Genomic DNA, 54,160 nt, shown 5'->3' on the forward strand with positions numbered 1-54,160 from the left:
GAACAAAAAGGATGAACCCCCCCAACACACGAAGGGGGGGGGGGGGGGGTTTCCCCCCCCCCCCCCCCCCCCGCCTCCTGGGTTGCGCTACGCCGCGCGGATCCGCGCCGCGGCCGTGCGGTCGAGCAGCCACAGCGTGCGCTCGGTGCCGTACGCGCCGGAGGCCGGCGCCTGCACCTCGCCCGGGCCGGACAGCGCGAGCGCCACCGCGTCCGCCTTGTCCTCGCCCGCCGCCAGCAGCCAGACCTCACGCGCCGCCCGGATCGCCGGGAGGGTGAGCGAGATCCGCACCGGCGGCGGCTTCGGCGAGCCCCGTACGCCGATCACGGTCAGGTCGGTCTCCCGCACGCCCGGGTGCTCCGGGAAGAGCGAGGCGACATGGGTGTCGGGGCCGACCCCGAGCAGCAGCACGTCGAAGGCCGGGACGGCGAGGCCGCTGCCCCCGCCGGCCGCCTTCGCCAGCTCCTCGGCGTACCGCGCGGCGGCGGCCTCCACGTCGGAGCCGTCGACGCCGTCCGAGGCCGGCATCTCGTGCACCCGGGCCGGGTCCAGCGGCAGCTGCGCCAGCAGCTCGGCCCGGGCCTGGACCGCGTTGCGGTCCGGGTCGGCGGCCGGGACGAAACGCTCGTCGCCCCACCACAGGTCGACCAGCGCCCAGTCGACCGCGTCGCGCGCCGGGGAGGCGGCGACGGCGGCCAGCAGGGCGTTGCCGTTGCGGCCGCCGGTGAGCACCACCGAGGCGGTGCCGCGGGCGGCCTGGGCGTCCACGATCCGGGTGATCAGCCGGGCCGCGGTCGCCTGGGCCATCAGCTCCTTGTCGTGGTGCACGACGAGCTGCGGGGCGCCCCCGGTCACGATCCGCTCCGCTTGCGCGTGGCGGCCTTCTTCGCGGTCGCCTTCCCCGAAGCCGGCTTCGCGGCCGGCCCGGCCGCGGACTTCTTCGCCGCCGCCTTGCCGGTACCGCCCCGGGGGGCGTCCGCCGCCGCGGCCGGCTGCTCGGCCGGCGGCACCTTGGCGGTCACCCGCGCCGGCGCCGCCACCGCGGCGGCCACCGGCTCGGCCGGCGCCTTCGCGGCGGACGGCTCGCGCAGCCGGTCGACCGGCGTGCGGACGGCCGCCGCGTAGATGTCGTCCGGGTCGAGCCGGCGCAGCTCCTCCGCGATCAGCTCGGCGGTGTCCCGCCGCTTGAGCGCGACCATCCGGTCCGGCGCGCCGGGCATGGCCAGCGTGCCGAGCAGCCCGTCCGGCCGGTCCAGCGTGATGTCGCCGTCCTTGGCCCGCAGCCGGACCGCGGTGATGCCGGGTCCGGCCGTGACGACCCGCTCCACCGGGACCCGCAGCCGGGTGGTGAGCCACAGGCCGAGCAGTTCCACGCTGGGGTTGTAGGACTCGCCCTCGACCACCGCGGAGGTGATCGTGGCGGGCCGCTGGTCCAGCGCGGCGGCCAGCATCGAGCGCCAGCCGGTGATCCGGGTCCAGGCCAGGTCGGTGTCGCCGGGGGTGTAGCTGTCGGCCCGCTGGGCGAGCTGGTCGACCGGCGACTCGGCGGTGACCGCGTCGGTGATCCGGCGCTGGGCGAGCGCGCCGAGCGGGTCCTGGGCCGGGTTCTTCGGTGCGTTCTCCGGCCACCAGACCACCACGGGGGCGTCCGGGAGCAGCAGCGGCAGCACCACCGACTGGGCGTGCGAGACCAGTTCGCCGTGCATCCGCAGGATGACGGTCTCGCCGGAGCCGGCGTCGGTGCCGACCAGCACCTCGGCGTCCAGCCGGGTCTCGGCCCGGGCCCGGGGCGAGCGTCCGGCGCGCCGGATGACCGCCAGGATCCGCGAGGGGTGCTCGCGGGAGGCGTCGTTGGCGGCCTTGAGCGCGTCGTAGGCGCTGCCCTCGTCGGTGACGATGACGAGGGTGAGCACCATGCCGGCGGCGGTGGAGCCGCTGGCCCGGCGGGCGTCCATCAACGCAGCGTTGATCTTGCTGGACGTGGTGTTCGTCAGGTCGATCTTCATGGCCGCCGCCAGCTCCTGCCGTCTCGTGCGAGCATCTCGTCCGCCTCGGCCGGCCCCCAGGCCCCCGCGGGGTACTGCGCGGGCTTGCCGTGGGTGTCCCAGTAGTTCTCGATCGGATCGAGGATCCCCCAGGAGAGCTCGACCTCCTGGTGGCGCGGGAACAGGTTGGCGTCGCCGAGCAGCACGTCGAGGATGAGCCGCTCGTACGCCTCCGGGCTGGACTCGGTGAAGGACTCGCCGTAGGCGAAGTCCATCGTGACGTCCCGGACCTCGAAGGAGGTGCCCGGCACCTTGGAGCCGAACCGCACCGTGACGCCCTCGTCCGGCTGCACCCGGATCACCAGGGCGTTCTGCCCCAGCTCCTCGGTGGCGTAGGAGTCGAACGGCAGGTACGGGGCGCGCTGGAAGACCACCGCGATCTCGGTGACCCGGCGGCCCAGCCGCTTGCCGGTGCGCAGGTAGAACGGGACGCCCGCCCAGCGGCGGTTGTTGATCTCCAGCTTGATGGCGGCGTAGGTGTCGGTCTTGGACGCGGGGTTGATCCCGTCCTCCTCCAGGTAGCCGACCACCTCCTCGCCGCCCTGCCAGCCGGCCGTGTACTGGCCGCGCACGGTGTGCTTGCCGAGGTCCTCGGGGAGCTGGACGGCGCTGAGCACCTTGAGCTTCTCGGCGACCAGGGCCTTGGGGTGGAACGAGGCCGGCTCCTCGATGGCGGTCAGCGCCATCAGCTGGAGCAGGTGGTTCTGGATGACGTCCCGGGCCGAGCCGATGCCGTCGTAGTAGCCGGCCCGGCCGCCGATCCCGATGTCCTCGGCCATGGTGATCTGCACGTGGTCGACGTACGACCGGTTCCAGATCGGCTCGAACATGGTGTTGGCGAAGCGGAGCGCCAGGATGTTCTGGACGGTCTCCTTGCCCAGGTAGTGGTCGATCCGGAAGACCTCGTCCCGGGGGAAGACCTCGTGGACGATCCGGTTCAGCTCCTGCGCGGTCTCCAGGTTGTGGCCGAACGGCTTCTCGATCACCGCGCGGCGCCAGGAGCCGGCCGGCGGGTCCGCCAGGCCGTGCTTCTTCAGCTGCTGCACCACGACCGGGAAGGCCTTCGGCGGCACCGACAGGTAGAAGGCGAAGTTGCCGCCGGTGCCCTGCGCCTCGTCGAGGTCCTCGATGGTCTTGCGCAGGTTGTCGAAGGCCTCGTCGTCCTCGAAGGTGCCCTGGACGAACCGCATGCCCTTGGCGAGCTGCTGCCAGACCTCCTCGCGGAAGGGGGTCCTGGCGTGCTGCTTGACCGCGTCGTGGACCACCTTGGCGAAGTCCTCGTCCTCCCACTCCCGCCGGGCGAAGCCGACCAGCGAGAAGCCCGGGGGCAGCAGGCCGCGGTTGGCCAGGTCGTAGATGGCCGGCATCAGCTTCTTGCGCGACAGGTCACCCGTCACGCCGAAGATCACCAGGCCGGACGGCCCGGCGATCCGCGGCAGCCGGCGGTCGGCGGGGTCACGCAGCGGGTTGACGGGGGCGAGCAGGGGTTCGCCCTGGTCCGCCTCCGCCCCCTCGACATCCGGGTACGGCTGTGTGTTGCTCACGTGGTGGGCTCCGCTTCCAGTGCGATGGCGGTGAGCGGGGTCACTTCTCGTCGGCGAACGAGGCGAGCGACGCCGTGACGGTGTCGAGCAGTTCGTTCCAGGAGACCGCGAACTTCTCGACGCCCTCGTCCTCCAGCACCTGGACGACGTCGTCGTAGTCGACGCCGGCGGCGGCGATGGCGTCCATCACGGCCTTGGCGTCGGCGTAGTTGACGGTGATGGTGTCACCGGTGACCACGCCGTGGTCGTCGGTGGCGTCCAGGGTGGCCTCGGGCATGGTGTTGACGGTGCCCGGGGCGACCAGCTCGGTGACGTACAGGGTGTCCGGCAGGGCCGGGTCCTTGACGCCGGTGGAGGCCCACAGCGGGCGCTGCGGCTTGGCGCCGGCGGCCTCCAGGGCCTTCCAGCGGTCGGAGGAGAAGACCTCCTCGTACGCCTGGTAGGCGAGCCGGGCGTTGGCCAGCGCGGCCTTGGAGCGCAGCTCCTTGGCGTCGCCGCCGATCTTCTCCAGGCGCTTGTCGATCTCGGTGTCGACGCGGGAGACGAAGAACGAGGCGACGGACTCGATCGAGGACAGGTCCAGGCCGGCCGACTTGGCCTGCTCCAGACCGGCCAGGTAGGCGTCCATCACCGCGCGGTAGCGCTCCAGCGAGAAGATCAGCGTGACGTTGACGCTGATGCCCTTGGCGAGGACCGCGGTGATGGCGGGCAGGCCGGCCTTGGTGGCGGGGATCTTGATGAACACGTTCGGGCGGTCCACCAGCCACCACAGCTGCTTGGCCTCGGCCACGGTCGCCGCGGTCTCGTGGGCCAGGCGCGGGTCGACCTCGATGGAGACCCGGCCGTCGCGGCCGTTGGAGGCGTCGTAGACCGGGCGCAGCACGTCGGCGGCGTCGCGGACGTCGCTGGTGGTGATCATGCGGACGGCCTCGTCCGTGGTGACCTTGCGGACGGCGAGGTCCCGGAGCTGGCCCTGGTAGGCGGCGCTGCCGCCGCCGATGGCCTTCTGGAAGATGGTCGGGTTGGTGGTGACCCCCACGACGTGCTTGCTCTGCACCAGCTCGGCCAGGTTCCCGCTGTTCAGCCGGTCGCGGCTGAGGTCGTCCAGCCAGATCGCCACGCCTTCGTCGGTGAGGCGCTTCAGTGCGTCGGTCATGGTGCTCAGTCCTCTTCTTCTTTTCGACTTCGTTCGTCTGCTGTGGGGTCGTCAGACGGGCCGGGGTACCCGCTGTGCGGTCGGGTACCCCGGCCCCGGCGGCGTTATCGGGAGACGGCCTCGACCGTGCGCAGCGAGGCGCGGGCCGCGCCCGCGACGGCTTCGGCGGTCAGGCCGAACTCCTGGAACAGCACCTTGTAGTCGGCGGAGGCGCCGAAGTGCTCCAGGCTGACGATCCGGCCGGCGTCGCCGACCAGCTCGCGCCAGCCCTGGGCGATGCCGGCCTCGACCGAGACGCGGGCGCGCACGTTGGGCGGCAGCACGGTGTCGCGGTAGGCCTGGTCCTGCTCGTTGAACCACTCGATCGACGGCATCGACACCACCCGGGTCGGGATGCCGTCGGCCTCCAGGGCCTCGCGGGCCTGGACGGCCAGCTGGACCTCGGAGCCGGTGCCGATCAGGATCACCTTCGGCGCCGCGCCGGAGGCCTCGGCCAGCACGTAGCCGCCCTTGGCGGTGCCCTCGGCGGAGGCGAACACCTCGCGGTCGAAGGTGGGCACGTTCTGGCGGGTGAGCGCCAGGCCGACCGGGCCGGGGTGGCTGGTGTGCCGCTCCAGCACGGTGCGCCAGGCGACCGCGGTCTCGTTGGCGTCGGCCGGGCGGACCATGGACAGGCCCGGGATGGCCCGCAGCGCGGCCAGGTGCTCGACCGGCTGGTGGGTCGGGCCGTCCTCGCCGAGGCCGATCGAGTCGTGCGTCCAGACGTAGGTGACCGGCAGCTTCATCAGGGCGGCCAGGCGCACGGACGGGCGCATGTAGTCGGCGAAGACCAGGAAGGTGCCGCCGAAGACGCGGGTGCGGCCGTGCAGCGCGATGCCGTTCATGGTGGAGCCCATGGCGTGCTCGCGGATGCCGAAGTGGATGGTGCGGCCGTAGGGGCTCGCGGACTTCAGCGGGTTGCCCTCGGGGAGGAAGGAGCTCTCCTCGTCGATTGTGGTGAGGTTGGACTCCGCGAGGTCGGCCGAGCCGCCCCACAGCTCCGGGATCACCGCGCCGAGCGCCTTGAGGGTCTCGCCGGACGCCTTGCGGGTGGCGACCTCCTTGCCCGCGGGGAAGGAGGGGACGGCCTTCTCCCAGCCGGCCGGCAGCTCGCCGACCTGGATCCGGTCGAAGTCGGCGGCGCGCTGCGGGTTGGCGGCGTGCCAGGCGTGGAAGCCCTGCTCCCACTCGGTGCGGGCGGCCTTGCCGCGCTGGATGACCTCGCGGGCGTGGTCGAGGACGGCCTCGGAGACCTCGAAGGTCTTCTCCGGCGAGAAGCCGAGGACCTTCTTGGTGGCGGCGATCTCGGCGTCGCCGAGCGCGGAGCCGTGCGCCTTGGCGGTGTTCTGGGCGTCCGGGGCCGGCCAGGCGATGATCGTGCGCATCGCGATGATCGACGGGCGCGAGGTCTCGGCCTTGGCGGCCTCGAGCGCCTCGGCGAGCGCGAAGACGTCGATGTCGCCGTCGGACTTGGGGGTGATCCGCTGCACGTGCCAGCCGTAGGCCTCGTAGCGGGCCAGCACGTCCTCGGAGAAGGCGGTCGCGGTGTCGCCCTCGATCGAGATGTGGTTGTCGTCGTAGAGCGCGACCAGGTTGCCCAGCTTCTGGTGGCCGGCCAGCGAGGACGCCTCGGCGGAGATGCCCTCCTCCAGGTCGCCGTCGGAGACGATGGCCCAGATGGTGTGGTCGAACGGCGAGGTGCCGGCCGGGGCCTCGGGGTCGAACAGGCCGCGCTCGTAGCGGGCCGCCATCGCCATGCCGACCGCGTTGCCGATGCCCTGGCCGAGCGGGCCGGTGGTGGTCTCCACGCCCGCGGTGTGGCCGTGCTCGGGGTGGCCCGGGGTGCGGCTGCCGGCGACCCGGAAGGCCTTCAGGTCGTCCAGCGACAGGCCGTACCCGGACAGGAAGAGCTGGGTGTAGAGCGTCAGCGAGGTGTGCCCCGGGGACAGCACGAAGCGGTCGCGGCCGACCCACGAGGGGTCGGTGGGGTCGTGGCGCAGGAACCGCTGGAAGATCACGTATGCCGCGGGGGCCAGCGACATCGCCGTGCCCGGGTGGCCGTTGCCAACCTTCTGCACGGCGTCCATGGCCAGGACCCGGGCGGTGTCCACAGCCCTCTGATCCAGTTCGGTCCACTCGAATACGTTCGGCGTCGTGCTCACCCTGACTCAGGGCTCCTTCCATAGTGAAGTGTGACCCCGTGAAGGGGACCGGGTCGGCCACGTCGCTGTGGACCAGACGTTTCGATGGTGCCGGTCACGGAGGGTTGATCCCGCTTCTGCGTGCGAGCCTACCGCCCTGGGGGCCCCTCACCCGGCGTGCTGGGAGCGGTGGGGATCCGGTGGGGGCGTCGCGCTCGGTCTCGTACCTGCGTCTTCGTCCTACCTTCACGGAAACTCCCCGGTCCCGCCCGTCCGAGGGGCAAGACGAGCGAGCCGTGAAATGCGGATAGAAGGGGCAAAACTCCTGTCCGGTCTGCGGTGATTCACCCGGCGGTGTGCGGTTCGGCTCGCCGGGGTACCCCGGGGCCGGTCGGGAGATATGGAGCGTCTAAGGTGGCGTGGTACGCGCAGAGCGGACGTATCGGCACCCACGGGTCCGGTGGGCGCCTGTGAAGGTTCATCGTGAGTTGGGGTGTTCGTGACCGCCGTCGAATCCCGCCCCGCCGGGGCGGTCGGAGCGACGCCTGCGCATCGGCCGTTCGGGGCCCGTGTCGGGGCCTTCGTCGCACTGACCAAGCCCCGGATCATCGAGCTGCTGCTGATCACCACCGTGCCGGTGATGTTCCTGGCGCAGCGCGGGGTGCCCGATCCGCTGCTGGTGCTGTGGGTGGTGGTCGGCGGCTACCTGTCGGCCGGTGGCGCCAATGCGCTCAACATGTACATCGACCGGGACATCGACGCGGTGATGAGCCGCACCGAGCGGCGCCCGCTGGTGACCGGGATGGTCTCGCCGCGTGAGGCGCTGGTGTTCGGCATCGCGCTGGCGGTCGGCTCGACCGTCTGGCTCGGCCTGCTGGTCAACCCGCTGGCCTCGGCGCTCGCGCTCGGTGCGCTGCTGTTCTACGTCTTCGTGTACACCCTCGGCCTGAAGCGCCGTACCGCGCAGAACATCGTCTGGGGCGGCATCGCCGGCTGCATGCCGGTGTTCGTCGGCTGGGCGGCGGTGACGAACTCGCTGTCCTGGTCGGCGCTGGTGCTCTTCCTGGTGATCTTCTTCTGGACGCCGCCGCACTACTGGCCGCTGTCGATGAAGGTCCGCGAGGACTACGCCCGGGCCGGGGTGCCGATGCTCCCGGTGATCAAGGGCAACCTGGCGGTGGCCCGGCAGATCGTGGCCTACTCCTGGATCATGGTGGCGGTCTCGCTGGCGCTGTGGCCGCTGGCCCACACCAGCTGGCTGTACCCGGTCTCGGCCGTCGTGCTGGGCGCGGCCTGGCTCAAGGAGGCGCACGGCCTGCACGCCCGGGCCAAGGCCGGCGTGGTCGGCGCCAAGCTCAAGGAGATGCGGCTGTTCCACTGGTCGATCACCTATCTGACCCTGCTGTTCGTGGTCATCGCGGTCGACCCCTTCGTCAAGTAGGCGGCCCGCACCGCGAAGGGCCCCGCCGGACTGCCGGCGGGGCCCTTCGCGCGTGGTGGGGCCGGGCTCAGCGCGGCGGCAGCGTGCTCGGGCCGACGTGGCCGTCGAGCCAGTCCTTGAGCGGCTGCGAGGCCCGCAGGAACGCGGTGATCCGCCGGTACGCCTCCGGGGTGCCCAGCCAGTCGGCGGGCTCCCACTCCTGCCAGGCCACCAGGCCCTTGTTGCGCAGCAGGTCGATCCGCGGGTGGTCCTTGGGGTAGCCGCGCGGTGCGGTCTTCAGCGGGTCGCGGCCGGTGACCCGCGGGCCGGCCTTCTCCACCCGGGCGATCACCCGTTCCAGCTCGCCGCCGGTGACGTCCTCGGCGACGGCCGCGCGGTAGCGCGCCAGCTGGTCGGAGGCCAGCTGGTACATGCCGTTGCCGCAGGCCAGGCCGTCGGCGGAGAGCTGGATGTAGCCGCCGGCCGTCAGGTAGCCGCCGATGTGGGTCTTGTACGGCGCCTTGTCGGCGCTGAACCGGACGTCCCGGTTGGGCCGGAAGATCTTGCCGGGCCCGAACTCCGGCTCCAGCTGCTCCAGCAGCTCGGCCATCGGCTCGCGCACCGCGCGCTCGTACCGCTCCTTGTGGGCGTTCCAGTAGGCCTTCGAGTTGTCGGCCTCCAGCCGCTCGTAGAACTCCAGTGCCTCGTCCTGCCAGCCTTCGAAAGTCACCGGACCAGGCTATCGGCGCACCGTGTGGTCCGCCGCACACCGCGCTCCCGTCGCCAGTGCGGCTACCGATCGGTAGCATGCGGGCATGACCAGCGCAGAGAACGCCACCACCGCCGCGCCCGACGCCCGCGCCGAGCGGCGGGCCAAGCGCATCGCCAAGCACCTCACCCGCTTCGCCGCCCAGCACGGCGGCAGCGCCGACGGCGTCGTCGAGTACGTCGGCCGCACGGCCACCCGGATCGTCGTGGTCGGCGCGGACGGCGCCTGGGGCGACCAGGTCGCCCCCACCCACGCCGTCGGCCTCCGGGCGGCCGAACTGGCCGGCCTGGCGCTGCACGACGACTTCGAGGGCGAGCTCGGCCTCAAGGTGCGCACCGGTGCCTACGAGTGGAAGCGGATGGCCGGCCTCCAGCTCGGCGGCTGACCGGACGCGCGAAGGGCCCCGAGCGGATGCTCGGGGCCCTTCGCCGTACGCCGGGACCGGGTCAGACCGAGGCGGCCTGCGGGGCCGGTACGGGGGCCGCCGCGGCGCTCCCGCCGTCCGCGCGGGTGCGCAGCGCGAGCGGGATCCGCAGGGCGGCCATCCAGGTCAGCGCGGCGCCCAGCATGTGCACCCCGACCATCAGTTCGGGGGCGTCGGTGAAGTACTGGACGAAGCCCAGCAGGCCCTGCAGCAGCAGGACCGCCATCAGGTCGCGGACCCGCGCGCGGGCGGCCGGCGGCGCCTTGACGGCGGCGAAGACGAAGATCACCGCGATGGTCAGGCCGACCGCGACGAAGGCCAGGTCGGCGTGGGCCTGGGCGAGCCGGTCGTAGTCCAGCGAGATCCGCCGGACCGGCTCGGCCATCGTCCCGGAGGAGCCCGGGTGGTGGCCCGCACCGGTCACCAGGGTGCCGGCCAGCACCAGCAGGCCGACCACCAGCACCAGCACCTTCGCCAGCCGCAGGATCGGTTCGGCGACCAGCGGCCGCGGCGCGCCGTCGCCCTCCTTCGACCGTTCCCACATCAGCACCGACACCCAGACCAGCGCCATCGCCGCCACCATGTGCAGCGCGACCACGTACGGGTTGAGGTGCGTCAGCACGGTGATGCCGCCGATCACGGCGTTGCTCACCACCAGCCAGAACTGCGCCCAGCCCAGCCGGGTCAGGCCGCGCCGCCAGGTGGCCGCGCAGCGGGCCGCCAGGGTGGCCCAGGCGATGGCCCCGCACAGCACGTAGGTGAGCATCCGGTTGGTGAACTCGATGACCCCATGCAGGCCCAGCTCGGGCGTCGGGGTCAGGCTCTCGCCGGTGCAGCGGGGCCAGGTGGTGCAGCCGAGGCCGGAGGCGGTGAGCCGGACGGCGCCGCCGGTCACCACGATGACCACGCTCATCACCAGCGCGGCCAGCGCCGCCCGCCGGACGGTCTCGGCGGACGGGTGCCAGCGGTCGGCGAGGAGGGAGGAGGGGGTACGCACCCGTTCATCCTAGGTGCGCTTACGGCCGATCTTGGGGCGGGGCGGGCGTCGGCGGGAGCAGTACCGCAAAACGGACTCCCGGCGCGGATCGGACATCGGCCCGGTCGGAGCCGGCGGCCGGTCGGCGGCCGGGAATCGTGCCCGATCTTCCATGATTCATTTCCGGTTCGGCCCGGTTCTGTCCGAGGTCTATCCGAAAGGACATCGGGTGTGGTGAGGTCGGCGCACGATTCTGGCCACTCGGCTGAAATGAGGAACAGAGCATGGCAGGGCAGCGACGGATATCCGGCGGCCTGGTCGCCGCGGCGGCCGGTATCGGCCTGGTGGCACCGCTGGTGCTGGCGGGCACCGCCTCGGCACACACCAGCAGGACGGGCATCACCTGCGACAAGGTCACCGTCGATCTGACGGCCTACAACGCGAAGAGCAACAACACCGTCACCCTGGTCATCGGCGCCGACACGGTGCTCGACAAGGTGGCCTTCGGCGGCTCCTTCCAGCAGGAGTTCAAGGTGGCGGCGCACACCGCCGACGTCACCGCGACCCTGACCGTCCGGACCGACGAGGACAAGGACGGCAAGAAGGGCTGGAGCTTCACCAAGCAACTGGTCGCGCACGAGTGCCCGGTGTCCCCCTCGACCCCGCCCAGCACTCCGCCGAGCACCCCGCCCAGCACCCCGCCGACCGGTCAGTCGTCGACGCCGAGCACCTCGACGCCGCCGACCGGCACCCCTCGCACGACCCCCGCGGGCACCCCGAGCGCCTCCCCGACCGGGCCGCAGCTGGCCTCGACCGGCGGCGGCAGCAACGCGGGCGTCCTCGCGGCCGCCGGCGTCGGCGTGATCGCCGTCGGCGGCGGCGTCCTGTTCGCGCTCCGCCGCCGTCCGTCGCGCCGTCACTGACGCGACGTCACTCCCAGCGGAAGAACCGGCCGGCTGCGCCCAGCCCCAGGACGGCCCAGGCGGACAGGATCCCCAGATCCGTCCAGGGCACCGAGCCCCCGTACTGGAGGACTGAGCGCAGCCCGTCGGACAGCGCGCTGATCGGCAGCAGTTCCAGCACCGGCCGCACCGCCGACGGGAACTTCGACAGCGGCACCACCACCCCGCCGGCCAGCAGCAGCAGGACGAACACCAGGTTGGCGGCGGCCAGCGTGGCCTCCGCGCGCAGCGTGCCGGCCATCAGCAGGCCGAGGCCGGAGAAGGCCGCGGTGCCGAGCGCCAGCAGGGCCAGTACCCCGAGCGGGTTGCCGTGCGGGGACCAGCCGAGCGCCAGCGCGACCGCCGACAGCAGCAGCACCTGCAGCACCTCGGTCACCAGCACGCAGCCGGTCTTCGCGGTGAGCAGCGCCCAGCGCGGCAGCGGGGTCGAGCCCAGCCGCTTGAGCACGCCGTAGCGGCGCTCGAAGCCGGTGGCGATGGCCTGGCCGGTGAACGCGGTGGACAGCACGGCGAGCGCCAGCAGCCCGGGGGCGAGGAAGTCGACCCGCTTCCCGGGGCCCTCCGCGGCGACCACGTCGACGGCGCTGAACAGCACCAGCAGCACGGTCGGGATGATCACGGTCAGCAGCAGCTGCTCGCCGTTGCGCAGCAGCATCCGGGTCTCCAGCGCGGTCTGCGCCAGCAGCATCCGGCCGACCGGGGCGCCGCCCGGCCGCGGTTCGTACGTGGTCACGAGCGCAGCTCCCGTCCGGTCAGCTCCAGGAAGACGTCCTCGAGGCTGCGCCGCCCGACGGCCAGCCGCTCCGGCATCACACCGGCCTCGGCGCACCAGGCCGTGACGGTGGCCAGCAGCCGGGGGTCCACCGGCGCCTGGACGCGGTAGCTGCCCGGGACCGGCTCGCTCGCGTCGGCGCCGTCGGGCAGCACCTTGCGCAGGCCGGAGAGGTCGAGTCCGGGCGGGCCGTCGAAGCGCAGGGTGCTCTCGGCGCCGCCGCGGCAGAGCTCCTCGGGGCTGCCCGCGGCGATCACCCGGCCGTGGTCGACGACGGCGACCGCGTCGGCGAGCTGCTCGGCCTCGTCCATGTGATGGGTGGTCACCACCACGGTGACGCCGTCCCGGCGCAGTTCGCGCACCAGCTCCCAGGTGGCGCGCCGGGCCTGCGGGTCGAGGCCGGCGGTGGGCTCGTCCAGGAAGACCAGCTCGGGGCGGCCGACCACGGCCATCGCGAGCGCGAGGCGCTGCTGCTGGCCGCCGGAGAGCCGGCGGTAGGCGGTGCGGCCGCAGGAGCCGAGGCCGAGCCGTTCGACCAGCGGGGCGACCGGGAGCGGGTCGGCGTACAGCTTGGCGGTGTGCTTCAGCATCTCGACGGCGCGCGCGCCGGCGTACACGCCGCCCGACTGGAGCATCACGCCGATCCGCGGCCGCAGCCGGGCGGCGTCGGCGACCGGGTCGAGGCCGAGCACCCGCACGGTGCCGGCGTCGGCGCGGCGGTAGCCCTCGCAGATCTCGACGGTGGTGGTCTTGCCGGCTCCGTTGGGGCCGAGCACGGCGGTGACCGTGCCGCGGGGGATGGCCAGGTCGAGGCCGTTCACGGCGATCTTGTCGCCGTACCGTTTGACCAGCCCGGCCACCTCGACGGCGGGTTCGTAGCGCATACCGGGGAGTCTAAGAGGGCGGCCCCGGGACCCGGTGCACCGCCCCGGAATGATCGAATTCCCAGGTCAGGTAAGGCTTACCTGCGTGATTGAAGCCACGGATGAGGCGTGGATCACGGCTTGTCGTTCCGGAAGGAATTACGCAACAATCGTGTTGTGAAATACATGCGCGAGCACGCCCAGGAGCCGGAGGCCGCCACGGCCGCCGGCGCCGCCGTGCCCGCGCCCGCGACGGAAGCCCTGGTGGACGGGCATCGGGCGACCCGGGACCGGGTCGCCCGCTCGATCCTCGACCACGGGCCCTCCTCCGCCGCGGACCTGGCCAGCCGCCTCGGGCTGACCGCCGCCGCCGTCCGCCGGCACCTGGACTCGCTGGCCGCCGCCGGCCTGGTGGAGTCCCGGGAGCAGCGGGTCTACGGCAGCCGCGGCCGGGGCCGTCCGGCCAAGGTGTTCGCCCTTACCGAGTGCGGCCGGGACGCCTTCTACCAGGCCTACGACCAGCTCGCCGCCGACGCGCTGCGCTGGATCTCGGACGCGGTGGGCGGCGGCGAGGCGGGCGAGGAGGCGGTCGCCGCCTTCGCCCGGGCCCGCTTCCTGAAGCAGGGCGAGCGGTACCAGCGGGCGCTGGCCGAGGCGGCGGACGGCATGCGTGCCGAGGCGCTCGCCGAGGCGCTGAGCGCCGACGGGTACGCTGCGACGGTGCGGCGGGTGCCCGCGGCGTCGGCGGCCAAGGCGCCGGTCGGCGCCCAGCTCTGCCAGCACCACTGCCCGGTGGCGCACATCGCCGAGCAGTTCCCGCAGCTGTGCGAGGCGGAGACCGAGGTCTTCTCCCGGCTGCTGGGCACCCATGTGCAAAGGCTGGCCACCATCGCCCACGGCGACGGGGTCTGCACGACCTATGTGCCGGCACCCGGTGCCGCACCGTCCTCCGCCCGTGGGCGGGGGCCCGGTGCCGTGCCGACTGTCGGTACGTCCCCCAACGAATCGGCTCGTCCGCGCGGAGGAACCTCGCATGACTGACATCGCACACCCGGAGCTCGAGGGCCTGGGCACCTACGAGTACGGCTGGTCGGACTCCGACGCCGCGGGTGCCACCGCCAAGCGCGGCCTCAGCGAGGACGTCGTCCGCGACATCTCGGCGAAGAAGTCCGAGTCCGAGTGGATGCTCAACCTGCGGCTCAAGGGTCTGAAGCTGTTCGGCAAGAAGCCCATGCCGACCTGGGGCTCGGACCTCACCGGCATCGACTTCGACAACATCAAGTACTTCGTGCGCTCGACCGAGAAGCAGGCCGAGTCCTGGGAGGACCTGCCCGCCGACATCAAGGCGACGTACGACAAGCTCGGCATCCCGGAGGCGGAGAAGCAGCGCCTGGTCGCCGGTGTCGCCGCGCAGTACGAGTCGGAGGTCGTCTACCACCAGATCCGCGAGGACCTGGAGGAGCAGGGCGTCATCTTCCTGGACACCGACACCGCGCTCAAGGAGCACCCGGAGCTCTTCAAGGAGTACTTCGGCACCGTCATCCCGGCCGGCGACAACAAGTTCGCCGCGCTGAACACGGCGGTGTGGTCCGGCGGTTCGTTCATCTACGTGCCGAAGGGCGTGCACGTCGACATCCCGCTGCAGGCCTACTTCCGGATCAACACCGAGAACATGGGCCAGTTCGAGCGGACGCTGATCATCGTCGACGAGGACGCCTACGTCCACTACGTCGAGGGCTGCACCGCCCCGATCTACTCCTCGGACTCGCTGCACAGCGCCGTGGTGGAGATCATCGTCAAGAAGGGCGGCCGCTGCCGCTACACGACCATCCAGAACTGGTCGAACAACGTCTACAACCTGGTCACCAAGCGCGCCGTGGCGTACGAGGGCGCGACCATGGAGTGGGTCGACGGCAACATCGGCTCCAAGGTGACCATGAAGTACCCGGCCGTGTACCTGATGGGCGAGCACGCCAAGGGCGAGACCCTGTCGATCGCCTTCGCGGGCGAGGGCCAGCACCAGGACGCCGGCGCCAAGATGGTGCACATGGCGCCGAACACCTCCTCCAACATCGTCTCCAAGTCGGTGGCGCGCGGCGGCGGCCGGACCTCGTACCGCGGTCTGATCGAGATCGGTGAGGGCTCCAAGGGCGCCAAGTCCAACGTGCTCTGCGACGCGCTGCTGGTCGACACCGTCTCCCGCTCGGACACCTACCCGTACGTGGACGTCCGCGAGGACGACGTGTCGATGGGCCACGAGGCGACCGTCTCCAAGGTCAGCGAGGACCAGCTCTTCTACCTGATGAGCCGCGGCATGACCGAGTTCGAGGCGATGGCGATGATCGTCCGCGGCTTCGTCGAGCCGATCGCGCGCGAGCTGCCGATGGAGTACGCGCTGGAGCTGAACCGGCTGATCGAGCTGCAGATGGAGGGCTCCGTCGGCTGACGCCCGGCCGCACGCAGTCCAACCCGCATCGTTAGGAAGAGAGCACCACGACAGCCATGGCTGACGTCAACACCCCCTCCGGCTCGACCACCGCCGGTTCCATCGAGGTCGGCACCGGCGGCGCGGGCGCGCAGCTGGCCGGCCCCGGCACCGGCCGCGCCACCGTCAAGCAGCCGATCGACGCCCGCGTCTCGGTCAAGCCCTCGTTCGACGTGAACGACTTCCCGGTGCCGCACGGCCGCGAGGAGGACTGGCGGTTCACCCCGCTGCACCGCCTCGGCGGGCTGCACGACGGCACCGCGGCCGAGGCCGTCCGCGGCGAGGACAAGATCGACCTCGGCCTGCCGCAGGGCGTCAGCGCCTCGCTGGTCGGCCGGGACGACGAGCGGATCGGGCGGGCCGGCAAGCCGGTCGACCGGGTCGCCGCGCAGGCGTTCAGCTCCTTCGAGCAGGCGCTGGTGGTCACCGTCCCGCAGGACACCCAGCTGACCGAGCCGGTCCGGATCGACGTGCACGGCGAGGGCGGGGTCGCCTTCGCCCACGTGGTGATCGACGTCAAGCCGTTCGCCGAGGCCGTCGTGGTGATCAACCACACCGGCACCGGCACCCGGGCCGCCAACGTCGAGCTGCTGGTCGGCGACGGCGCCAAGCTGACCTTCGTGTCGGTCCAGGACTGGGAGCGGGACGCGGTGCACGCCTCCCAGCACACCGCCCTGGTCGGCCGGGACGCCACCTTCAAGTCCGTGGTGGTCACCTTCGGCGGCGACCTGGTCCGGATCCACCCGCGGGTCTCCTACGCGGCCCCCGGCGGCGAGGCCGAGCTGTTCGGCCTGTACTTCGCCGACGCCGGCCAGCACCTGGAGCACCGGCTGGTCATCGACCACGACACCCCGCACTGCCGCTCCAACGTCGCCTACAAGGGCGCGCTGCAGGGCCAGGACGCGCACGCGGTCTGGGTCGGCGACGTGCTGATCCGGGCCGCCGCCGAGGGCACCGACACCTACGAGCTCAACCGCAACCTGGTGCTCACCGACGGCGCCCGGGTCGACTCGATCCCGAACCTGGAGATCGAGACCGGTGAGATTGCCGGCGCCGGCCACGCCTCGGCCACCGGCCGCTTCGACGACGAGCAGCTGTTCTACCTGCAGGCCCGCGGCATCCCGGCGGACGAGGCCCGCCGCCTGGTGGTGCGCGGCTTCTTCGCCGAGCTGGTCCAGCAGATCGGCGTCGCCGAGATCCAGGACCGCCTGATGGAGAAGATCGAGGCGGAGCTGGAAGAGACCGTCGCATGAGTTTCCTCCGCGCCTGCGCGCTGACCGACCTCGCCGAGGACGAGCCCAAGCGGGTCGACCTCAACGGCGTACCGGTCGCGCTGGTCCGCACCGAGGGCGAGGTGTACGCGATCAACGACACCTGCTCGCACGCCAACGTCTCGCTCTCCGAGGGCGAGGTCGAGGACTGCATGATCGAGTGCTGGCTGCACGGCTCCAGCTTCGACCTGCGGACCGGCAAGCCCTCGGGACTGCCCGCCACCAAGCCGGTCGCTGTCTACCCCGTAAAGATCGAAGGGGACGATGTGCTCGTCTCCGTCAACCAGGAGTCCTGAGTCCCCATGGCAACCCTTGAAATCCGCGACCTGCACGTCTCCGTCGAGGCCGAGAACGGCCCCCGCGAGATCCTCCGCGGCGTCGACCTGACCGTGAAGCAGGGCGAGACCCACGCGATCATGGGTCCGAACGGCTCCGGCAAGTCCACCCTGGCGTACTCGCTGGCCGGGCACCCGAAGTACACCGTCACCGGTGGCGAGGTGCTGCTGGACGGCGAGGACGTGCTGGCCATGTCGGTCGACGAGCGGGCCCGGGCCGGTGTCTTCCTGGCCATGCAGTACCCGGTCGAGGTGCCCGGCGTCTCGGTCTCCAACTTCCTGCGCACCGCCGCCACCGCCGTCCGCGGCGAGGCCCCCAAGCTGCGGCTGTGGGTCAAGGAGGTCAAGGAGGCGATGGCCGGTCTGCAGATGGACCCGTCGTTCGCCGAGCGCAACGTGAACGAGGGCTTCTCCGGCGGCGAGAAGAAGCGCCACGAGATCCTCCAGCTGGAGCTGCTCAAGCCGAAGATCGCGATCCTCGACGAGACCGACTCCGGCCTGGACGTCGACGCGCTGCGGGTGGTCTCCGAGGGCATCAACCGGGTCCGCGAGAGCGGCGAGGTCGGCACCCTGCTGGTCACCCACTACACCCGCATCCTGCGGTACATCAAGCCCGACCACGTGCACGTCTTCGCAGGCGGCCGGATCGTCGAGTCCGGCGGCGCCGAGCTGGCCGACAAGCTGGAGAACGAGGGCTACGAGTCCTACGTGAAGGGCGGCGCTTCCGAGTGACACCGCACCCCGGCTCGGCGCTGACCGGGCTCCTCGACACCGACGCGATCCGCAAGGACTTCCCCGTCCTGCAGCGGCTGCTGCACGACGACAAGCCCCTGGTGTACCTGGACAACGCGGCGACCTCGCAGAAGCCCCGCCAGGTGCTGGAGGCGCTGAACGCCTACTACGAGCGGCACAACGCCAACGTGCACCGCGGCGTGCACGTGCTGGCCGAGGAGGCCACGGCGCTGTACGAGGGCGCCCGCGACAAGGTCGCGGCGTTCGTCAACGCGCCGAGCCGGGACGAGGTGATCTTCACCAAGAACGCCTCGGAGTCGCTCAACCTGGTCGCCAACATGCTCGGCTGGGCCGACGAGCCGTACCGCGTGGACGCGGACTCGGAGATCGTCATCACCGAGATGGAGCACCACTCCAACATCGTGCCGTGGCAGCTGCTGGCGCAGCGCACCGGCGCGAAGCTGAAGTGGTTCGGGCTGACCGACGACGGCCGGCTCGACCTGTCGAACATCGACGAGCTGATCACCGAGAAGACGAAGATCGTCTCCTTCACGCTGGTCTCCAACCTGCTGGGCACGGTCAACCCGGTCGAGGCGATCGTCCGCAAGGCCCAGTCGGTCGGCGCCCTGGTGCTGATCGACGCCTCGCAGGCGGCCCCGCACATGGTGCTGGACGTGCAGGCGCTGGAGGCCGACTTCGTCGCCTTCACCGGCCACAAGATGCTGGCGCCGACCGGCATCGGCGTGCTCTGGGGCCGGCAGGAGCTGCTGGAGGACCTCCCGCCGTTCCTGGGTGGCGGCGAGATGATCGAGACCGTCACCATGGGCGCGTCCACCTACGCCCCGGCGCCGCACAAGTTCGAGGCCGGCACCCCGCCGATCGCCCAGGCGGTCGGGCTGGGCGCGGCCGTGGACTACCTGACGGCGATCGGCATGGACCGGATCGCCGCCCATGAGCATGCGATCACCGAGTACGCGGTGGAGCGGCTGCTGGACGTCCCCGACCTGCGGATCATCGGTCCGCGCACGGCCGTGGACCGCGGCGCCGCGATCTCCTTCGTGCTCGGCGACATCCACCCGCACGACGTGGGCCAGGTGCTCGACGAGCAGGGCATCGCGGTCCGGGTCGGCCACCACTGCGCGCGGCCGGTCTGCCTGCGGTACGGAATTCCGGCGACCACCAGGGCGTCGTTCTACCTGTACTCGACGCCGGCCGAGGTCGATGCCCTGATCGACGGCCTGCACCACGTCCGCAACTTCTTCGGCTGAGGAGACGGGGCCCGCGATGAAGCTCGACTCGATGTACCAGGAGATCATCCTGGACCACTACCGCAACCCCCACGGCAAGGGGCTGCGGGCCGGGGACGCCGAGGTGCACCACGTCAACCCGACCTGCGGTGACGAGATCACCCTGCGGGTGCGGCTCGACGGTGCCACCGTGGCCGACGTCTCCTACGAGTCGCAGGGCTGCTCGATCAGCCAGGCCAGCGCCTCGGTGCTGAACGACCTGGTGGTCGGCAAGTCCGTGGGCGACGCCCAGGCGGTGCAGGAGGCCTTCCTGGAGCTGATGCAGAGCAAGGGCCAGGGCGAGGGCGACGAGGAGGTGCTGGAGGACGCGGTCGCGTTCGCCGGCGTCTCCAAGTACCCGGCCCGGGTCAAGTGCGCCCTGCTCAGCTGGATGGCCTGGAAGGACGCCACCGCCAAGGCGCTGGCCGAGCAGCCCGCCATCAACGACTGACCTGCCCGAGGAGGGCGTACACATGAGCGACACCGAGACCACCGCGGCCGAGGAGGCGAAGGCCCCCGCGGCCGCCGCCCCCGAGGCCGCCGCCGAGGGCCCGACGGTCATCGTGGGCACCACGGCGGGCACCGTCTCCGTCGAGGACCTCACCGAGGCCCTGATGGACGTCGTCGACCCCGAGCTGGGGATCGACGTGGTCAACCTGGGCCTGATCTACGGCATCCACATCGACGAGTCCGACGTGGCCACCATCGACATGACGCTCACCTCGGCGGCCTGCCCGCTGACCGACGTCATCGAGGACCAGGCGAAGACCGCCACCGACGGTCTGGTGCAGGACCTGCGGATCAACTGGGTCTGGATGCCGCCGTGGGGCCCGGACAAGATCACCGACGACGGCCGCGACCAGCTGCGGGCGCTCGGCTTCAACGTCTGAGCCACCGCCGCACGCACCACGACGGGCCCCGCCCTCCGCGAGGAGGACGGGGCCCGTCGGGCGTACCGGGGGGGTGTCAGTGCCCGCGCGCGACGCGCGGCGGGCGGACCGCCGCCGCCATGCCGAGGCAGGCCAGCGCGGCCAGGCCGGCGAAGCCGCTGACCGCCGGCAGCAGGCCGTAGTGGCGGGTCAGCGCGCCGACCGCGACCACCGGCAGGGAGCTGCCCAGGTAGACGATCACCCACAGCGCGGACAGCTCGCTGCCCCGGCGCTCGGGGTTCATCGCCCCGACCGCGCCGGTGAACAGCGACCGGAACGCCACGCCCTGGCAGGCCCCGCCGAGCACGCTGCCGATGAACAGCAGCGCCGGGGTCCCGGTGTACAACGCGGCGACCACCAGGCCGAGCCCGGCCGCCAGCCCGGTCATCCCGAGCGCGATCACCAGCCGGTCCGAGGTCGGCGGCACCAGCAGCTGGACCGCCGCGGACGAACCGAGCAGCAGCGCCGCCACCACCGCGCCGGTCATCCGCGAGGGGGTGTGCAGCAGCGTCGCCGACACCGCGGGGGCCAGGCTCAGGTAGACCCCGAAGACGGCGTACGAGGTGAAGCCGGCGCCGGCGGCCAGCAGGAACTCCCGGCGGCCCTGCCGGGGCAGCCGCAGCCGCTGCGGGCGCAGGTGCGCGGGGGTGGTGATCCGCGGCGGGGAGGCCGGCGGCCGCTCCCGGCCGGGCATCCGCGGGTGCACCAGCGCCAGCGGCACGCACAGCGCCAGCAGCGCGACGGCGTGCAGCAGGAACGGGGTGAGCAGCGGGTGCTCCCCGCCGGAGAGCGCCGCACCGATGATCGGGCCGATCGCCACGCCGCCGGCCGAGCACGCCAGGGTCAGCTTGGCGGCCAGCGTGGGGTGGCCGGGCAGCAGGTCGCCGAGGGCCGCGCCGGCCGCACCGGTGGACAGGCCGACCGCGATGCCCTGGACGGCGCGCCCGGCGGCCAGCTGCCAGAAGCTGCCGGCGGTGGCGAAGAGCACGTCGCCGGCGGCGGCCAGCGCGATGGCGGGCAGGATCAGGGCGCGCCGGCCGAGGTGGTCGGACCAGTGGCCGACCGCGGCCAGCACCGGGATCAGGGCGAAGACGTAGACCGCGAACAGCCCGGTGACGGCGACCGGGTCGAAGCCGAAGCGGGCGGCGAGCACCGGGTAGACCGGGGTGGCCAGGTTGGCGCCGATCAGCATCAGCAGCAGGGCGGCGGCGACCAGGCCGACGCGGATGCCGCGCAGCGCGTTCCAGCGGCTGATCGCGGAGAGCCGGAGCTGGGCGCGGGGCGCGAGCTCCGGGGGGAGGAGGGCCTCCGACAGTCGGCTGCCGGGGAACCGGACGGTTCCGGAGCCGGCGGGGGAGAGGTCCGCCATGGCAGGGGTCTCCTGTGGCCGGGCACCACCGGGACCCGTCCGGCCCGGGGTGGTGGCACGGCTCGGCGGCCCGGTTGGGGCGGGGTGAGCAGAAAGGGGAGGTGGGCTTCGTCGCCCGTCGGGCCCGCGCGGGGTGTGCGAGGTGCCCAGCGAAGGATACGTGCTCGCAGCAGCCGGTCGGCGCCGTGCCCCCGGTAGGCCGGGCATCGGGTGTGCCAGGCCGATACGCTGGGTGGACGGGCCGACACACAGCGATCGGTCCGGCAGTGCCCACCGTCACCACGGGAGATCGCGCAACGATGGCCGGACGAAGCCGCAACACCCCTGACCACCCGTCCGCCGCCGGGGGCGGCGAGCCAGGCGAGGGCCTGCTGCCCGCCGATTTCGACCTGGCCGACCTGTACGGGGCCCGCGGCAGCGACGACGAGGACCTGGACGACTCCGCGGTGCTGGTGCCGCCGGTCAGCCTGCCGCCGGACGCCGAACTGGTGGCCGCCGCGCTGGCGGTGCCGCTGATCTCGTACGCGGTCAAGCTGGCCCGCTGGACGCAGCCGCACCGCCCGGTGGACGAGTTCGGCGACCTCGCCGACGGCGACCGGGAGGCCGCGGCCCGGCTGCTCGGGCTGGCGCCGGCCGAGGGCGAGGTGGCGGAGGAGGCCGTGGTCGAGGCGATGCGGGCCTGGGCGCTGGCCTGCGACCTCGACCTGGTGGAGACCGGCACCACCGCCGAGGGCGAGCACGTGGCGATCCCCGGCCCCGACCTGGACACCGTCGAGCAGGGCGACCCGTCGGCGGTGCTGGGCCTGTGGCTGGACGCCGCCGGGATCGTGCGGGAGCTGGCCGCGGAGGCCGACTCGCTGGCCCCGGAGGGCGACGGCGAGGAGGAGGACGCCGACGAGGACGGCCTCGCCGACGTGGAGCAGGCCAGGGAGGCCGCCGCCGAGCTGCTCGACGAGGCGCTGCAGGTGCTCTACGAGATGACCGCCTTCGCCGACCCGGGCGAGGAGACGGTGCCGCTCGGCGTGCTGGCCGCGCTGCTGGTGGTGCCGGAGGGCGAGGAGCCGGACGAGGAGATGCTGGGCGAGATCACCGACGTGATGGTGGCGCTCGACCCGATGCTGGGCGACCTGGCCGAGCTCGGCCTGCTGGAGCACCGGCCGATCGACCCGGAGCTGTTCGAGGAGGAGGACGCCGAGGAGGCCGGGACGGCGCCGGCGGTCGCGGAGGGCGCGGAGCCGGACGAGGCGGAGGCCGCCCGGTTCGGCACGGTCCGGCTGACGCCGCTCGGCCAGTACGCGGTCCGCGAGTGGCTGATGGAGCTGGGCTACGACGCCCCGCTGGTCGGAGACCTCGCCGACGGCGACGCCGAGGCGCTGCTGCGCGGCATCACGGAGTCCGCCAACGTGCTGCCCGACCGGGAGCTGGCGGCCTGGCTGAGCGACCGCGAGCCGGCCGCCGCCGCGCGCGAGCTGCTGGCCGCCGCGCGCGGCCGGGACCCGCAGAGCCCGGTGCGCCGGATGCTGTGCGGGGTGGCGCTGGAGGAGCTCGGGGAGCCGGCCCGGCCGGCCGTGCTGGAGGTGGTGGACGACCCGGAGCTGGGCGGCGCCGCCCGGGCCTGGCTGCGGGCACAGGGGGTGGAGATCGAGGCGCCCGAGCGGCCGGTGGCGCTGTGGACCGCGGTGGACTCGTTCGCCGCCGTGATGCTCACCAGCGAGGGGGACGCGGGCCGGCTGCGGGAGCTGGTCGCGGGCCTGCCGGTGACCGAGAACCCGGCCAGCTACTTCGGTGAGCTGTGGCGCGTCGACCACCCCTACACCGCGCAGGTGCTGGAGATCGTGGGGGAGCTGCACCTGGACCGGGCGGTGGCCAAGGAGGCCCGGAAGGCGGCCTTCCGGGCGCGGTCGCAGCAGCGCTGAGCGGCGCTGGGCAGCGCTGGGCGGCGCCGGGCGGCACTGAGCAGCGCTGGGCGGTCGGGCGCGCGGTGGCGGGCGGCCGGGGCGCCGGCGGGCGATGCTCCGGCCTCCGGCCCGGACCGGTCCGCACACCCGGACGAGCGGTGAGCGGGTGAGTGTCCGGTGTGCGGCTGAGCACGGGGGTGCCAGGTCTGCCCGACCCGGCGCCCGGCACCGGTCCGGCGCCCGCGGCGGGCGCCGGGCCCTGGACGTCGGCCCCGAGGCATCCCCGCCCGCGCGGGCGGGCGAGCCGCCCGTGCACGGCGGTGGACGAGGGCGCCCGGCCGGGCCCCTCACCGCAGGCGGTGGCCGCCGGGCCGGGGCCGGATCCGGGGCCGGGCCGGTCAGGGCAGGTCGAGCTGCCCGGTCTCGGTGAACGGGAAGAACGGGTTGTGGGCCAGCTCCCACAGGTGGCCGTCCGGGTCCTCGAAGTACCCGGAGTAGCCGCCCCAGTCGGTGGCGGCCGGCGGCTTGACCACCGTCGCGCCGGCCTCCACGGCGGTGGCGAGCGCGGCGTCGACCAGCTCGGGGGACTCCAGGTTGACCGCCAGGGTGACGCCGCGGAAGCTCGGCTCCCCGCCGGAGGGGACCCCGGCGTCGGCCGCCAGCTCGTCCGCCGGGAACAGCCCGAGCGCGGAGTCGGCGGTGCGGAACCAGACGATCTGCGGGTTGGAGGCGGTGGACCGCTGCCAGCCCAGGGCCTCGTAGAAGGCGGCGCTGCGGGCGAGGTCGGCGACGCCCAGGGTGACGATGCTGATCCGGGCGGGGAAGGCACTGGGTGCGGTCATGGCGCACAGCGTAGGCAAGGCTACTGACATCCGGGTCCCGGCGCGGCCGACCGTCCGATCTGGCAACCGTACGGGGGAAGCTGATGGCCCAGCAGGGGGCTGGGCCGTATGGTGTTGCGGACGCGGCGCTGGTGGCGGGCCACGGCCCGGCCGCCGCCCGGTGGACCACAGGCGAGGCTAGTACGCGGGGGTGCGGCAGAGAATGACGAGGCAGCGCACGAGCGGACCCCAGGATCCCGAGGACTTCTACGCGGACCACGAGGAGTACAACCGCAGGGTCCTGGGTGGGGCGGACTTCCCGGTGTACGGCGTGGAGCGGGGGGTGAACGAGACCGTCCCGGCGCGCGACGCGGGCGGCGCGCCCCCGCGTGCTGCCGGTGAGCCCTCGGGCGGGGCGCCCGGTGCGCGGCTCCCGGCCGCGGAGGCGGCGCGTACGCTCCCCGGTGCGGACCGCGACGCCCTCGCCGAGTACGAGGTCTGCGACGGCCGGGTGGGCTGGATCGAGGTCCGCTCGGGCGACTGGAGTTCGGCCGACGGCCCGTACGTCACCGTGCGCACCTACCGCCCCGGCGCCGAGCGGGAGCGGCCGCTGCCCGAGCTGGAGGACGTGGTCGAGGACGAGCGCGACCGGGTCTACGAGCAGCTGGACATCGACGAGGGCGACGGCCCCGGCCGGGTCCGGGCGATGCGCGAGTGGATCACCGTCGAGGGCGAGCCCCGGGCGGTGCAGATCCACGAGGACCGCCGCCCCGACTCCGAGGCCAGGCCGGTGTGGGCCGGGCGGCTGCGGGTGGACGGCATCACCGTCACGGTCACCGGCCGGGGCGTGCCGCCCGGCGGCATCGAGCTGCGCCGGATCGAGGACTTCGACCGCTACGTGCTGGGCCGCACCGCGCTGCTGCGGCGGCTGGCGGTCCGTCAGCGGGTCGAGGACGTGCCGCTGGAGGAGCGGGTGCTGGCGCCGGTCTCGGGTCTGGAGGCGCACCGTGCGGTGGTCGAGCACGGGGTCAGCGAGGTGGTCGCGATGGAGGCGCAGATCCGCTCCCGGCGGGCGCCGCGGCTGCCGCGCCGGCTGCGCGGCGAGGCGGGCACGCTGCGCTGGGAGGCGGCCGTCCGGCAGCAGATGCGGCTGGCCTCGGAGAGCCGGGACGAGGCCACCGAGGCGGTCAGCGCGATGGTCAACCAGCTGACCAGACTGGCCCAGAACACCGACTGGCTGGTGGGCACCGCGGAGGGGCAGGCCGCGGTCGAGGAGGTCATCCGGTACACGGTGTTCGCGAGCGAGGTGCCCAGCCTGCCGGCGCAGCGCGCCTGGGACCGGCTCTGGTCGGGCGGCGGGGCGCCGGAGCAGCCGGCCGGCTCCGAGGAGGCCTGGCTGACGGCCTGGGAGCAGTGGCGGCTCGGGCGGAGCCGGCACTGACGGGGTGCCGGCGGCGGGCGGCGGGCTGCCCGGTACGGGAGCGTACCCGTCCGGGCGGCAGCGGTAAAGGGATGGTCATGGGTCTGCATACGGTTGGCAAATCACCACACTGACGCAGTGTCGGATTCACCCGCGGTTCACCCCGCGGGCCCAGCCTGCTGGGCGTCGGCGGTCTCCGCCGAAGACCCCTCAGCCGCGCACCGGGTACCCGGCGGCGGCCATCCCACAGGAGTGACCGATATGCCGCTGTCCCGTCGGGACTTCGTCAACCGTTCCACCCTCCTCGGCGCCGGCGTGCTGGTGGCCGGCAGCGCCGAGGTGCTGGCCACCGCGCCCGGCGCGATCGCCGCGCCGAGCGGCGGCGAGGCCCCGGCGGCCGAGTCGGTCGAGGCCGCCCGCCGGGCCACCGGCTACGGCGAGCTGATCAAGGACCCGGCCGGCATCCTGGCCCTGCCGCACGGCTTCAAGTACCAGGTCATCACCTACACCGGGAAGACCAAGCTGGTCACCGGCGAGTCCACCCCGAGCAACCACGACGGCACCGCCGCCTTCCCCGGCAAGCACGGCGGCACCCTGCTGGTCAACAACCACGAGCTGGCCGGTGCGCGCAGCAGCTGGCCGCACCCGGTGCCGCTGCTGGAGGGCCACGTCTACGACCCGGGCGCGGCCGGCGGTTGCACCGTGGTCGAGGTCCGCCAGGGCGGCAAGAAGGTCACCGAGTGGGTCGGCATCGCCGGCACCGCCACCAACTGCGCCGGCGGCGCCACCCCGTGGGGCACCTGGCTGTCCGGCGAGGAGACCGAGGACAAGGCCGGCAAGAACGGCTTCACCAAGGACCACGGCTACATCTTCGAGGTCGACCCGTACGACCAGGCGGCCAACCGCGACCCGCGGCCGATCAAGGCGCTGGGCCGCTACGCCCACGAGGCGGTCGTGGTGGACCAGAAGCGCGGCCACCTCTACCTGACCGAGGACGCCTCCAACCCGAACGGCCTGCTGTTCCGCTGGACCCCGCCGGCCGGCTTCCGCCACGGCAAGGGCAAGCTGCGCACCCTGGCCGCCGACGCGGGCAAGCTGGAGGCCTTCAAGGTCTTCGACTCGCACGGCACCTTCATCGACGACCTCTCCCGGGCCGTCAAGGTCGGCACCACCTACGGCGTGGACTGGGTGAACGTCCCGGACCGGGACGCGCAGACGGTCTCCGTGCGCAAGCAGTTCACCGACGGCCAGGTCACCCGCGCCCGCAAGCTGGAGGGCATGTGGTGGGGTGACGGCGGCTTCTACTTCGTCTCCAGCTTCGCCCGCACCGAGAGCCCGGTACAGCACGACGGCCAGGTCTGGTTCTACAACCCGGCCCGCCGCACCATCACCCTCAAGGTGCTGCTCGGCCTCAACACCGACGTGATGGGCGACCACGGCAACTTCGACGGCCCGGACAACATCACCGTCTCCCCGTACGGCGGCCTGGTCATCGCCGAGGACGGCGAGGGCCAGTCGCACCTGTTCGGCACCACCGAGGACGGCCGGACCTACCCGATCGCCCGCAACGACCTGAACATCGGCACCGCCGAGAAGCCCGAGTTCAGCGAGTTCACCGGGGTGACCTTCTCGGACGACGGCGAGACGCTGTTCGCCAACATCCAGGTCCCCGGCATCATGGTCGCGATCACCGGCCCGTGGTGGCGGCTGCAGCACCGCCGCGGCCACGGCTACGACTACTGAGCCCGTACCGGCCAGGCTCCGGCGGCTGCCCGCCGAGGACCCGTCAGGCGTCCTCGGCGGGCAGCCGCAGTTGCAGCATCGCCAGCAGCCGCTGCTGCGGCTGCGCCAGGTCGATCCCGGTCAACTGCTCGGCCCGGCGGACCCGGTAGCGCAGCGTGTTGGGGTGGATGTGCAGGGCGTCGGCGGCCACCCGGACCTCGCCCAGCGCGTCCAGCCAGGCCAGCACCGACTCGGCCAGCCGGGTGCCGTGCCGCCGGTCGTACTCGGCCAGCTCGGTCAGCCGCGGGTCGCGCAGTCCGCCGCGCTCCTGCAGCAGCGCCAGCACCTCGCTGACCAGCACCTCGGCCTGGACGTCACGCAGCGCCGCCACCTCCAGGTCGACCCCGCCGCGGCCCATCGCGTCCAGGATCCGGTCGGCCTGCGCCCGGGACTCGGGGACCGCCGCCAGACCGTCGACGGTCGGGCCGATCGCCGCCCGCAGCTCCACGCCGAGGTGCTCGCGGGCCGCCGCCACCACCTCCTGCGCCCAGCTGCGCAGGGTCGCCATCGGCAGGGCGGGCGGCAGTTCGGGCAGCAGCACGTACACCCGGTCCTCGATCGGGGCGAGCTGCGCGCCGCGGTGCCGGGCCGCGGTGTGCACCGAGATCAGGCCGGTCACCTCGGCCCGGGTCAGCTCCCGGTCGGGGCCCTGCCCGGCCGCGTACGCCAGCACGGTGGCGGGGCGGCGCAGGCCGAGGCCCAGGTGGGTGGCGAGCGACTGCGGGCCGGTGGAGCCCTCCAGCAGGCCGGTGAGCAGGGTCCGGGTGAGCCGGACGTCCGCCGACAGCTCGCGCCGGCGCCGGATCAGCTGGGCCGCCGCCACCCGGGCCGCCCCCACCAGGGCCTGCTCGGCGAGCGGCGCCAGCGGCCGCGCCCCCTCCTGCACCCAGATGGTGCCGAGCGGCTGCGCGCCCGCCCGGATCCCGATCGCCAGCCGGCGGCGGATGCCGAGCTCCGGGTGGGCGTCGATCTCGATGACGGTGTCCGAGCCGCGCAGGTGCTGGAACACGCCCCACTCGCGCAGCTTGGACAGGTACGGCTCGGGGCCCTGCCAGCCCAGGATGGACAGCCGCCGCAGGTCGTCCACCTCGTCGGTGTCCGAGGAGCGGGAGTAGGCGAGCACCCGGCTGGAGGTGTCCTCGATCGAGACGATGCCGCCGGTCAGCACCGCGACGGTCTGGGCCAGCGAGAAGAGGTCGCCCGCGTCGGGCTCGGACGGGATGGGTGCGTCCGGCCCGGCGATGATCGCCCGGGCCAGCGAGTCCAGGTGCTCCCAGCGGGTCTCCCGGCGGACCGACAGCAGCGCCACGCCCGCCTCGGTGGCCGCCTCGCGCAGCGCGTCCGCCTGGCCCGGCGCGTCCAGCTTGACCGCCACGGCCGCCGCCCCGGCCCGTCCGGCGGCCCGCAGCGCGGGCAGCGCGGCCCGGCCGCGCGCGCCGATCGCCAGCACCAGCTCGCCCGGGGCGGCGGTGGCGGCGTCCTCCGGGTCGAGGATCGCCACGTCCAGCACCGGCACGTCCAGCCCGGCGGGGGCGGCCTGCAGTTCGACCAGCGGTTCGCCCAGCGACATCAGCAGACGGCGCAGCGGGATGCCGCCGGCGGGGGCGGGCGCGGTCATCGGGCGCTCCCTTCATCCGGTCGGACAACTCCGTCCGGATGACTTTAGCCGCCAGGCCAATCAAGTGCCCCCGTCCACGGGTTTAGCGTTCGTCCATGGCCGCCGTGTGACCCGCGTCGGCTCCCCGCCCACGACTCGAAGGAGAGCGCGCCACCATGGATGCTGTGACCCAGGTCCCCGCGCCGGTGAACGAGCCGGTCCGCAGCTACGCCCCCGGCAGCCCGGAACGGGCCCGCCTGGAGGCCAAGCTGAAGGAGCTGGGCGGCCAGGAGCCGATCCAGCTGACCATGACGATCAACGGGGAGCGCCGGATGGGCGGCGGCTCGGAGATCCACGTTGTTCAGCCGCACAACCACGCGGCACGGCTCGGCACGCTGCGCAACGCCACCCAGGACGACGCGCGTGACGCCATTGACGCTGCCCTGGCCGCCGCCCCGGCCTGGCAGGCGCTCTCCTTCGACTCGCGGGCCGCGATCTTCCTCAAGGCCGCGGACCTGCTGGCCGGCCCCTGGCGTGAGACGCTGGCCGCCGCCACCATGCTCAACCAGTCGAAGACGGCCCAGCAGGCGGAGATCGACTCCTCCTGCGAGCTGATCGACTTCCTGCGCTTCAACGTGCACTTCGCCCGCCAGATCATCGCCGAGCAGCCGGTCTCCTCGGACGGCGTGTGGAACCGCAGCGACCACCGCGCGCTGGAGGGCTTCGTCTACGCGATCACGCCCTTCAACTTCACCGCCATCGCGGGCAACCTGCCCACCGCCCCGGCGCTGATGGGCAACGTGGTGCTGTGGAAGCCGTCCCCGACCCAGCAGTACTCCGCGCACCTGCTGATGCAGCTGCTGGAGGCGGCCGGCCTGCCCAAGGGCGTCATCAACATGGTCACCGGTGACGGCCTGGCCGTCTCCGAGGTCGCGCTCGCCCACCCGGACCTGGCGGGCATCCACTTCACCGGCTCCACCGCCACCTTCCAGCACCTGTGGCGCGAGGTCGGCAACAACATCGCCGGCTACCGCACCTACCCGCGGATCGTCGGCGAGACCGGCGGCAAGGACTTCCTGGTCGCCCACCCGTCCGCGGACCGGGCCGTGCTGAAGACCGCGATGACCCGCGGTGCCTTCGAGTTCCAGGGCCAGAAGTGCTCGGCGCTGTCCCGCGCCTACGTCCCGGCCTCGATCTGGGCCGAGATCAAGGACGACTTCCGCGACGAGGTCGAGTGGCTCACCATGGGCGACGTCACCGACCTGTCGAACTTCATGAGCGCCGTCATCGACGACCGCTCGTTCGCCAAGAACAAGGCCGCCATCGACCGCGCCAAGGCCGACCCGAAGGTCCAGATCCTGGCCGGCGGCAGCTACGACGACTCGGTCGGCTACTTCATCCGCCCGACCGTGCTGGTCTGCGAGGACCCGGCGAGCGAGTACTTCCGCGACGAGTACTTCGGCCCGATCCTCGCCGTGCACGTGTACGAGGACGAGAAGTACGACGAGATGCTGGCCCAGATGGAGTCCGTCTCCAGCTACGGCCTGACCGGCGCGATCATCGCCCAGGACCGGGCGGCGATCGAGCACGCCATGCAGGTGCTGCGCCACGCGGCCGGCAACTTCTACATCAACGACAAGCCGACCGGCGCCGTCGTCGGCCAGCAGCCCTTCGGCGGCGGCCGGGCCTCCGGCACCAACGACAAGGCCGGTGCCAAGCAGAACCTGATGCGGTGGACCTCGACCAGGTCCATCAAGGAGACGTTCGTCCCGCCGACGGACTACCGCTACCCGCACATGGGCTGACCTCCCGCCCCGGGCCGGCGGCCCACCCTCAGCCGCCGGCCCACCCCCTCTCCTTCGTCGAACGTCTGAACGGTCTCCAGGAGTACCGATGCTCCGTTCCGCCCTCCTCGCCGCGTCCCGCTCCCCGCAGGTGCGCACCCTGGTCGAGAAGTTCCCGCCCACCCACGCCATAGTCGAGCGCTTCGTCGCCGGCGAGCTGCTCGACCAGGGCATCTCCGCCACCGACGAACTGGTCGCCACCGGCCGCAAGGTGACGCTCGACCACCTCGGCGAGGACACCAAGGACGCCGACCAGGCGGCCGGCACCGCCGAGGCGTACGAGCACCTGCTCGCCGCGCTCGGGGAGACCGGCCTCGCGGCCGACGCCGAGGTCTCGGTGAAGCTGTCCGCGGTCGGCCAGTTCCTGCCGGTGGACGGCGAGAAGATCGCGCTGGAGAACGCCCGGCGGATCTGCGAGGCGGCGGCGGCCGTCGGCACCACGGTCACCCTGGACATGGAGGACCACACCACCACCGACTCCACCCTCGCCATCGCCCGCGAGCTGCGCGCGGACTTCCCGTGGCTCGGCGTGGTGCTCCAGGCCTACCTGCGGCGCACCGAGGCCGACTGCCGCGAGTTCGCGGCGGCCGGCTCCCGGGTCCGGCTGTGCAAGGGCGCCTACAAGGAGCCCGAGTCGGTCGCCTTCCAGGGCAAGCACGAGGTCGACCTGGCGTACGTCCGGGCGCTCAAGGTCCTGATGGCGGGCGAGGGCTACCCGATGATCGCCTCGCACGACCCCAACATGATCAAGATCGCCGGCCAGCTGGCCGAGTGGAACGGGCGCGCCCGCGACAGCTTCGAGTACCAGATGCTGTTCGGCATCCGCCCGGAGGAGCAGCTGCGGCTCGCCGAGGCCGGCAACACCATGCGGGTCTACCTGCCGTACGGGCAGGAGTGGTACGGATACTTCATGCGGCGCCTCGCGGAGCGCCCGGCCAACCTGACCTTCTTCCTGCGGGCGATGGCCACCCGGGGCTGATCCGGCGGCGCCCCGGCGCCGCACGGCGGGACCGGTGCACCTCGGTGCACCGGTCCCTTCGGCGTTCCGCCCGGTCAGTCGCCGGTCAGTCGCCGGTCGGGGCACTTTCAGGCGCCGGTCAGGGCTGATCAGGGCTCGGTCAGGGCCGGTCCCACAGGTCGGTGCGGTGCGCCGCGGCCAGGGCGCCGATCCGGGCCAGAGCCTCGGCGGCGGGGAGCGGGTCCGGGCGGCGGCCGTCCCGCAGCCGCAGCGCGACCTGCCCGGCCGCCGCCTCCCGGGGGCCGATCACCGCCTGGTACGGGACGAGCCGGGCCTCGCGGATCCGGGCACCGAGCGAACCGCGGTACGGCGCGGCCAGCTCTGCGCGCAGCCCCAGGTCCAGGCCGCGGGCCACCAACTCCTCGGCGTACGGCAGTTCGGCCTCGGAGATCGGCAGCACCACCAGCTGGACGGGCGCCAGCCAGGCCGGGAACGCACCGCCGTGCACCTCGATCAGGTGCGCGACCGCCCGCTCCACGCTGCCGATCACACTGCGGTGCACCATCACCGGCCGGTACCTGCCGCCGTCCGGCCCGATGTAGTGCAGGTCGAACCGCTCCGGCTGGTGGAAGTCGATCTGAACGGTCGACAGGGTGGCCTCCCGGCCCGCCGGATCGGCGATCTGCACGTCGATCTTGGGCCCGTAGAAGGCCGCCTCCCCCGGCGCCGCCTCGTACGCCACACCCGCCCGCTCCAGCACCTCGACCAGCAGCGCGGTCGCCCGCTCCCACAGCGCCGGGTCGGCGACGTACTTCCCGCCCCCGCCCGGCAGGGACAGCCGGTAGCGGGCCGGGCGGATGCCGAGCGCCTCGTACGCGCGGCGGATCAGCTCCAGCGCCGCCAGCGCCTCGTCCGCGGCCTGCTCCAGGGTGCAGAAGACGTGCGCGTCGTTCAGCTGGATCGAGCGGACCCGGGTCAGCCCGCCCAGCACCCCCGACCGCTCGCTGCGGTACATGCCGCCCAACTCGGCCATCCGCAGGGGTAGTTCGCGGTAACTACGGGAGCGGGAGCGGTAGATCAGCGCATGGTGCGGACACAGGCTCGGCCGCAGCACCACCTGCTCGGCGCCGAGGTCCATCGGCGGGAACATGTCCTCGCTGTAGTGCGACCAGTGCCCGGAGAGCTCGTACAGCTCCCGCTTGCCCAGCACCGGCGAGTACACGTGCCGGTAGCCGGCCCGGCGCTCGGCGCCGCGGACGTACTCCTCCAGCGCGTGCCGGACGGCCGCGCCGTCCGGCAGCCAGTACGGCAGACCGGCGCCGATCAGCGGGTCGGTGTCGAACAGGTCCAGCTCGCGGCCGAGCTTGCGGTGGTCGTGCATCGTGGACTCCTCGCGGGGGAGCGAGGCGAGTGACCGCACGGCGAAGCCCCGGGGCACTCGCCCCGGGGCTTCGGACAGAGACAGCTGTCAGCGCGCCGGGACACTCTCCGGCGTCGTCGTGATGGCAGCAGCGCGCTTCATGCCTTTCACGCTAGCAGAGCCCCGGCGCGGGCCGCCGGGCCTTTTCCGCCGCCCTCACAGGAACGGCTTGGTGTCCAACTCGAACCCGAACGGCTCCGGCAACCCCAACGGCCCCCCGAACGGGGCGAGGTGGACCACGGTGTACTCGTCCCGCAACGGCTGGGAGAACAGGCTCACCTGCGCCTTCTCCCGGTCGACCAGGAGGTACAGCGGGATGGCGGCGCGGGCGTAGCAGTGCCGCTTGGCGATCCGGTCCTGGTCGGGACGGCTCGAGGTGACCTCGGCGACCATCGCCACCCCGGCGGGTTCCATCCAGGGCGGGGCGCCCCGGAAGAGCCCGAGATCCTCCGGCGCGAAGGTGGCGTCGGGGACGACGTGGTTCTTCGGGCAGAGGCCGCCGCTGACAAGTCTGAGGCCCTTGCGGCCGGAGACGCTCATGTCGACCGCGGACTTGCGGATGACCTGCTTGACCAGATGGCTGACGCAGTCCTCGTGGTCCCCGTCCGCGGGGTGTGCCACCGTGACCTCGCCCTCGATGAGCTCGGCCCGCAGGCCCTCGGGGGAGCGCAGGCCCAGGAAGCCCCCCAGCAAGAGGTCTTCCTGCGTGGGAGGGTCCTGGGCGTCTTGCCGATGTGCCATGGGCGTCACGCTACGGAGCAGGGCGGCGCCGATGGACCGGGTACGACCGGGGTTCGCTCGAAGGGGTGGCGCCGGACAGGTTTGCGGCCGGGCCGGGTCAGAGCATGGCGGCGGCGGGCTTGACCATGCTGCGGGCGGTCTTGGCGTCCACGTACTCGCCGAGGGCGGTCATGACCCACTCGCCGGAGAACTGCCGGACCAGCTTGCACATCGCGACGCCGGTGTGCGGCTCGGACTGGGCGAGTTCGAAGCGGACCAGTTCCTGGCCGCTGCCGGCGTCGACCAGGCGGCAGTAGGCGTTCTTGATGTCGGTGAACTTCTGGCCGGAGAAGGAGTTGACCACGAAGACCAGGCCGCAGACCTCGGCGGGCAGGCCCTCCAGGTGGACGGTGATCGACTCGTCGTCGCCCGCGCCCTCGCCGGTCAGGTTGTCGCCGGAGTGCGCGATCGCCCCGTCGAAGATCGACAGCTTCATGAACCAGGCGGTCTCGATCTTCTTGCGCTGGGCGTCGAAGGCGATGCAGGAGGCGTCCAGGTCGATGTTGCGGCCGGCGCCGGCCGGCTCCCAGCCGAGGCCCATCCGGACCGAGGACAGGAAGGGCTTGCCGCCTTTCTCCAGCGAGACCGAGCCGCCCTTGACCAGGTTGACCTTGCCCTTGTCGAGGGTCACCTTGCCGACCGACGGCGGGCCGCTCGGCCGCGGCGGCGCACCGGCCGGCCCGGACGGCGCCGCGGCCGCGGCGGCCGGGGCGGGGGAGTCCTCGACGCTGACCCCGAAGTCGGTGGCGATCCCGGCCAGGCCGTTCGCGTAGCCCTGGCCGACCGCGCGGACCTTCCACTCGCTGCCGCGCCGGTACACCTCGACCACCACCAGGGCGGTCTCCGGGCCGAGCCGGGGCGGGGTGAAGGTGGCGAGCACCCGGCCGGTGGCGGTGTCGCGCAGGGTCGCGGTCGGCTCGGTGCCGGCGAAGGTGGTGCCGGCCTCGTCCAGGCTGGCCGTGACGACCACCTTGGCGATGCCGGCCGGGACCGCGGAGGTGTCGACCGTGATGGCGTCGGGCTTGCCGCCGGCGGCCGGGCGGTGCGTGACGCCGGGGCCGTTCGGTGCGTTGAAGAAGACGAAGTCCGCGTCCGAGCGGACCTTGCCCGCCTCGGTCACCAGCAGGCCGGAGACGTCGAGCGCCTTGGGCGCCGTCACCTCGACCGTCACCCGGGTGGCGGCGAGCGGCGCGTTGCCGCCCTGGGTCAGGACCGTGGTCACGATGATCCTCCTCGACGGCTCGGCGTCACCGGCGGGGCAACGGCCGGCGCGGCCCGGTCGCGGGCCGCCCCCACCCTAACCACCCGGGTGTCCTGACATGCCGTGACCCGGCTGGAAGCGGAACGACTTGTCCCGCCCGGGCACGCTGGGACAGCATGCAGGAATGTCAGCCCTACAACGCTCCGAGGCGCTCCTGCGTGCCCGTCTGCTGGACATCCGCTCCTACACCGTCGAGCTCGACCTGACCCGGGGTGAGCAGGTCTTCGGCAGCACCACCGTGATCCGGTTCGGCTGCGCCGAGCCCGGCGCCGACACCTTCGTCGACCTGGCCGCGGCCGAGCTGCGCACGGCCCGGCTGAACGGCCGCCCGCTGGATCCGGCCGCGTTCGAGGGCGACCGGATCCGGCTGACCGGCCTCGCGGCCGAGAACGAGCTGCTGGTCGAGGCCGAGCTGGGCTACTCGAACACCGGTGAGGGCCTGCACCGCTTCACCGACCCGGCGGACGGCGCCGGCTACGTCTACGCCACCCTCGGCCCCGATCTCGCGCCCCGGCTGTTCGCCTGCTTCGACCAGCCCGACCTGAAGGCCCCGTTCACGGTGACCGTCACCGCCCCCGCCGACTGGCAGGTGGTCGCCAACGGCGCGCTCGCCGAGGCCCGCGACGGCCGCTGGGAGTTCCGGCCGACCGAGCCGGTCAGCACCTACCTGGTCACCGTGGTCGCCGGACCGCTGCACTCGGTGTACGCCGAGCACGACGGCATCGGGCTCGCCCTGCACGCCCGCCGCTCGCTCGCCGCGGAGCTGGACCGGGAGGCCGGGGAGCTGTTCGAGGTGACCCGCAACTCGCTGGACCGGCTGCACCGGCTGTTCGACCGGCGCTACCCGTTCGGCCAGTACCACCAGGCCTTCGTCCCCGAGTTCAACTGGGGCGCGATGGAGAACCCCGGCTGCGTGGTGTTCCGCGACGAACTGCTGTTCCGCTCTGCGCCGACCGACGCGGACCGCGAGCTGCGCGCGATGATCGTCTGCCACGAGATGGCCCACATGTGGTTCGGCGACCTGGTCACCATGCGCTGGTGGGACGACCTGTGGCTGAACGAGTCCTTCGCCGAGATGCTCGGCTACCGGGTCGCCGCCGAGTCCACCCGCTTCACCGACGCCTGGACCGGCTTCGCCGCCCGCCGCAAGGGCTGGGGCTACGACGCCGACCAGCGCGGCTCCACCCACCCGGTGGCCGGCAACGGCACCGGCAGCGTCGCCGAGGCGATGGGCAACTTCGACGGCATCTCGTACGCCAAGGGCGCCTCGGCGCTGCGCCAGCTGGTGGCCTGGCTCGGCGACGAGGCCTTCTTCGCGGGGATCAACGCCTACTTCGCCGAGCACGCCTTCGGCAACGCCGAGCTCGCCGACTTCCTGGCCGCGCTGGCCGAGGCCGGCGGCCGGGACGTCCGGGCGTGGGCCGACGCCTGGCTGCGCACCAGCGGCGTGGACACCCTGCGGGTCGAGGTCCGGTCCGAGGGCGACCGGGTGGCCGGCGCCGCGGTGGTCAACGAGGGCACCCGGCCGCACCGGATCCGGCTCGGGGTGTACGACCTGGCCGGGCCGGCCGTCGTCCGGCGCGCGAGCATCCTCCTCGACGTGGCCCCCGGCGGCCGGACCGAGGTGCCGGGGCTGGCCGGCGCCGCCCGTCCCGCCCTGCTGCTGCCCAACGACGGCGACCTCAGCTGGACCAAGATCCGGCTGGACCGGGACTCCTGGCGCACGGTCACCGGTTCGCTCTCCGGCATCGACGACGCTCTGACCCGCGCGGTGCTCTGGGAACACGCCCGCGACCTGGTCCGCGACGGCGAGCTGGCACCCGGCGCGTACCTGCGCCTGGTGGCCGGGCACCTGCCGGCCGAGACCGCGGTCGCCGCCGTCGAGGCGGTGCTCGCCTTCGCCCGTACCGACGCGGTCGGCCGCTACCTGCCGCCCGCCGGGCGCCCGGCCGCGCTGGCGGTGCTCGGCGGCGCCGCCGAGGCCCTGCTGACCCGGCCCGACGCCGGCCACGGCCTGCGGCTGGCCGCCCTGCGCGGGGTGGTGGAGAGCGCCGACTCGCCGGCCGACCTGGCCCGGCTGCGGTCCTGGCTGGACGGCGCCCGGCTGCCCGAGGGCCTGGCCCTCAGCCCGGACCTGCGCTGGTCGGCGCTGGCCACGCTGGCCGCGAAGGGCGCGGCGGACGAGGCCGCGATCGAGGCCGAACTGGACCGCGACCGCAGCGACATCGCCGAACAGGGCGCCGCCCGGGCGCGGGCCGCGCTGCCGGATCCGACGGCCAAGGAACGGGCCTGGGCCGCGCTGTTCGGCGACGGACTCTCCAACCGGCTGCTGGCCGCGACCGCGGAGGGCTTCTGGCGGTCCGGTCCGCCGGAGCTCCAGGAGGCCTATGTGCGGCGCTACTTCGAGGCCGTCCCGGCGGTGGGGGAGCGCGGCGACCGGGTGGCGGCCGTCCTCGGGCACGCGCTGTTCCCGCGCGAGTGGGCGACGCCCGAGGTGGTCGCGGCGGCCGAGGACTGCCTGGCCCGGCCGGAGCCGACCCCGGGCCTGCGCCGGGCGCTGGCGGACGAGCTGGACGACCTGCGCCGGGCCGTCCGGGTCCGCGCCGCGGCCGCCGGCTGACCGGAGGGTGGCGGGCCGCCGGGCCCGCCACCGGCCCGGATCAGTAGGCGTCGAAGGTGCCGCGGGCGGTGACCGCGCGCGGCTGCCGCAGGGCGAAGGCGGAGGCGCTCCAGCTCTCCGCGGCCGGTCCGGCGGTCGGCGGGACGGTCGCGGTGGGCCGGTCGGTCGGCGGCAGGACGCTCGGCGGCAGGACGGTCATGGTGCGCGGATCGGCGCTGCGGGCGGCGCCGGACGGCACCGGGACGGGCAGGACCGGGCCGGGCAGGACGGCCGCCGGGAGGGCGGCGCCGGTCACGGTGAAGCTGTACCGGCCCGGTGCGACGTCGACGCCGGGCGGCAGGGTGAACCGGTAGACCAGGCTGTCGTGGTCGAGCGCGACGGTGGCGACCGCGCCCGGCAGATCGCTCCACGGCACGGTGCCGGGCAGCACGTCGGGCCGGGACAGCCGCAGCTCCACCTGCAGGGCGGTCAGCGGCTCGGCGACGGTCAGGGCCACCGTGTGCCGGGTGCCCGAGCGGCCGAGCGGGGTGACCTCGGCGGTGCCGCGCAGCGCGTGGTCGGGCGCGAGCCCGGTCGGTCCGGGGGACGGCTGCGCGCTGCCGCCGCCCGGCCGGGTGCTGTCGGGGGAGGCGCCCGGGGAGGCCTCGGCCAGGGCGGCATCGGGGCCGGTGCCGGGGTCGGCGGTGTCCCGGCCGGCCGGGGTGGACGGGGTGCCGGTGGGCCGTACCGTCACCGGCCGGGCGGTGCTGCCGGCGCCCTGGCGGGCCCCGGGCAGGGCGGTGGCGGCCGTCGTGGTGACGGGGGCCGGGGCGGGGCCGGGGGTACCGGGTGCGGCGGCCTCGGCGGGGGCCGGGGTGGCGGCGTCCGGGCTGGGGACCGGCGGGCTGGCGCCGACCGACATCCGGGGCTGGCGGCCCACCTGTTGCTGCTCGTTGAGGAGCCAGGTGGTGAGCAGGCTGATCCCGACCACGGTCGACATCGCCATCGCGGCCCCGGAGAACCTGAGTGTCGGCAGCCGGAAGCGGCCGCCCAGGGGTTTCGGCCGGCCGTGCCGGCGGACCGGCCGCGGGGCCGTGCCACTCTCGCGGAGCACCACCGTCACTCCTCCCTCTCCGCCTCGCACGGGCGCCGGCAGCTGCGGCGGGGCCCTGAGAATATCAGCGGCCCGCACACCGTCCGCCAGCCCTCGAGGCGCACCAGTTACGCTCGCTGCGCCCATTCTAGTGACCTGTGGTGCGCGTGAGTTGACGGAGCGTCGGAACGGCGGCCCGGGCCGGGACTGCAACCCCGTTGCAACTCTTGCCGTCCGCCGTCCGGTACCGCACGCTGGCCTCTAACCCAGCCGCCCCGGAGAGACCGTCTATGCCGCGCGACCCGCTGTCCGCCTCCTCGAACCAGCCGCTCGCCGCCACCCCCACGGGCGGCGAACCGGGCCGGATCGCCGCCGTTCCACCGGTGGTGGAGGAGGTCCTGACACTGCGGATCGCGCTGGACCAGGACCTGGTGGGTGAGGTGCGCACCAGGTTCCGCTACGAGGCCGAGCGCCCGTTCGAGGTGCGGCTCACCTTCCACCTGGGACGTCCCGACGAGGCGGACTGGGTCTTCTCCCGTGAGCTGCTGCGCGACGGACTGGCGTCGCTCAGCGGCCAGGGCGACATCAAACTCTGGCCGGCGTACTGCCCCTGCCACGGTTCCACGCTGCACCTCGCGCTGGACTCCCCGCACGGCAGCGCGCTGCTGGAGGCGTCCAAGCCGCGGGTGAAGGCCTGGCTGGACCGCACCTACGCCTGTGTCTCGGCGGAGGCGGAGGCCGCTCTCGGCCCCACCGACGAGCAGCTCGCCGCCCTGCTGGCCGGCAACTGAGCCGCCCGGACCGGGTTCAGCGGGCCGGCAGGACGACGGTGCCCGCGGCCAGGGCGGCCCGCAACTCCCGGACGGCCGGGGCGGTGGAGCCCGGCAGCAGGTCGTACGGTTCGGCGGGCGCGTGCACCGAGACCAGCGCCGACCCGGCGAGCCGGTACGGGCGGTGCTCCAGCAGGCCGCCCAGGTGGCGGCGGAGCCGGGAGAGTTCGGCCCGGACGGTGACGGTCCGGCTCCGGTCGCCGAACAGCGCCTGCGCCAACTGGGCGGCGCTCAGGCCCTCCCGGTGGACGGCGAGCAGCAGCAGCAGTTCGGCGTGGCGCGGGCTCGGCCCGTACGACCAGCCGCCGGCGGCGCCGGAGACCCACAGCTGCGGCTGCTCGGCCCGGGTCAGGTCGAGCCGGACCCTGGTCCCCTCGGCCTGGTCGGCGGGGGCGGTGGGAGGTCCGGCGAGCGGGCGGACCAGCCAGCCGTCGGCCAGCGGTTCGACCGCGCACTCGCCGAGGCCGGGCAGCCGATGCCGGTCGGCGCCGGCCCAGCCGTCGGCGGGCGGCTGCAGCCGGGGCAGGTCCGGCATGCCGCTGGCGGCGGCGGTCCAGCCGGCGCCGTCCACCACCAGCGCCGGTCCGGTGAACCGGGCCAGCAGCGGGGCCGCCACCGTCCGCAGCCGGTGCAGCGACTCCAGGTGCCGGGCGCGCAGTTCGGTCTCGGCCAGCCGGGCGGCGGTGACGGTGAGCTGGAGCAGGTACGGGGTGCTGGAGTGGGCCGGGCCGCTGAGGTCGATCACCCCGGCCAGCCGGCCGGTGCGCGGGTCGCGGACCGGCGCGGCCACGCAGGTCCAGGCGTGGTGGCTGCGCAGGTAGTGCTCGGCGGAGTGGACCTGGGTGGCGCGGCCGGTCCGGGCGGTCAGGCCGATGCCGTTGGTGCCGACCTCGTCCTCGGACCAGCGGGCGCCGTGTTCGAAGCCGATGGTGCCGGCGCTGCGCAGCAGCGGGCGGCTGCCCTCCAGCCAGAGCACGTGGCCCTCGGGGTCGGTGATGGCGAGCAGCAGCGGGGTGCCGGCGTCGGGGGTGATCAGTGAGCCGCGCAGGACCGGGAGCACCTGGTCGAGGCCGTTGTCGCGGCGCCGGTGCTCCAGTTCGGCGGCGTCGATCCGGCGGGCGTTGCGGCCGAGTTCGGGGTCGAGGCCGAGGCGGCGCAGCCGGGCCCAGGAGTCGCCGATCTCGGGCCGCTGGTCGTCCTGCGGCGGTGCGTCGGTGACCGGTTCGCCGCTCATGGCGCGGTCGTAGGCGCGGGTCAGTGCGGCGGCGCCGGCCTGGGGGCGGTGGCCGCGGGCGGGCCGGTGGCTCCGGTGCACTTCGGTCCCCCTGATCGAACTGATCGAGCCGCAGTCTCTGGCTCACAGGGTACGGCCGACTGGCCGGGACATGGCGGGTGAGGTCGAATCGGTGACCCGGCGGGCGGTGCTCGGGCACACTGATCCGTTCGCCCCGGCGCCCGCCGGAGCGCCGCCCGCGGGCGTTCCCGGGCCGCTCCGGGCGTGGGTGCCGGGCTGACCGGCCGTCGGACGGGCCCGCCCCGCGCGCCCGGGTTGTCTGTACAACTTTTGCCAGGCGGTTCATCTCGGTGACCCCGGCCGGTCGATCTCCCGTCACCTCGGCGCCGGAGCCTGTCCGCATGAGAGTCATCGTGGTAGGAGCAGGCGTGCTCGGCACCATGCACGCCTGGCAGGCCGTCGAGCGCGGCCATGAGGTGGTCCACATCGAGCGCGAGGCCGAGGCCCGCGGCGCCTCCGTGCGCAACTTCGGCCTGGTCTGGGTCAGCGGCCGGGCCGGCGGCGAGGAGCTCGCCACCGCGCTGCGCGCCCGGGAGCTGTGGGAGAAGATCGGCGAGCGCGTCCCCGGCCTGTACTTCCGGGCCAACGGCTCCCTCACCGTGGTCCGCAGCCAGGAGGAACTCGCCGTCGCCGAACAGGCGCTGAAGCTCCCCGACGCCGCCGAGCGCGGCTACCGGCTGCTCGACGCCGACGAGGTGCGGGCGGCCAACCCGGCCCTGCGCGGCGACTTCCTCGGCGGACTGTGGTGCGAGCGGGACGCGGCCGTCGAGCCCCGGCTCGCCCAGCCCGCCCTGCGGTCGGTGCTGGAGGCCTCCGGCCGGTACACCTTCCTGCCCGGACGCGAGGTCCGCGAGGTGGTCGGCTCCGGCGCGGTCCGCGACGACCACGGGCAGCTGCACGAGGGCGACCTGGTGATCCTGTGCACCGGCGCCTGGCTCGGCGGCCTGGTCCGCGAACTCGCCCCGCAGCTGCCGGTCCGCCGGGTCCGGCTGCAGATGATGCAGACCGACCCGCTCGGCGAGAGCCTGACCACCTCGGTCGCCGACGGCGACAGCTTCCGCTACTACCCCGCCTTCGCCGGGCCCGCCCTGGAGGCCCTCAAGGCCGCCCGGCCGCAGCCGCCGGTCGCCGCCGAGCACAAGATGCAGCTGCTGATGGTCCAGCGCCAGGACGGCGGCCTCACCATCGGCGACACCCACGAGTACGACCAGCCGTTCGGCTTCGACGTCGTCGAGGAGCCGTACGAGCACCTCGCCGCCGTCGCCGAGGAGCTGCTCGGCCGCCCGCTGCCCCGGATCCGCCGCCGCTGGGCCGGCGTGTACGCGCAGTGCACCGACACCACCCGGGTGGTGCACCGCGAGCAGCTCGGCGACGCCGTCTGCCTGGTCACCGGCCCCGGCGGCCGCGGCATGACCTGCTCCCCGGCCATCGCCGAAACCACCGCACAACTCGCCAACCTGTAAGGGCTGTTCAACATGAGCAACGACATCCGCCTGGTCGTCCTGGACATGGCCGGCACCACCGTCGCCGACGACGGCCTGGTCGAGCGGGCCTTCGACGCGGCCGCCGCCGACCTCGGCGTCACCGCCGGCACCCCCGAGCACGACCGCATGCTGGAGCACGTCCGGGTCACCATGGGCGAGTCCAAGATCTCGGTCTTCCGGCACCTGTTCGGCGACGAGGCCAAGGCCCAGCGGGCCAACCTCGCCTTCGAGACCGCGTACCACGACCTGGTCGACGCCGGACACTGCGCGGCCCTGCCCGGCGCCGCCGACGCCATCGAGCAGCTCCGCTCGTCCGGCCGCACCGTGGTGCTCACCACCGGCTTCTCCCGCTCCACCCAGGACCGCATCCTCAAGGCCCTCGGCTGGCAGGACATCGCCGACCTCACCCTCTGCCCGGCCGAGGCCGGCCGCGGCCGCCCGTACCCGGACCTGGTGCTGACCGCGCTGCTGCGCACCGGCACCGACTCGGTCCGGCAGATCGCGGTGGCCGGCGACACCGGCTACGACATGCTGACCGGCACCCGCTCCGGCGCCTCGGTGGTGGCGGGTGTCCTCACCGGCGCCCACCGCGAGGAGCGCCTGCGCGCCGACGGCGCCACCCACGTGCTCGGCTCGATCGCCGAGCTGCCGGGCCTGCTGGCCGGCTGACCCGGGCGGGACGACCGCGGCCCGGCCGGGGACAGGCGCCCACCTGTACCGGCCGGGCCGCCGCGCGTGCACCCGCACCGCCCGCCCGGGCCCCGGGGCCCGTCCGGTGTGCGACGCGGGCCGGCCACCGGCCGGGGGCACCCCCCAACCGGACGCGCAACCGAAGCGCCCGAGTCCAACCGGGTACGAGGGGATCAGGGCGCACGCCGAGCCGGGCGCCGGGTGCCGGGGCTTCATCCGACGCGGCTCCGCGGACGCGCCCCGGGGCCCGTCCGGTGTGCGACGCCCGCCGGACCCCGGCCCGGGGCACCACCGACCGGACGCGCACCCGAAGTCGCCCGAGGACGTCCAGGGTGAGGCCGACCCGGGCGCACGCCCGGCCGGGCGACTGGTGCCGCACGCCGGTCCGACAGGATCCGCCGGACAGGCCCTAAGCTGCGGCCGGGCCGGTCGACCGCCGGGCCGCGGGCCCGGCCAGGCGGGAGTGCGATGGCGGACGAAGCACCGGCGATCACCCCCCGGCAGTGGCGCGACGCCGGACTGCTCTGGCACTACCTGCGCCTCGGCCACCCGCCGCGCCGCTGCGACGCCGCGATCGTGCTCGGCAGCCACGACCTCGGCGTGCCGGTCCGGGCGGCCGAGCTGTACCGGGCCGGGTACTTCCCGACCGTCGTGTTCAGCGGCGCCGCCAACCGGACCCGGCCCGAGCGCCTGCCCGGCGGCGAGGCCGTCCACTTCGCGGAACGGGCCGCCGCCCTCGGCGTCCCCGCGACGGCGATCCTGCTGGAGCCGCACGCCCGCAACACCGGCGAGAACCTCACCCTCTCCCGCCGGGTGCTGGCCGGCGCCGGGGTGCACCCCCGCTCGGTGATACTGATCGCGACGCCGTACATGGAGCGCCGCGCGTACGCCACCTGCCGCCGCCGCTGGCCGCCGGCCGACGCCGTCTGCGCGTCCGCGCCTGTCGCCCTGGACACCTACGTCCGGGGCATCGGCGACGGCCGCCTGGTGGTCGAGAAGCTGGTCGGCACCCTCCAGCGGGTCCTGGAGTACCCCGCCCGCGGCTTCGCCGTCGCACAGGACGTGCCGCCGCCCGTGCGCGAGGCCGGCCGGCGGCTGGCCGCCGACGGCTTCACCGGAGCCCTGATCCCGGACCGCCCGGGCCTGGACGGTGACCCGAAAGACACTGCAAAGAAAGACATCTGACGGACCGTCCGGCCGTGCGGGCGCCGACCGTGGCGTAGGCTCGGGCCATGGGAGAACGGATACCCCGCTGGGGCTGGTGGGCGCTCGGGATCACCGCCGCACTGCTCTACCTGGCGTCGAGCTGGGCCGACGCGGTGCCGGAGGACGAGTACGCCGGGGACGCACTGGGCTGGTACGAGAACAACCCCTGACCGTGCGCGGCGCGGGCCGCAGGCCGCGGGCGGAAGGGCCGCGGCGGCGCGCGCCGGTCCGCCGGGATCCGCCGGCCGCGCCTTAGCCTGGGAGCGATTGCGGACCGTCCGTGAGCGGAAGGAGCAGCCGTGCCCGCACGCGCCCCGGTGGTGGCCGCCGGCCTGGTCCTGCTGCTCGCCGCCTGCTCCTCCACCTCCGGGACGGCCGCCGGCCCCTCCCCGGCCGGCTCTTCGGCGACGCCGTCCGCACCGTCGACCGCCGCCCCGAGCCCGAGTCCGACGCCCAGCCCGGCGCCGACCCCACCGGCGGGCCCCACCCCGAGCCCGACGCCCACCACCGCGCAGCTGAGCGCCGATCAGCTCGCCGGGCGGCGCGTGGTGTACTCCTACCCCGGCCTGACCCCGCCCGAGTCGCTGCTGCGGACCATCCGCGAGGGACGCGCCGCCGGGGTGGTGTTCTTCGGCGAGAACGTCTCCGGCTCGGCCCAGCTGAAGGCCGTGGTCGACCAGCTGCGCGCGGCCCAGCGGCAGAGCCCGGTCAAGGAGCCGCTGCTCCTGATGACCGACCAGGAGGGCGGGCTGATCAAACGGCTGCCCGGCGCCCCCGTGCCCTCGGCCAAGGAGATCGGCCACTCCGCCGCCCCGTCCGCGGCGGCCGCCACCGCGGGCACCGGCGCCGGCAAGAACCTCACCGGTCTCGGCCTGAACGCCAACCTCGCCCCCGTGCTCGACGTCTACTACACGCCCGGCAACTTCATCGACTCCAAGCAGCGCTCCTACAGCAGCAACCCGAGGACCGTCGCCACCCTGGGCTCCGCCTTCATCACCGCCCAGCAGAAGGCGGGGGCGGCGGCCACCGCCAAGCACTTCCCCGGTCTCGGCTCGGCACCGGCGGGCCAGGACACCGACGCCGGGCCGGTCACCCTGCCCGTCCCGCTGACCAAGCTGCGGACCGTCGACGAGGTCCCGTTCCGGGCCGCGGTCACCGCCGGGGTCCAGATGGTGATGCTCTCCTGGGCGGTGTACCCGGCGCTGGACCCGCAGCGTCCGGCCGGGCTCTCGTCCGCCGCCGTCCAGGAGCTGCGCGGCCGGCTCGGCTATCACGGGGTCACCGTCACCGACGCGATCGAGGCCGGCGCGCTGAAACCTTTCGGCACCACCGGGCAGCGCTCCGTCGCGGCCGCCGCCGCCGGCATGGACCTGCTGCTCTGCTCGGCCCGCGACACCGCCCAGGGTGAGGCGGCCGCCGACGCCCTCGCCGCGGCCCTCGACGCGGGCACCCTGGACCGGACCGAGTTCACCGCGGCGGCCGACCGGGTCACCGCCCTGCGCGCCGCGCTGCACTGACACCGGATCGCGGCACCGGCACTGTCGGCGCCGGCTGGGAGGATCGGGCCATGACCGCAGCCCGGTACGACGCCGTCACCGCCGCCATCGCCCGCTACTGGGAGGCAGCCGCCCCCGCCTTCGACGAGGAGCCCGACCACGGCCTGCGCGCCGCGCCGACCCGGGCCGCCTGGGCGGCGCTGCTCCACGCCTGGGCGCCGCCCGCCCCCGCCGACGTCCTCGACATCGGGTGCGGCACCGGCTCGCTCTCCCTGCTGCTGGCCCGCGCCGGCCACCGGGTGACCGGCGTGGACCTGGCCCCCGGGATGGCCGCCCTGGCCCGCGCCAAGCTGGCGGCCGCGGGACTGCCCGGCCGCTTCCTGGTGGGGGACGCGGCCGCGCCGCCGACCGGCGCCGACCGCTTCGACCTGGTGCTGTGCCGCCACCTGGTGTGGACCCTGCCCGATCCCGCGGCCGCCCTGCGCACCTGGGTGGACCGGATCCGCCCGGGCGGCCGGCTGGTGCTGGTCGAGGGACGCTGGCGGGAGTCCGCGGCGGACGGCCCGGCGGACCCGTCCGGGCCGGGCGGCGAGCCCGCGTACGTGGCCGGGGCGGCGGCGCTGCCGTGGTACGGCGGGGTCGGTGCGGCGGAACTGGCCGCAGCGGTGGGGCCGTTGGTCCGGCAGCTGCGGATCGAACCGCTGGGCGGGATGGCGGAGCTGTGGGGCGGCCCGGTCGACGACGAACGCTACGCGGTGGTCGCCGACCTCTGACCGGCCCGGCCGACGAGGGACGCTACGCGGTGGTCGCCGACCTCTGACCGGCCCGGTTCCCCTGCCCCCGGGCTCAGCCGGGCAGCAGCCGGGGGACCAGCCGTACCAGGACCACCATGGCCACCACCTCCACCAGGGTCTGGGTGACCACCACGGCCGCGGCCACCGACAGCCCGGCCGGAAGGGCGAGCGCGAGCGGCAGGACCACCAGCGAGTTGCGGGTGGCGCCGCTGAAGACGACCGCCCGCCCGGCCGGGACACCCAGGCGCAGCAGCCGGGCCACCGCCCGCCCGGCGAACACCATGACGAGCGGGAACAGCACGTAGCACGGCACCACCGCGGCCACCCGGCCGAGACTGCCGCCGAGCCGGGGCAGCTGGGAGGCGACCACGGTCAGCAGGGTGGCGGCCATCAGCGGGACCATGGCGGCGCCCGCCGCGTCGGCCGCGCGCCGGCCCGCCGGCCGCCGCGCGGCCCACGCCTGGGTGGCCCAGGCCAGCGCCAGCGGCAGCACGATCAGGGAGCCGAAGGCCGTCAGGAACGGGCCCGCGGCCACCACCTCGCCCAGCCCGGGCCCCAGGAACACCAGCAGGTACAGCGGTAGCAGCAGCATCTGGACGAGCAGCAGCACCGGGGTGATCGCCAGCAGCCGGCGGTTGTCGCCCCCGGCCAGCCCGCTGAACACGATCACGTAGTCCACACACGGGCACAGCAGCACCAGCAGCACCCCCAGCCGCACCGCCCGGTCGTCCGGCAGGAACGGGACCATGGCGGCCACCAGGACCGGTACGACCAGGAAGTTCACGGCCAGCGCGGCGGACAGGAACCGCCCGTCGCGCAGCGCGCGCAGCAGTTCGGCGGCGGGTACCTGGAGGAAAGTCACGAACAGCAGTGCGCCCAGCACCGGGTTGACGGCGCGCTCGAGGCCGGGACCGGCCGCCGGCACCGCCGCGCCGATCGCGGCCCCGACAGCCGTGGCCGCCAGGTAGACCGCGACCTGGTGCCGCTCCATCCGCTCGACCGTGCCCTGCGCCACCGCCACTGCTCCTCGCTCCGCGCCCGCCCCGTCCGGGCGGGCCGCGCGTCCCCCATCCTCACACCGACCGCCGGGCGGGCCGCGCCGTCAGTGGAACACGACCGCGCTGCCGCCCGCGACGCTCGCCCGGCAGGCCCGGTGGAGCTGGAGCCAGGCGTACCCCTCGGCCTCGAACGCGCCGCCGGGCCCCTCGACGCCCGGCCCCTCGCCGCCGAGCCGGGCCGCCTCGGCCGCGGACAGGGTGCCGTCGGGTTCGGTGCGTACGCCGATCGCCGGTGCGAAGGCGAGGAGTTCGGCGAGCAGCCGGACGCTGGAGCCGACCATCCCGGCCCCGGCGACCCCGCTCTCCTCGGGCAGGAACAGCGGGTCCCGGAAGTCCACCGGGACGTAGTAGCCCGCGCTGTCGCTGTGGCAGAGCAGGTGGGAGGAGAACATCGAGGACTCGTCGGCGACCTCGTCGAGGTCGCGCTCGTACTGCTCCGGGTCGCAGGCCGACGCCGGGGTGACCGCCCCACCCCGGGCGGCCAGCACGCTCGCGCGGCGCAGATGGGTGAGGTGGCTGTACGGGAAGCCGGCGGAGCAGGTGGTTCCGGGCGCCGGTGCGGGCGAGGCGGCGGTCGGCTCCTGCCAGTCGACGCCCTCGCCGGCCAGCGCCCTGGAGAGGCGGTCGAAGGCCTGCCGGTGGTGTGCCAGGCCCTCCTGGTCGTGCGCGGCGAGGTCGTGGAGCAGACCGACGGAGATAGCGAGTCCCATGCCGCGGATGGTAGCGCCGCCCTGGGACAACGCCTCATGACCACTTGCCACCCGGTACCTGATGACCTGCAGCTACCGGGGGCGGCGGGTCGGTGCGGAACTCGGGACCGCCCGCTCCCCGGCCCAGCCACGGCGTTCTGTTGGCTGGGTGGGCGGTTCCGTGTCAGCTGGACGGAAGAACGTCAGAGAGTCCAGGTGCTGACCTTGCCGTCGGCGGCGCGGTAGCTGACGCTCTGGGCGTCGGGGGTGGCCTCGATGGTGAGCCACTCTCGGCGCGGCCGATTGTGGGCGCGCCACTGCTCGTGTGCGGCCTCGATGGGCTTCCAGAGGTCCCGGGGGCCGGCGATGGTCACCGTGGGCGGGCCGTCCGGACGGTCCCGGATGATGGCGGCCGAGCCGTCTGCGGGGTCGTAGAGCGTGGTGGAGTGCCGGCCGTCGAGCTGCAGGCCGCGCCGGACGACGGTCGGTGCCATGTGCAGGTGAGCCCAGAACGAGAATCCGTAGTCGTCCAGGGTCCGGCCGCTGAGTTCGGCGGTGCGCTGCGATCCCTCGATGTGGTCGGGCGTGGCGACCAAGTGTTCGGGCCCGGACTGCAACGGCATGAATGCTGCAGGCGTGTGCAGGAACCGGCCGACGGCACGCCCGTCGTCGAGCTTGGTAAGACAGGCGACCGCGCCGCCGTCCAGGGTTCCCTTGATCGGGGCGACGATGACTCCGCCGGGGGCGCACTGGTCGAGCCACGTCTGCGGGATTCGGCGGACGGAGCACGTTGCGATGATCCGGTCGAACGGTGCGCCGGCAGGATGGCCGGCTACTCCGTCGCCGCGGAGCACGGTCGGTTCGAGTCCGGTCTCGCGCAGCCGTGCCCGGGCCGCCCGTACGAGGGGGGCCGTGTAGTCCAGCGTGGTCACGTTCTCGGCGCCGGCGAGGTGGCAGAGCAAGGCAGCGTTGTAGCCCGTGCCGGTGCCGATCTCCAGGACTCGGTCACCGTGGCGGACGTCGAGGGCGTCGAGCATGTCCGCCATGAGCCGGGGCATGGTCGAGGATGACGTCGCGGCGCCGCTCTGGCCGGCGGGTGCAGCATCCTCGGCGAGCACCCCGTCAACTTCGGTGATCAGCGCCTGATTCGAGTAGACCTGCTGCAGCCACTCTGCGTCGGCTCCGTCAGTGATCCGCCACGGGATGTACGCGGACCCGGATCGGCGGTAGAACACCGGCACGAACGGGTGTCGGGGAGTGTTGAGGAAGGCTTCTGCGATCGGGGAAGGGAGGACCGAGCTGCCGCGGTCGATCTCGGACACGAGCTCGACTCGGGCCTGGATGAGGCGTTGCGGGTCGAGCAGAAGGTCGGACGTCATGTGGTGCTGATCCCTTCGAGGTGGTCGCAGATCGCGGCCGTGATGGGCAGGCCCGTCGCCTGCTCGACGAATCCCCATTGCCCGTTCGGGTTGACCTCCAGAAACCGCCACTCACCCGAGGGTGTCACGATGAAGTCGAACGCGCCGAAGGGTAAGGCGAGTTGGTCGAGCATGCGCCGGACGCCGGCGGCGACTGACGGCGGTACGTCGCACGGTTTGTAGGTGAGGCTTTCGTAGTCGCTGCGCCAGTCGACCTGGCCGGCTGCCGAGCCGGCGTGGATCTCAGCGGCGAACATCTGGCCGCCGACGACGGTGAGCCGCACCTCGTGCGCCTTGGGCACCCACTCTTGAAACAGGTGAGCGGTGGTGGCGATGCCGGGGTGCGGCAGGTCGTCGGGCTGCAGGACATTGGCGTATACGGCGACGGAGTGACCGTCGATCGTGCCGCGAACCGGGGTGAACGGCTTGTGGACCACGGGCGAGCCGAGCCGGTCGGCGAACTCCCGCGCAGCTCGGGGGTCGTTGGTGATCAGTGTTCGAGGAACGCTGAGCCCCGACTCGGCCGCGACACGTAGCTGCAGTGGCTTGTACTCGGCGTCGGCCGCTCTACCGGGCGGCGGGAGCCATGGACAGGGGAGCGCCGTCAATAGGCCGCCGAATCCTCGTCGAGCTTCCGCTGCAGCCACTGTGCGGGCCGCGGGCGGCATGTCGTCGGGGAACTCGGGCGCCGTCGGGCGGCGGTAGTAGACGGAGCGGACGCTCGACAGGTCGAGCGTCCGCCGGTCGGTCATCAGCGTGCCGGACCAGCCGGCCCCGTCGAGGCTGGCCGTAAGCGTCAGCCTCGACGGGAACCATGCAACGTCGGCCCGGAAAACGGGTACGGCACGCCGGGTCAGTTCCTCGATCACGAGATCGGCTGTCGGGTCGAATGAACCCGTGATCACGAGAACAGCACCGGAAGTTGGCATCTAGTCGTTGCTGCTGCCGGGGTCGTCCGGGGCATCCATCTGGCCCGTGGGCTGCGTCGGACCGTAGGTCTTCGGCGGGGTGCTCGTCATGTAGACCCCGGGCGGCATGCCCTCGTAGCTGCAGGTCTGCGACTTGGGGTCGTACTCGATGTCGGCCGGCAGGATGCCACCGGCCCCCGTAACCGGAGAGAGGAACTGGAGCGCGAACGGCACCGGCCCCGTCAGGTCGTCGAGCGGGGGCATCGGCGTCGGGCCGCCGGTTGCCAGTGGCAGCCGGGACTCGGGCCGGTCGAACAGCGGCAGTTCAAGGGTAGGCATGGCTTGCCCTTCTCGGAGTGATGGGGGTGCATGTGCCATCCCCGCCCACAGTGGGCGAGGAAGTACCCGCCCTGCTAAGGCGGGAGGCTCAAGGGGCCGGCAGAGTCAGCAGGCCAGTGACCTGAACGCGGAACGTTCGGTGACCGCTGCTGACGTCGTGGAACTGCGCCCAGACCGCGATGCCTTCGGGGTTGCGGAGCGCCGGGCCTTGCGCGCGGCAGGTGGTGCACGCGGCGCCTACGGCGCGGCGGGGCACTCGGCCAGTAGCGCGGGCGCGGTAGGCGAGGCGAAGTCGAGCAGGGATTCGCGATGGCTCGCTCGCGAGGGTGGGGCCGGGATTTGCAGGCATGGCAGCGCATCACCTCGCAGGGTCGGGCCGCCACCATCGGCGGTGCGTACAGTCACGCTAGACCTACGGCGAGTAAGGGTGCAAGAGTGAAGGGTGCACGAATGCGGGGGTGGTCCTCCGCCTGTGCGGCGGCCCCCCTTGTTTCGGGCAAGGGGGGCCGACTTGTGGTGCGGCTACGCGACGAAGTGGTCGAACTCGCCCCGCTTCACACCGTCGAGCCACAGTTCGAACTTCTTGGGAGTCGTCACGATGACCCTGTCCGGGTCGTCGGACTCGCGAATCTCGATCATGCCCGCGCTGTTGGTGGACACCTCGACCGAGTTGCCTCCGTCCTGGCTGCTGGTCGTCGACTTCTGCCATTGATTGGGCATGACTTACCTTTCCATTTCCCTGCTGTGTTTGACGTGTTGAACGACTCCCCATGAGTCTCGACCGGACGTGGGGCGTGCGGACGTCTCGGCGTTTCCGGCGGGAAGTGCGAGTCGGCGAAGGTCGTCAAACCTGCCTCGATACTTCTCCAGGGCCTCCGCCGTGTCAATGAATTCGGATGCGCCCGGATGGTCGACCACTACCGTGGATAGTGACGGCGGCGTCGGTTCGGTGATGAGGAAAGGTCCGCTATATGGCGGTGTTGCCCTGACGCTGAACGGGTAGATCTGGATGCTGACGTTCGGACGCTCCCAGACCTCGAGCAGGTGGGCGAGCTGCAGGCGCATCGCTTCGTTGCCCGCGAAGGCCATGTGGAGAGCGGCCTCATGGATCACGAACCGGAACTCGGTGGAGCCGTCGAGGATCTGTTGGCGTGCAAGGCGGAACCGGACCGTGTCGTCGATCTGCTCGTCCGAGAGTGACGTATCGCCGTTCTCGAAAAGCATTCGCATGTATTTCTCGGTCTGGAGAAGGCCGGGAATGAAGAAGGTCTCATAGTTCAGGTACCCGCCCGTTGCCCAGTGTTCGAGCTCCGCGAGGTCAAGTGCGAATGCGGGGACCTTCCGCTTGTAGCTGCTCCACCAACCCTTGCCGTCGCTGGCGCCCATCGCTGCGAGGGTATCGATATGGGCGGATTGCTTGCATCCGTAGAAGTCGACGAGTCGGCGCAGGCGCTGCTCGTCGAGGCCGGTCCGCGCTGCCTCGATGTGGTTGAGCTGTGGCCCACGCATGCCGACGTGCGCGGCGGCCTCCTGAACAGGTATGTCGGCTTCCAGTCGTAGCCGGCGCACCTCGGCGCCGTACCGCCGCTGGCGCTCGCTGATGTGCGCTCGCAGAGCCAAGGTCCATCCCTTCCGTAGCACGGGCAGTGTCGCGCGTGAAAGCCGTGCCGCGCCACTTGCTTCACCGGCCAACCTGGCTCGGTCGCGAAATGGGGTTGCACGAATGAAGGGGTCGGCCATGCCTTGAGGCCTGCGCCGCTCACTGATGATTCGTCATGAGGTCCGAAGTGCGCCCTGTTCGGGTGTGCAGGCAGCCGATGCCTGCGCACCCGTTGATTCGGCGGGGGCAAGGCCACGGGTCCGCGTATTCGGCAACGAGTCCTGCGTTCACCGAGATCGAACAGCCGCCGCAGCCAGCAGGGCGGCTGGTGTTGTGGGACAACGCCGGGGCCCGGGGCCGGCACCGGTGTCGGTGCGGGCCCCGGGCCCCGGGCGGGTCAGTGCACGGTGCCCGCGTACCGGCGGGTGAAGCGGGTGCCGGTGGCGGCGGTGACGGTGATGTCGTAGCGGCCGAGGTTCAGTGGCCAGGTGACGGTGGCCCGGCCGTTGGCGGGGGCCCAGACGGTCTGGATCTGGCCGCCGAAGTCGTTCGGGGTGACGGTGAACGAGACCGCCGTCGCGCCGTCGTTGACGAGCTGGAGCGCGACGCCGCCCGACTGCACGGTCGCCGTCACGCGCGGGACGGCGATGTCGCTCTGGTCGGCCCACACCACGGTGCCGGCGAAGCGGCGGACGAAGCCGTCGGGGCCGTGGACGGTGAAGTCGTAGCGCCCGTCGGTGGCGTTGGCGTCCCAGGTGTAGGTCTTCGAGGCTCCGGCGGCGACGGTGTACGGCGTGCCGGCGAAGGCGTAGACGATGTTGGGGTAGACGGTGAAGGGGTAGCCGACGGTGCCGGTGTTGGTGAGGGTGCAGGTGACGGCGCCGGTGGTGCGGTCCACGGTCACCTCGGCGCCGGGGGCGTAGGGGAGTTTGCGGTGGGGGCGGTCGCCGGTCTCCTGGGGTGGGAGTGACTGGGTGCCGGTGGCGGGGAGTTTGACGGCGGGCAGGCCGGCGTTGGTGGCGTCGGCCTTGGCCATCAGGGCTGCCGTGTCGGGGAGGGTGGGGATGGTGTAGTCGGGCTTGGTGAAGTCGAAGCAGCTGGTGAGGTCGCCGCAGACGGTGCGTCGCCAGGCGGAGATGTTGGGTTCCTGGACGCCGGTGACGACTTCGAGGAAGCGCAGGACGGAGGTGTGGTCGAAGACCTGGGAGTTGACCCAGCCGCCGCGGGACCAGGGGGAGGCGACCCAGAGGGGGACGCGGTTGCCGAGTCCGATGGCGCGGCCCTGGGTGAACTCTTCGGGGGTGCCGGTCTCGGGGGTGGGCGGGACCATGTGGTCGAAGTAGCCGTCGTTCTCGTCGTACAT

At 73.4% G+C, this 54,160-nt stretch carries 50 protein-coding genes; 24 read left to right on the forward strand and 26 right to left on the reverse strand.

Features of this window, described 5'->3' with window-relative positions; all coding sequences use genetic code 11:
• Positions 1-87 precede the first annotated feature (87 nt).
• The 5 genes from pgl to tkt form a co-directional block, all read right to left on the reverse strand.
• On the reverse strand, positions 88-855 hold the full coding sequence (gene pgl / locus AC2TEW_RS33410; protein ID WP_484627022.1) for a 6-phosphogluconolactonase: 768 nt from the start codon (positions 853-855) through the stop codon (positions 88-90).
• Positions 852-2,006 carry a glucose-6-phosphate dehydrogenase assembly protein OpcA gene (opcA, locus tag AC2TEW_RS33415; RefSeq protein WP_484627023.1) on the reverse strand — a complete coding sequence of 385 codons (1,155 nt, stop codon included), beginning with the start codon at positions 2,004-2,006 and terminating at the stop codon, positions 852-854. The genes pgl and opcA overlap by 4 nt, the downstream gene beginning before the upstream one ends.
• Complete coding sequence (gene zwf / locus AC2TEW_RS33420) at positions 2,003-3,529, reverse strand: glucose-6-phosphate dehydrogenase (protein ID WP_484627065.1); 1,527 nt, start codon at positions 3,527-3,529, stop codon at positions 2,003-2,005. The genes opcA and zwf overlap by 4 nt, the downstream gene beginning before the upstream one ends.
• A gap of 100 nt (positions 3,530-3,629) precedes the next feature.
• Entirely contained in the window at positions 3,630-4,745 is a 1,116-nt protein-coding gene (tal, locus tag AC2TEW_RS33425) for a transaldolase (RefSeq protein WP_484627024.1), read from the reverse strand.
• A gap of 104 nt (positions 4,746-4,849) precedes the next feature.
• Positions 4,850-6,946: a transketolase gene (tkt, locus tag AC2TEW_RS33430; RefSeq protein ID WP_484627025.1), complete on the reverse strand. Its 2,097-nt coding sequence runs from the start codon at positions 6,944-6,946 to the stop codon at positions 4,850-4,852.
• Between the two features lie 478 nt (positions 6,947-7,424).
• Between tkt and AC2TEW_RS33435 the strand changes: the two genes are divergently transcribed.
• Positions 7,425-8,366 carry a heme o synthase gene (locus tag AC2TEW_RS33435; protein WP_484627066.1) on the forward strand — a complete coding sequence of 314 codons (942 nt, stop codon included), beginning with the start codon at positions 7,425-7,427 and terminating at the stop codon, positions 8,364-8,366.
• Between the two features lie 67 nt (positions 8,367-8,433).
• On the opposite strand, the gene AC2TEW_RS33440 is transcribed toward AC2TEW_RS33435, so the two are convergent.
• Complete coding sequence (locus AC2TEW_RS33440; protein ID WP_484627026.1) at positions 8,434-9,075, reverse strand: DUF2461 domain-containing protein; 642 nt, start codon at positions 9,073-9,075, stop codon at positions 8,434-8,436.
• 85 nt (positions 9,076-9,160) lie between these two features.
• On the opposite strand from AC2TEW_RS33440, the gene AC2TEW_RS33445 reads away from it, so the two are divergent.
• On the forward strand, positions 9,161-9,499 hold the full coding sequence (locus AC2TEW_RS33445; protein WP_484627027.1) for a hypothetical protein: 339 nt from the start codon (positions 9,161-9,163) through the stop codon (positions 9,497-9,499).
• 61 nt (positions 9,500-9,560) lie between these two features.
• Here the strand turns inward: AC2TEW_RS33445 and AC2TEW_RS33450 are convergent, their stop codons facing one another.
• Positions 9,561-10,535 carry a COX15/CtaA family protein gene (locus AC2TEW_RS33450; RefSeq protein WP_484627028.1) on the reverse strand — a complete coding sequence of 325 codons (975 nt, stop codon included), beginning with the start codon at positions 10,533-10,535 and terminating at the stop codon, positions 9,561-9,563.
• Between the two features lie 263 nt (positions 10,536-10,798).
• On the opposite strand from AC2TEW_RS33450, the gene AC2TEW_RS33455 reads away from it, so the two are divergent.
• Positions 10,799-11,437: an LPXTG cell wall anchor domain-containing protein gene (locus tag AC2TEW_RS33455; RefSeq protein ID WP_484627029.1), complete on the forward strand. Its 639-nt coding sequence runs from the start codon at positions 10,799-10,801 to the stop codon at positions 11,435-11,437.
• A gap of 7 nt (positions 11,438-11,444) precedes the next feature.
• Here the strand turns inward: AC2TEW_RS33455 and AC2TEW_RS33460 are convergent, their stop codons facing one another.
• Entirely contained in the window at positions 11,445-12,164 is a 720-nt protein-coding gene (locus AC2TEW_RS33460; protein WP_484627067.1) for an ABC transporter permease, read from the reverse strand.
• A gap of 41 nt (positions 12,165-12,205) precedes the next feature.
• Positions 12,206-13,132, reverse strand: a complete 927-nt coding sequence (locus AC2TEW_RS33465; protein ID WP_484627030.1) for an ABC transporter ATP-binding protein — start codon at positions 13,130-13,132, stop codon at positions 12,206-12,208.
• A gap of 156 nt (positions 13,133-13,288) precedes the next feature.
• Here AC2TEW_RS33465 and AC2TEW_RS33470 point away from each other — a divergent pair, with 156 nt between their 5' ends.
• The 8 genes from AC2TEW_RS33470 to AC2TEW_RS33505 are packed head-to-tail and all read left to right on the forward strand — an operon-like array spanning position 13,289 to position 20,110.
• On the forward strand, positions 13,289-14,152 hold the full coding sequence (locus AC2TEW_RS33470) for a helix-turn-helix transcriptional regulator (protein WP_484627031.1): 864 nt from the start codon (positions 13,289-13,291) through the stop codon (positions 14,150-14,152).
• A complete protein-coding gene (gene sufB / locus AC2TEW_RS33475; protein ID WP_484627032.1) occupies positions 14,145-15,557 on the forward strand; it encodes a Fe-S cluster assembly protein SufB in 1,413 nt (470 codons plus the stop codon). Before AC2TEW_RS33470 ends, sufB begins: the two co-directional genes overlap by 8 nt.
• A 56-nt stretch (positions 15,558-15,613) precedes the next feature.
• Positions 15,614-16,849, forward strand: a complete 1,236-nt coding sequence (sufD, locus tag AC2TEW_RS33480) for a Fe-S cluster assembly protein SufD (protein ID WP_484627033.1) — start codon at positions 15,614-15,616, stop codon at positions 16,847-16,849.
• On the forward strand, positions 16,846-17,163 hold the full coding sequence (locus AC2TEW_RS33485) for a bifunctional 3-phenylpropionate/cinnamic acid dioxygenase ferredoxin subunit (protein ID WP_033820165.1): 318 nt from the start codon (positions 16,846-16,848) through the stop codon (positions 17,161-17,163). The genes sufD and AC2TEW_RS33485 overlap by 4 nt, the downstream gene beginning before the upstream one ends.
• Positions 17,164-17,169: 6 nt before the next feature.
• Positions 17,170-17,934, forward strand: a complete 765-nt coding sequence (gene sufC / locus AC2TEW_RS33490) for a Fe-S cluster assembly ATPase SufC (protein WP_484627034.1) — start codon at positions 17,170-17,172, stop codon at positions 17,932-17,934.
• A 20-nt stretch (positions 17,935-17,954) separates the two neighbouring features.
• Positions 17,955-19,202, forward strand: a complete 1,248-nt coding sequence (locus tag AC2TEW_RS33495; RefSeq protein WP_484627068.1) for a cysteine desulfurase — start codon at positions 17,955-17,957, stop codon at positions 19,200-19,202.
• Positions 19,203-19,218: 16 nt separating this feature from the next.
• Positions 19,219-19,671 carry a Fe-S cluster assembly sulfur transfer protein SufU gene (gene sufU / locus AC2TEW_RS33500; RefSeq protein ID WP_484627035.1) on the forward strand — a complete coding sequence of 151 codons (453 nt, stop codon included), beginning with the start codon at positions 19,219-19,221 and terminating at the stop codon, positions 19,669-19,671.
• 22 nt (positions 19,672-19,693) lie between these two features.
• Positions 19,694-20,110, forward strand: coding sequence for a metal-sulfur cluster assembly factor (locus tag AC2TEW_RS33505; RefSeq protein ID WP_484627036.1), 417 nt, complete (start codon positions 19,694-19,696; stop codon positions 20,108-20,110).
• Between the two features lie 76 nt (positions 20,111-20,186).
• Here the strand turns inward: AC2TEW_RS33505 and AC2TEW_RS33510 are convergent, their stop codons facing one another.
• On the reverse strand, positions 20,187-21,518 hold the full coding sequence (locus AC2TEW_RS33510; protein ID WP_484627037.1) for an MFS transporter: 1,332 nt from the start codon (positions 21,516-21,518) through the stop codon (positions 20,187-20,189).
• A 299-nt stretch (positions 21,519-21,817) separates the two neighbouring features.
• On the opposite strand from AC2TEW_RS33510, the gene AC2TEW_RS33515 reads away from it, so the two are divergent.
• A complete protein-coding gene (locus AC2TEW_RS33515) occupies positions 21,818-23,434 on the forward strand; it encodes a hypothetical protein (RefSeq protein WP_484627038.1) in 1,617 nt (538 codons plus the stop codon).
• Positions 23,435-23,814: 380 nt separating this feature from the next.
• Here AC2TEW_RS33515 and AC2TEW_RS33520 read toward each other — a convergent pair whose 3' ends face one another.
• Positions 23,815-24,258 (reverse strand): VOC family protein, encoded by a 444-nt coding sequence (locus AC2TEW_RS33520; protein ID WP_484627039.1) that lies wholly within the window; start codon positions 24,256-24,258, stop codon positions 23,815-23,817.
• Positions 24,259-24,460: 202 nt separating this feature from the next.
• Between AC2TEW_RS33520 and AC2TEW_RS33525 the strand changes: the two genes are divergently transcribed.
• Positions 24,461-25,678, forward strand: coding sequence for a hypothetical protein (locus AC2TEW_RS33525; RefSeq protein WP_484627040.1), 1,218 nt, complete (start codon positions 24,461-24,463; stop codon positions 25,676-25,678).
• A gap of 240 nt (positions 25,679-25,918) precedes the next feature.
• The gene (locus tag AC2TEW_RS33530) at positions 25,919-27,400 is read left to right on the forward strand and encodes an alkaline phosphatase PhoX (RefSeq protein ID WP_484627041.1); all 1,482 of its coding nucleotides are present in this window, start codon (positions 25,919-25,921) and stop codon (positions 27,398-27,400) included.
• Between the two features lie 43 nt (positions 27,401-27,443).
• On the opposite strand, the gene AC2TEW_RS33535 is transcribed toward AC2TEW_RS33530, so the two are convergent.
• The gene (locus AC2TEW_RS33535) at positions 27,444-29,057 is read right to left on the reverse strand and encodes a PucR family transcriptional regulator (protein WP_484627042.1); all 1,614 of its coding nucleotides are present in this window, start codon (positions 29,055-29,057) and stop codon (positions 27,444-27,446) included.
• Positions 29,058-29,212: 155 nt separating this feature from the next.
• Between AC2TEW_RS33535 and pruA the strand changes: the two genes are divergently transcribed.
• Complete coding sequence (pruA, locus tag AC2TEW_RS33540) at positions 29,213-30,841, forward strand: L-glutamate gamma-semialdehyde dehydrogenase (RefSeq protein WP_484627043.1); 1,629 nt, start codon at positions 29,213-29,215, stop codon at positions 30,839-30,841.
• An 88-nt stretch (positions 30,842-30,929) separates the two neighbouring features.
• Positions 30,930-31,859 (forward strand): proline dehydrogenase family protein, encoded by a 930-nt coding sequence (locus AC2TEW_RS33545; protein WP_033820173.1) that lies wholly within the window; start codon positions 30,930-30,932, stop codon positions 31,857-31,859.
• Positions 31,860-31,998: 139 nt separating this feature from the next.
• Here AC2TEW_RS33545 and thrS read toward each other — a convergent pair whose 3' ends face one another.
• The 3 genes from thrS to AC2TEW_RS33560 form a co-directional block, all read right to left on the reverse strand.
• Complete coding sequence (gene thrS, locus AC2TEW_RS33550) at positions 31,999-33,258, reverse strand: threonine--tRNA ligase (protein WP_484627044.1); 1,260 nt, start codon at positions 33,256-33,258, stop codon at positions 31,999-32,001.
• Between the two features lie 156 nt (positions 33,259-33,414).
• Positions 33,415-33,999, reverse strand: coding sequence for a Uma2 family endonuclease (locus AC2TEW_RS33555; protein WP_484627045.1), 585 nt, complete (start codon positions 33,997-33,999; stop codon positions 33,415-33,417).
• Between the two features lie 97 nt (positions 34,000-34,096).
• Positions 34,097-35,248 carry a TerD family protein gene (locus tag AC2TEW_RS33560; RefSeq protein ID WP_484627069.1) on the reverse strand — a complete coding sequence of 384 codons (1,152 nt, stop codon included), beginning with the start codon at positions 35,246-35,248 and terminating at the stop codon, positions 34,097-34,099.
• 175 nt (positions 35,249-35,423) lie between these two features.
• Here AC2TEW_RS33560 and pepN point away from each other — a divergent pair, with 175 nt between their 5' ends.
• The gene (pepN, locus tag AC2TEW_RS33565; protein ID WP_484627046.1) at positions 35,424-37,919 is read left to right on the forward strand and encodes an aminopeptidase N; all 2,496 of its coding nucleotides are present in this window, start codon (positions 35,424-35,426) and stop codon (positions 37,917-37,919) included.
• 40 nt (positions 37,920-37,959) lie between these two features.
• Here pepN and AC2TEW_RS33570 read toward each other — a convergent pair whose 3' ends face one another.
• The gene (locus tag AC2TEW_RS33570) at positions 37,960-39,012 is read right to left on the reverse strand and encodes a hypothetical protein (RefSeq protein WP_484627047.1); all 1,053 of its coding nucleotides are present in this window, start codon (positions 39,010-39,012) and stop codon (positions 37,960-37,962) included.
• Positions 39,013-39,281: 269 nt separating this feature from the next.
• On the opposite strand from AC2TEW_RS33570, the gene AC2TEW_RS33575 reads away from it, so the two are divergent.
• Positions 39,282-39,782 carry an SsgA family sporulation/cell division regulator gene (locus tag AC2TEW_RS33575; protein ID WP_484627048.1) on the forward strand — a complete coding sequence of 167 codons (501 nt, stop codon included), beginning with the start codon at positions 39,282-39,284 and terminating at the stop codon, positions 39,780-39,782.
• 16 nt (positions 39,783-39,798) lie between these two features.
• Here AC2TEW_RS33575 and AC2TEW_RS33580 read toward each other — a convergent pair whose 3' ends face one another.
• A complete protein-coding gene (locus AC2TEW_RS33580; protein ID WP_484627049.1) occupies positions 39,799-41,136 on the reverse strand; it encodes a helix-turn-helix domain-containing protein in 1,338 nt (445 codons plus the stop codon).
• A 320-nt stretch (positions 41,137-41,456) separates the two neighbouring features.
• Here AC2TEW_RS33580 and AC2TEW_RS33585 point away from each other — a divergent pair, with 320 nt between their 5' ends.
• The 6 genes from AC2TEW_RS33585 (at position 41,457) to AC2TEW_RS33610 (ending at position 46,764) form a co-directional block, all read left to right on the forward strand.
• The gene (locus tag AC2TEW_RS33585; RefSeq protein WP_484627050.1) at positions 41,457-42,578 is read left to right on the forward strand and encodes a TIGR03364 family FAD-dependent oxidoreductase; all 1,122 of its coding nucleotides are present in this window, start codon (positions 41,457-41,459) and stop codon (positions 42,576-42,578) included.
• Positions 42,579-42,590: 12 nt separating this feature from the next.
• Positions 42,591-43,268 carry a phosphonatase-like hydrolase gene (locus AC2TEW_RS33590; RefSeq protein ID WP_484627051.1) on the forward strand — a complete coding sequence of 226 codons (678 nt, stop codon included), beginning with the start codon at positions 42,591-42,593 and terminating at the stop codon, positions 43,266-43,268.
• A gap of 489 nt (positions 43,269-43,757) precedes the next feature.
• Positions 43,758-44,474, forward strand: a complete 717-nt coding sequence (locus AC2TEW_RS33595) for a YdcF family protein (RefSeq protein ID WP_484627052.1) — start codon at positions 43,758-43,760, stop codon at positions 44,472-44,474.
• Between the two features lie 47 nt (positions 44,475-44,521).
• Positions 44,522-44,665, forward strand: a complete 144-nt coding sequence (locus AC2TEW_RS33600) for a hypothetical protein (RefSeq protein WP_158515676.1) — start codon at positions 44,522-44,524, stop codon at positions 44,663-44,665.
• 129 nt (positions 44,666-44,794) lie between these two features.
• Positions 44,795-46,012: a glycoside hydrolase family 3 N-terminal domain-containing protein gene (locus tag AC2TEW_RS33605; RefSeq protein ID WP_484627053.1), complete on the forward strand. Its 1,218-nt coding sequence runs from the start codon at positions 44,795-44,797 to the stop codon at positions 46,010-46,012.
• Positions 46,013-46,062: 50 nt separating this feature from the next.
• The gene (locus AC2TEW_RS33610; RefSeq protein ID WP_484627054.1) at positions 46,063-46,764 is read left to right on the forward strand and encodes a class I SAM-dependent methyltransferase; all 702 of its coding nucleotides are present in this window, start codon (positions 46,063-46,065) and stop codon (positions 46,762-46,764) included.
• 73 nt (positions 46,765-46,837) lie between these two features.
• Here AC2TEW_RS33610 and AC2TEW_RS33615 read toward each other — a convergent pair whose 3' ends face one another.
• The 9 genes from AC2TEW_RS33615 to AC2TEW_RS33655 all read right to left on the reverse strand — a co-directional run.
• A complete protein-coding gene (locus tag AC2TEW_RS33615; RefSeq protein WP_484627070.1) occupies positions 46,838-47,776 on the reverse strand; it encodes a bile acid:sodium symporter in 939 nt (312 codons plus the stop codon).
• A 111-nt stretch (positions 47,777-47,887) separates the two neighbouring features.
• Positions 47,888-48,553 (reverse strand): putative DNA-mimic protein, encoded by a 666-nt coding sequence (locus AC2TEW_RS33620; RefSeq protein WP_484627055.1) that lies wholly within the window; start codon positions 48,551-48,553, stop codon positions 47,888-47,890.
• Positions 48,554-48,735: 182 nt separating this feature from the next.
• Entirely contained in the window at positions 48,736-49,911 is a 1,176-nt protein-coding gene (locus AC2TEW_RS33625) for a methyltransferase domain-containing protein (protein WP_484627057.1), read from the reverse strand.
• Positions 49,908-50,879 carry an ATP-grasp ribosomal peptide maturase gene (gene tgmB, locus AC2TEW_RS33630; protein WP_484627058.1) on the reverse strand — a complete coding sequence of 324 codons (972 nt, stop codon included), beginning with the start codon at positions 50,877-50,879 and terminating at the stop codon, positions 49,908-49,910. The genes AC2TEW_RS33625 and tgmB overlap by 4 nt, the downstream gene beginning before the upstream one ends.
• On the reverse strand, positions 50,880-51,197 hold the full coding sequence (locus AC2TEW_RS33635; RefSeq protein WP_484627059.1) for a hypothetical protein: 318 nt from the start codon (positions 51,195-51,197) through the stop codon (positions 50,880-50,882). It abuts the gene before it with no gap.
• 88 nt (positions 51,198-51,285) lie between these two features.
• Entirely contained in the window at positions 51,286-51,546 is a 261-nt protein-coding gene (locus tag AC2TEW_RS33640) for a DUF7848 domain-containing protein (protein WP_484627060.1), read from the reverse strand.
• A 173-nt stretch (positions 51,547-51,719) separates the two neighbouring features.
• Entirely contained in the window at positions 51,720-51,917 is a 198-nt protein-coding gene (locus tag AC2TEW_RS33645; RefSeq protein ID WP_484627061.1) for a DUF397 domain-containing protein, read from the reverse strand.
• 3 nt (positions 51,918-51,920) lie between these two features.
• Entirely contained in the window at positions 51,921-52,817 is an 897-nt protein-coding gene (locus AC2TEW_RS33650) for a helix-turn-helix domain-containing protein (protein WP_484627062.1), read from the reverse strand.
• A 377-nt stretch (positions 52,818-53,194) separates the two neighbouring features.
• The coding region (locus AC2TEW_RS33655; protein ID WP_484627063.1) for a phospholipase domain-containing protein at positions 53,195-54,160 on the reverse strand (966 nt) is incomplete at its 5' end.

This window comes from Kitasatospora sp. NEAU-CNBT7 (genome assembly GCF_057220535.1).

Coding starts and splice junctions, on each gene's coding strand:
- AC2TEW_RS33535 (WP_484627042.1), bottom strand. CDS start 29,057: ATGACCGCGCCCGCCCCCGCCGGCGGCATCCCGCTGCGCCGTCTGCTG.
- AC2TEW_RS33590 (WP_484627051.1), top strand. CDS start 42,591: ATGAGCAACGACATCCGCCTGGTCGTCCTGGACATGGCCGGCACCACC.
- sufC (WP_484627034.1), top strand. CDS start 17,170: ATGGCAACCCTTGAAATCCGCGACCTGCACGTCTCCGTCGAGGCCGAG.
- AC2TEW_RS33520 (WP_484627039.1), bottom strand. CDS start 24,258: ATGACCGCACCCAGTGCCTTCCCCGCCCGGATCAGCATCGTCACCCTG.
- sufU (WP_484627035.1), top strand. CDS start 19,219: ATGAAGCTCGACTCGATGTACCAGGAGATCATCCTGGACCACTACCGC.
- AC2TEW_RS33645 (WP_484627061.1), bottom strand. CDS start 51,917: ATGCCCAATCAATGGCAGAAGTCGACGACCAGCAGCCAGGACGGAGGC.
- AC2TEW_RS33575 (WP_484627048.1), top strand. CDS start 39,282: ATGCCGCGCGACCCGCTGTCCGCCTCCTCGAACCAGCCGCTCGCCGCC.
- AC2TEW_RS33600 (WP_158515676.1), top strand. CDS start 44,522: ATGGGAGAACGGATACCCCGCTGGGGCTGGTGGGCGCTCGGGATCACC.
- AC2TEW_RS33635 (WP_484627059.1), bottom strand. CDS start 51,197: ATGCCTACCCTTGAACTGCCGCTGTTCGACCGGCCCGAGTCCCGGCTG.
- AC2TEW_RS33615 (WP_484627070.1), bottom strand. CDS start 47,776: ATGGAGCGGCACCAGGTCGCGGTCTACCTGGCGGCCACGGCTGTCGGG.
- AC2TEW_RS33530 (WP_484627041.1), top strand. CDS start 25,919: ATGCCGCTGTCCCGTCGGGACTTCGTCAACCGTTCCACCCTCCTCGGC.
- AC2TEW_RS33485 (WP_033820165.1), top strand. CDS start 16,846: ATGAGTTTCCTCCGCGCCTGCGCGCTGACCGACCTCGCCGAGGACGAG.
- AC2TEW_RS33555 (WP_484627045.1), bottom strand. CDS start 33,999: ATGGCACATCGGCAAGACGCCCAGGACCCTCCCACGCAGGAAGACCTC.
- AC2TEW_RS33585 (WP_484627050.1), top strand. CDS start 41,457: ATGAGAGTCATCGTGGTAGGAGCAGGCGTGCTCGGCACCATGCACGCC.
- sufD (WP_484627033.1), top strand. CDS start 15,614: ATGGCTGACGTCAACACCCCCTCCGGCTCGACCACCGCCGGTTCCATC.
- AC2TEW_RS33610 (WP_484627054.1), top strand. CDS start 46,063: ATGACCGCAGCCCGGTACGACGCCGTCACCGCCGCCATCGCCCGCTAC.
- AC2TEW_RS33625 (WP_484627057.1), bottom strand. CDS start 49,911: ATGACGTCCGACCTTCTGCTCGACCCGCAACGCCTCATCCAGGCCCGA.
- AC2TEW_RS33455 (WP_484627029.1), top strand. CDS start 10,799: ATGGCAGGGCAGCGACGGATATCCGGCGGCCTGGTCGCCGCGGCGGCC.
- AC2TEW_RS33465 (WP_484627030.1), bottom strand. CDS start 13,132: ATGCGCTACGAACCCGCCGTCGAGGTGGCCGGGCTGGTCAAACGGTAC.
- AC2TEW_RS33510 (WP_484627037.1), bottom strand. CDS start 21,518: ATGGCGGACCTCTCCCCCGCCGGCTCCGGAACCGTCCGGTTCCCCGGC.
- opcA (WP_484627023.1), bottom strand. CDS start 2,006: ATGAAGATCGACCTGACGAACACCACGTCCAGCAAGATCAACGCTGCG.
- AC2TEW_RS33620 (WP_484627055.1), bottom strand. CDS start 48,553: ATGGGACTCGCTATCTCCGTCGGTCTGCTCCACGACCTCGCCGCGCAC.
- AC2TEW_RS33595 (WP_484627052.1), top strand. CDS start 43,758: ATGGCGGACGAAGCACCGGCGATCACCCCCCGGCAGTGGCGCGACGCC.
- AC2TEW_RS33640 (WP_484627060.1), bottom strand. CDS start 51,546: ATGCCTGCAAATCCCGGCCCCACCCTCGCGAGCGAGCCATCGCGAATC.
- tgmB (WP_484627058.1), bottom strand. CDS start 50,879: ATGCCAACTTCCGGTGCTGTTCTCGTGATCACGGGTTCATTCGACCCG.
- AC2TEW_RS33525 (WP_484627040.1), top strand. CDS start 24,461: ATGACGAGGCAGCGCACGAGCGGACCCCAGGATCCCGAGGACTTCTAC.
- AC2TEW_RS33445 (WP_484627027.1), top strand. CDS start 9,161: ATGACCAGCGCAGAGAACGCCACCACCGCCGCGCCCGACGCCCGCGCC.
- AC2TEW_RS33460 (WP_484627067.1), bottom strand. CDS start 12,164: ATGCTGCTGGCGCAGACCGCGCTGGAGACCCGGATGCTGCTGCGCAAC.
- pruA (WP_484627043.1), top strand. CDS start 29,213: ATGGATGCTGTGACCCAGGTCCCCGCGCCGGTGAACGAGCCGGTCCGC.
- AC2TEW_RS33545 (WP_033820173.1), top strand. CDS start 30,930: ATGCTCCGTTCCGCCCTCCTCGCCGCGTCCCGCTCCCCGCAGGTGCGC.
- AC2TEW_RS33505 (WP_484627036.1), top strand. CDS start 19,694: ATGAGCGACACCGAGACCACCGCGGCCGAGGAGGCGAAGGCCCCCGCG.
- tal (WP_484627024.1), bottom strand. CDS start 4,745: ATGACCGACGCACTGAAGCGCCTCACCGACGAAGGCGTGGCGATCTGG.
- AC2TEW_RS33515 (WP_484627038.1), top strand. CDS start 21,818: ATGGCCGGACGAAGCCGCAACACCCCTGACCACCCGTCCGCCGCCGGG.
- pepN (WP_484627046.1), top strand. CDS start 35,424: ATGTCAGCCCTACAACGCTCCGAGGCGCTCCTGCGTGCCCGTCTGCTG.
- sufB (WP_484627032.1), top strand. CDS start 14,145: ATGACTGACATCGCACACCCGGAGCTCGAGGGCCTGGGCACCTACGAG.